The 57,671-nt window shown below is 34.5% G+C and carries 52 protein-coding genes and 2 tRNA genes (2 of these 54 only partly in view); 35 read left to right on the top strand and 19 right to left on the bottom strand.

The features are described 5' to 3' along the window. Both GQ40_RS03230 and GQ40_RS03225 read right to left on the bottom strand, forming a co-directional pair. A protein-coding gene (locus GQ40_RS03230) for a patatin family protein (RefSeq protein WP_047545695.1) crosses the window boundary here: on the bottom strand, window positions 1–183 show its beginning. It extends 717 nt beyond the left edge of the window; the window shows 183 of its 900 coding nt (coding positions 1–183); its start codon is at window positions 181–183; the stop codon falls past the left edge of the window. Continuing rightward, window positions 180–2,207 (bottom strand): M1 family metallopeptidase, encoded by a 2,028-nt coding sequence (locus tag GQ40_RS03225; protein WP_047545693.1) that lies wholly within the window; start codon window positions 2,205–2,207, stop codon window positions 180–182. Before GQ40_RS03225 ends, GQ40_RS03230 begins: the two co-directional genes overlap by 4 nt. 185 nt (window positions 2,208–2,392) lie before the next feature. Here GQ40_RS03225 and recG point away from each other — a divergent pair, with 185 nt between their 5' ends. Both recG and GQ40_RS03215 read left to right on the top strand, forming a co-directional pair. Beyond that, the gene (gene recG, locus GQ40_RS03220) at window positions 2,393–4,495 is read left to right on the top strand and encodes an ATP-dependent DNA helicase RecG (protein ID WP_047545691.1); all 2,103 of its coding nucleotides are present in this window, start codon (window positions 2,393–2,395) and stop codon (window positions 4,493–4,495) included. A gap of 93 nt (window positions 4,496–4,588) precedes the next feature. Then, window positions 4,589–5,170, top strand: coding sequence for a tRNA-(ms[2]io[6]A)-hydroxylase (locus tag GQ40_RS03215; protein WP_047545690.1), 582 nt, complete (start codon window positions 4,589–4,591; stop codon window positions 5,168–5,170). 29 nt (window positions 5,171–5,199) lie between these two features. Here the strand turns inward: GQ40_RS03215 and GQ40_RS03210 are convergent, their stop codons facing one another. After that, the gene (locus GQ40_RS03210; protein ID WP_047545688.1) at window positions 5,200–6,417 is read right to left on the bottom strand and encodes a peroxiredoxin family protein; all 1,218 of its coding nucleotides are present in this window, start codon (window positions 6,415–6,417) and stop codon (window positions 5,200–5,202) included. A gap of 214 nt (window positions 6,418–6,631) precedes the next feature. Here GQ40_RS03210 and pheT point away from each other — a divergent pair, with 214 nt between their 5' ends. The 8 genes from pheT (at window position 6,632) to ribB (ending at window position 17,752) form a co-directional block, all read left to right on the top strand. Beyond that, complete coding sequence (gene pheT / locus GQ40_RS03205) at window positions 6,632–9,058, top strand: phenylalanine--tRNA ligase subunit beta (RefSeq protein WP_047545686.1); 2,427 nt, start codon at window positions 6,632–6,634, stop codon at window positions 9,056–9,058. A 5-nt stretch (window positions 9,059–9,063) separates the two neighbouring features. Next, the gene (locus tag GQ40_RS03200; RefSeq protein ID WP_047545684.1) at window positions 9,064–9,918 is read left to right on the top strand and encodes a phosphatase PAP2 family protein; all 855 of its coding nucleotides are present in this window, start codon (window positions 9,064–9,066) and stop codon (window positions 9,916–9,918) included. 111 nt (window positions 9,919–10,029) lie between these two features. After that, window positions 10,030–10,530, top strand: coding sequence for a thiol peroxidase (tpx, locus tag GQ40_RS03195; protein WP_047545682.1), 501 nt, complete (start codon window positions 10,030–10,032; stop codon window positions 10,528–10,530). An 88-nt stretch (window positions 10,531–10,618) separates the two neighbouring features. Then, complete coding sequence (locus GQ40_RS03190; protein WP_047545680.1) at window positions 10,619–10,987, top strand: diacylglycerol kinase; 369 nt, start codon at window positions 10,619–10,621, stop codon at window positions 10,985–10,987. A gap of 98 nt (window positions 10,988–11,085) precedes the next feature. Next, a complete protein-coding gene (locus GQ40_RS03185; protein ID WP_047545678.1) occupies window positions 11,086–13,497 on the top strand; it encodes a DNA translocase FtsK in 2,412 nt (803 codons plus the stop codon). A 40-nt stretch (window positions 13,498–13,537) separates the two neighbouring features. Then, a complete protein-coding gene (locus GQ40_RS03180) occupies window positions 13,538–14,179 on the top strand; it encodes a LolA family protein (protein ID WP_047551364.1) in 642 nt (213 codons plus the stop codon). A 17-nt stretch (window positions 14,180–14,196) separates the two neighbouring features. Further along, a complete protein-coding gene (locus GQ40_RS17390) occupies window positions 14,197–16,554 on the top strand; it encodes an LptF/LptG family permease (protein ID WP_081990165.1) in 2,358 nt (785 codons plus the stop codon). A gap of 40 nt (window positions 16,555–16,594) precedes the next feature. After that, on the top strand, window positions 16,595–17,752 hold the full coding sequence (gene ribB, locus GQ40_RS03170) for a 3,4-dihydroxy-2-butanone-4-phosphate synthase (RefSeq protein ID WP_047545676.1): 1,158 nt from the start codon (window positions 16,595–16,597) through the stop codon (window positions 17,750–17,752). On the opposite strand, the gene GQ40_RS03165 is transcribed toward ribB, so the two are convergent. Genes GQ40_RS03165 through GQ40_RS03155 form a run of 3 tightly spaced genes read right to left on the bottom strand, consistent with a single transcriptional unit; the run spans window position 17,749 to window position 20,055 of the window. Continuing rightward, window positions 17,749–18,942: a DegT/DnrJ/EryC1/StrS family aminotransferase gene (locus tag GQ40_RS03165; protein WP_047545674.1), complete on the bottom strand. Its 1,194-nt coding sequence runs from the start codon at window positions 18,940–18,942 to the stop codon at window positions 17,749–17,751. The genes ribB and GQ40_RS03165 overlap by 4 nt on opposite strands. Window positions 18,943–18,949: 7 nt before the next feature. Beyond that, window positions 18,950–19,366 carry a thioredoxin family protein gene (locus GQ40_RS03160; RefSeq protein WP_047545672.1) on the bottom strand — a complete coding sequence of 139 codons (417 nt, stop codon included), beginning with the start codon at window positions 19,364–19,366 and terminating at the stop codon, window positions 18,950–18,952. A 59-nt stretch (window positions 19,367–19,425) separates the two neighbouring features. Next, window positions 19,426–20,055 (bottom strand): NAD(P)H-dependent oxidoreductase, encoded by a 630-nt coding sequence (locus GQ40_RS03155; protein WP_047545670.1) that lies wholly within the window; start codon window positions 20,053–20,055, stop codon window positions 19,426–19,428. Between the two features lie 174 nt (window positions 20,056–20,229). Here GQ40_RS03155 and GQ40_RS03150 point away from each other — a divergent pair. After that, window positions 20,230–20,314 (top strand) — tRNA-Ser (locus GQ40_RS03150). Between the two features lie 61 nt (window positions 20,315–20,375). On the opposite strand, the gene GQ40_RS03145 is transcribed toward GQ40_RS03150, so the two are convergent. Beyond that, complete coding sequence (locus tag GQ40_RS03145) at window positions 20,376–23,969, bottom strand: metallophosphatase (protein ID WP_052184131.1); 3,594 nt, start codon at window positions 23,967–23,969, stop codon at window positions 20,376–20,378. Between the two features lie 209 nt (window positions 23,970–24,178). On the opposite strand from GQ40_RS03145, the gene GQ40_RS03140 reads away from it, so the two are divergent. From GQ40_RS03140 to GQ40_RS03120, 5 genes are all read left to right on the top strand, one after another. Beyond that, the gene (locus GQ40_RS03140) at window positions 24,179–24,961 is read left to right on the top strand and encodes a DUF3108 domain-containing protein (RefSeq protein ID WP_047545668.1); all 783 of its coding nucleotides are present in this window, start codon (window positions 24,179–24,181) and stop codon (window positions 24,959–24,961) included. 4 nt (window positions 24,962–24,965) lie between these two features. Beyond that, the gene (locus GQ40_RS03135) at window positions 24,966–25,307 is read left to right on the top strand and encodes a hypothetical protein (protein ID WP_047545666.1); all 342 of its coding nucleotides are present in this window, start codon (window positions 24,966–24,968) and stop codon (window positions 25,305–25,307) included. A 78-nt stretch (window positions 25,308–25,385) separates the two neighbouring features. Continuing rightward, window positions 25,386–26,420 (top strand): M28 family metallopeptidase, encoded by a 1,035-nt coding sequence (locus GQ40_RS03130; protein WP_047545664.1) that lies wholly within the window; start codon window positions 25,386–25,388, stop codon window positions 26,418–26,420. Between the two features lie 96 nt (window positions 26,421–26,516). Further along, on the top strand, window positions 26,517–28,082 hold the full coding sequence (locus GQ40_RS03125) for a M28 family peptidase (protein WP_047545662.1): 1,566 nt from the start codon (window positions 26,517–26,519) through the stop codon (window positions 28,080–28,082). Window positions 28,083–28,307: 225 nt separating this feature from the next. Next, a tRNA-His gene (locus tag GQ40_RS03120) sits at window positions 28,308–28,383 on the top strand. 72 nt (window positions 28,384–28,455) lie between these two features. Here the strand turns inward: GQ40_RS03120 and GQ40_RS03115 are convergent. The 5 genes from GQ40_RS03115 to GQ40_RS03095 form a co-directional block, all read right to left on the bottom strand. Next, a complete protein-coding gene (locus GQ40_RS03115; protein WP_047545660.1) occupies window positions 28,456–29,205 on the bottom strand; it encodes a hypothetical protein in 750 nt (249 codons plus the stop codon). A gap of 5 nt (window positions 29,206–29,210) precedes the next feature. Next, window positions 29,211–29,927: a bacillithiol biosynthesis deacetylase BshB1 gene (bshB1, locus tag GQ40_RS03110; protein ID WP_047545658.1), complete on the bottom strand. Its 717-nt coding sequence runs from the start codon at window positions 29,925–29,927 to the stop codon at window positions 29,211–29,213. Between the two features lie 56 nt (window positions 29,928–29,983). After that, window positions 29,984–30,847 (bottom strand): 23S rRNA (adenine(1618)-N(6))-methyltransferase RlmF, encoded by an 864-nt coding sequence (rlmF, locus tag GQ40_RS03105; RefSeq protein WP_047545656.1) that lies wholly within the window; start codon window positions 30,845–30,847, stop codon window positions 29,984–29,986. Next, window positions 30,840–32,006, bottom strand: coding sequence for a trans-sulfuration enzyme family protein (locus GQ40_RS03100; protein WP_047545654.1), 1,167 nt, complete (start codon window positions 32,004–32,006; stop codon window positions 30,840–30,842). The genes rlmF and GQ40_RS03100 overlap by 8 nt, the downstream gene beginning before the upstream one ends. Window positions 32,007–32,077: 71 nt before the next feature. After that, a complete protein-coding gene (locus GQ40_RS03095; RefSeq protein ID WP_047545652.1) occupies window positions 32,078–32,896 on the bottom strand; it encodes a T9SS type A sorting domain-containing protein in 819 nt (272 codons plus the stop codon). A 368-nt stretch (window positions 32,897–33,264) separates the two neighbouring features. On the opposite strand from GQ40_RS03095, the gene GQ40_RS03090 reads away from it, so the two are divergent. The 3 genes from GQ40_RS03090 to GQ40_RS17690 all read left to right on the top strand — a co-directional run bounded on the left by GQ40_RS03090 (window position 33,265) and on the right by GQ40_RS17690 (window position 34,657). After that, window positions 33,265–33,936 (top strand): HAD family hydrolase, encoded by a 672-nt coding sequence (locus GQ40_RS03090; RefSeq protein ID WP_047545649.1) that lies wholly within the window; start codon window positions 33,265–33,267, stop codon window positions 33,934–33,936. Window positions 33,937–34,125: 189 nt separating this feature from the next. After that, a complete protein-coding gene (locus GQ40_RS17695) occupies window positions 34,126–34,263 on the top strand; it encodes a hypothetical protein (RefSeq protein ID WP_047545647.1) in 138 nt (45 codons plus the stop codon). Between the two features lie 247 nt (window positions 34,264–34,510). Beyond that, window positions 34,511–34,657: a hypothetical protein gene (locus GQ40_RS17690; protein ID WP_197052647.1), complete on the top strand. Its 147-nt coding sequence runs from the start codon at window positions 34,511–34,513 to the stop codon at window positions 34,655–34,657. Between the two features lie 166 nt (window positions 34,658–34,823). Here GQ40_RS17690 and GQ40_RS03080 read toward each other — a convergent pair whose 3' ends face one another. Then, a complete protein-coding gene (locus tag GQ40_RS03080; RefSeq protein ID WP_047545646.1) occupies window positions 34,824–35,009 on the bottom strand; it encodes a hypothetical protein in 186 nt (61 codons plus the stop codon). 336 nt (window positions 35,010–35,345) lie between these two features. Between GQ40_RS03080 and GQ40_RS03075 the strand changes: the two genes are divergently transcribed. Together GQ40_RS03075 and GQ40_RS03070 are read left to right on the top strand one after the other, a co-directional pair. Continuing rightward, complete coding sequence (locus GQ40_RS03075) at window positions 35,346–35,777, top strand: DUF2452 domain-containing protein (protein ID WP_047545644.1); 432 nt, start codon at window positions 35,346–35,348, stop codon at window positions 35,775–35,777. Then, window positions 35,752–36,168 (top strand): hypothetical protein, encoded by a 417-nt coding sequence (locus GQ40_RS03070; RefSeq protein ID WP_231565537.1) that lies wholly within the window; start codon window positions 35,752–35,754, stop codon window positions 36,166–36,168. The genes GQ40_RS03075 and GQ40_RS03070 overlap by 26 nt, the downstream gene beginning before the upstream one ends. Window positions 36,169–36,218: 50 nt before the next feature. Here the strand turns inward: GQ40_RS03070 and mscL are convergent, their stop codons facing one another. Next, on the bottom strand, window positions 36,219–36,659 hold the full coding sequence (gene mscL / locus GQ40_RS03065; protein WP_047545640.1) for a large conductance mechanosensitive channel protein MscL: 441 nt from the start codon (window positions 36,657–36,659) through the stop codon (window positions 36,219–36,221). A 219-nt stretch (window positions 36,660–36,878) separates the two neighbouring features. Between mscL and GQ40_RS03060 the strand changes: the two genes are divergently transcribed. Beyond that, a complete protein-coding gene (locus GQ40_RS03060) occupies window positions 36,879–37,505 on the top strand; it encodes a SatD family protein (protein WP_231565536.1) in 627 nt (208 codons plus the stop codon). Further along, entirely contained in the window at window positions 37,499–38,218 is a 720-nt protein-coding gene (locus GQ40_RS03055) for a DUF3307 domain-containing protein (RefSeq protein ID WP_047545636.1), read from the top strand. The genes GQ40_RS03060 and GQ40_RS03055 overlap by 7 nt, the downstream gene beginning before the upstream one ends. An 82-nt stretch (window positions 38,219–38,300) precedes the next feature. On the opposite strand, the gene ccsA is transcribed toward GQ40_RS03055, so the two are convergent. Further along, window positions 38,301–41,588 (bottom strand): cytochrome c biogenesis protein, encoded by a 3,288-nt coding sequence (ccsA, locus tag GQ40_RS03050; protein WP_047545634.1) that lies wholly within the window; start codon window positions 41,586–41,588, stop codon window positions 38,301–38,303. Between the two features lie 324 nt (window positions 41,589–41,912). Between ccsA and GQ40_RS03045 the strand changes: the two genes are divergently transcribed. The 11 genes from GQ40_RS03045 (at window position 41,913) to GQ40_RS02995 (ending at window position 51,840) form a co-directional block, all read left to right on the top strand. Beyond that, window positions 41,913–42,722, top strand: coding sequence for a Rossmann-like and DUF2520 domain-containing protein (locus GQ40_RS03045; protein ID WP_052184130.1), 810 nt, complete (start codon window positions 41,913–41,915; stop codon window positions 42,720–42,722). Window positions 42,723–42,725: 3 nt separating this feature from the next. Further along, a complete protein-coding gene (locus tag GQ40_RS03040; protein ID WP_047545632.1) occupies window positions 42,726–43,256 on the top strand; it encodes a KdsC family phosphatase in 531 nt (176 codons plus the stop codon). Window positions 43,257–43,359: 103 nt separating this feature from the next. Continuing rightward, the gene (locus GQ40_RS03035; RefSeq protein WP_052184129.1) at window positions 43,360–44,277 is read left to right on the top strand and encodes a geranylgeranylglycerol-phosphate geranylgeranyltransferase; all 918 of its coding nucleotides are present in this window, start codon (window positions 43,360–43,362) and stop codon (window positions 44,275–44,277) included. Window positions 44,278–44,280: 3 nt separating this feature from the next. Beyond that, window positions 44,281–44,868 carry a Maf-like protein gene (locus GQ40_RS03030; RefSeq protein ID WP_047545631.1) on the top strand — a complete coding sequence of 196 codons (588 nt, stop codon included), beginning with the start codon at window positions 44,281–44,283 and terminating at the stop codon, window positions 44,866–44,868. A 34-nt stretch (window positions 44,869–44,902) separates the two neighbouring features. Beyond that, window positions 44,903–45,838, top strand: a complete 936-nt coding sequence (locus GQ40_RS03025; protein ID WP_047545629.1) for a hypothetical protein — start codon at window positions 44,903–44,905, stop codon at window positions 45,836–45,838. A 48-nt stretch (window positions 45,839–45,886) separates the two neighbouring features. Further along, a complete protein-coding gene (locus tag GQ40_RS03020) occupies window positions 45,887–46,429 on the top strand; it encodes a mechanosensitive ion channel domain-containing protein (protein WP_047545628.1) in 543 nt (180 codons plus the stop codon). Window positions 46,430–46,768: 339 nt separating this feature from the next. After that, complete coding sequence (locus GQ40_RS03015; protein WP_047545627.1) at window positions 46,769–47,473, top strand: alpha/beta fold hydrolase; 705 nt, start codon at window positions 46,769–46,771, stop codon at window positions 47,471–47,473. A 44-nt stretch (window positions 47,474–47,517) separates the two neighbouring features. Further along, the gene (locus GQ40_RS03010) at window positions 47,518–48,645 is read left to right on the top strand and encodes a RimK family alpha-L-glutamate ligase (protein WP_052184128.1); all 1,128 of its coding nucleotides are present in this window, start codon (window positions 47,518–47,520) and stop codon (window positions 48,643–48,645) included. A gap of 54 nt (window positions 48,646–48,699) precedes the next feature. Next, window positions 48,700–49,797 carry a carboxylate-amine ligase gene (locus tag GQ40_RS03005; RefSeq protein ID WP_047545625.1) on the top strand — a complete coding sequence of 366 codons (1,098 nt, stop codon included), beginning with the start codon at window positions 48,700–48,702 and terminating at the stop codon, window positions 49,795–49,797. A 15-nt stretch (window positions 49,798–49,812) separates the two neighbouring features. Beyond that, window positions 49,813–50,631: a type 1 glutamine amidotransferase gene (locus tag GQ40_RS03000; RefSeq protein WP_047545623.1), complete on the top strand. Its 819-nt coding sequence runs from the start codon at window positions 49,813–49,815 to the stop codon at window positions 50,629–50,631. A gap of 6 nt (window positions 50,632–50,637) precedes the next feature. Further along, window positions 50,638–51,840, top strand: coding sequence for a hypothetical protein (locus GQ40_RS02995; protein WP_047545620.1), 1,203 nt, complete (start codon window positions 50,638–50,640; stop codon window positions 51,838–51,840). A gap of 194 nt (window positions 51,841–52,034) precedes the next feature. Here GQ40_RS02995 and GQ40_RS02990 read toward each other — a convergent pair whose 3' ends face one another. The 4 genes from GQ40_RS02990 to GQ40_RS02975 all read right to left on the bottom strand — a co-directional run bounded on the left by GQ40_RS02990 (window position 52,035) and on the right by GQ40_RS02975 (window position 55,926). Beyond that, complete coding sequence (locus tag GQ40_RS02990; protein ID WP_047545618.1) at window positions 52,035–52,406, bottom strand: hypothetical protein; 372 nt, start codon at window positions 52,404–52,406, stop codon at window positions 52,035–52,037. A 41-nt stretch (window positions 52,407–52,447) separates the two neighbouring features. Beyond that, window positions 52,448–53,647 (bottom strand): acetyl-CoA carboxylase biotin carboxylase subunit family protein, encoded by a 1,200-nt coding sequence (locus GQ40_RS02985; RefSeq protein WP_047545615.1) that lies wholly within the window; start codon window positions 53,645–53,647, stop codon window positions 52,448–52,450. Between the two features lie 89 nt (window positions 53,648–53,736). Continuing rightward, entirely contained in the window at window positions 53,737–55,149 is a 1,413-nt protein-coding gene (locus GQ40_RS02980; RefSeq protein ID WP_047545613.1) for a leucyl aminopeptidase family protein, read from the bottom strand. 3 nt (window positions 55,150–55,152) lie between these two features. Beyond that, the gene (locus GQ40_RS02975; protein WP_052184127.1) at window positions 55,153–55,926 is read right to left on the bottom strand and encodes an alpha/beta hydrolase; all 774 of its coding nucleotides are present in this window, start codon (window positions 55,924–55,926) and stop codon (window positions 55,153–55,155) included. A 273-nt stretch (window positions 55,927–56,199) separates the two neighbouring features. Here GQ40_RS02975 and GQ40_RS02970 point away from each other — a divergent pair, with 273 nt between their 5' ends. Further along, window positions 56,200–57,671 carry the 5' portion of a PIG-L family deacetylase gene (locus GQ40_RS02970; protein WP_047545612.1) on the top strand. 1,054 nt of this gene lie beyond the right edge of the window, so the window shows 1,472 of its 2,526 coding nt (coding positions 1–1,472); its start codon is at window positions 56,200–56,202; its stop codon lies beyond the right edge, outside the window.

Here is a 57,671-nt window from a genome sequence, read left to right as displayed (position 1 = left end):
ATTGGTAAACACATTATACAACTTACCAATATCACCTAAAGCCAAGTGGTTTATGAGCAAACTACCCGTTGACGTCCCCAAAAACATATCATATTCTCGACCTTCTTCCTCTATAAGATATTGCGCAACACCTCCCGCGAACGCGCCTTTACTTCCGCCTCCAGAAATCACCAATGCTCTCAATCTTGCTCGTTTTTTAGTTTATCAATCAATTGCTTGTAAGCGTCTTCGTTTTCCAATTGCGACAATAACTCTTTTGCGAATTTAGAAAACCGCCAATTATGATGTTTGGTCGCCTGTAGCAAGCTTTTGATCGCTTTTTCATCAAACCCACCAATGAGCTTTAAATAGTTAAATGCATTCATTCGCAATTCAAAATGATGCTCAGGCAAGCTATAACCAATCAGCTCGTTTAAAATATCCTGTTTTTTTTCAGGCTCAAATTCAATCGTGTTTAAATTAAGGACTAACCAAAGCAACCTTACATTATAATCACTAAAACCTTTAATATCTTTGGTTTTCTGCAAGTACTTAATGCGTTCCTGCGGAAAATTAACCCATAAATTATACAAAGCAGCCTCAATTGTGACATAGGATTTATCGTTTAAGAGTGACTCATATTCTTGTTTTATTTCCTTCGGAATCTCACTCACATATTGAGCAATCGCCTGTCTTACCTGTAAATTATTTCTAAAAGCCTCAGCTTCGATATGTTTTGAGATCTGGCTTACTACTTTTATTTTTGCCTTATCGGAAATATTAGAAACCAAATAGTCCTTGCATTTTTGAGAATATTCAGTACAATCAATACTTAAGTACTCTCGCATAAACTCAGATTTTTTAAGGCTTTTTACGATAGCATCTTCCGGGAGCTCAACACTAGTCAACCATACATCCACAAATTCAGAAAGATCTTGCTGGCTCGTTTTTTCTACTTCGGAAATAAAATCGCTTGTTTTTACATTTCCGAATTGATGCGTATTCAAATACACCTTTACAGCATCTTTAAAAGCACTGTCACCAACCTGCTCTCGCAAAACATGCAGAGCCCAAGCTCCTTTTTTATAGAATGTGGTACTGCTCGATTTGGGATCTAAAAGTGATGTGCTTTGACCCGCTTCTTCTTGAGCGATCAATTCTTGAGCATTCTCAAAAAGTTGCCAATAATAATGATCTTCACCAAAAATATCACGCTCTGCCAAGAGTGCGTAATACGTAGCAAAACCCTCTTGAAGCCAGTGATGCGCGCCAGAAGTAGCAGTTACCAAATCACCAAACCATTGGTGCGCCAGCTCGTGAGCATTGACAGTAATGTAATTTTTATCGTTATAGCCAATCGAGTCTACCACAAATCCATCTGAAAAAATTGTGAGACTGGTGTTTTCCATCCCAGAATACAAAAAGTCTTTTACGGGAACTTGCTTGTAATTTAGCCAAGGATATGCAAAACCGATTTCTTCTTCCAAGAAATCAAACATTTGCTTTATGTAACGATACGTTGGCTCTACTTTTAAAGAGTCTTCCGGATAATAGTAGTATTCTAAAGGGATTCCGCTCTTGGAGGTTTCTGTTTTTTTGTTGTATTTACCAATGGCCAGCGCAACTAAGTAGCTTGACATTGGGTTTTGCATGTCGTAGTGCCATTTAGTAAATTCCTCTCCTATGTCTCTATTAATGAGTTTACCGTTAGCTAAAACTTCATAACCGTTTTCATAAGTTATAGATAAGTCAAATTCTATTTTATCGTTAACATCGTCAATACTTGGAAGCCAATTACTCGTGTACTTTCCTTGACCTTGGGTCCAGATTTGGTCATCTACGAAATACATTGCTTTTTTAGGTATTGACTCGTATCTAAAACCAAATCTAAATTTTTTTCCAGCTTTGAATTTATCAAAAAAAACAATTTTCCCATCACTTACTTTTGATGCTATAGTGCGCTCTAATGGATTGTTATTAAACTCAGGCTTGATGCCAGAATCCTCCCAAACTTCAGATTTCAACTTTATGTTTTTTGCATCCAAATAAATAGAATCAACATCTTTAAGGATTTCAAATTCAACAAAATACATTCCGTCAACTTGCTTTGAATATGTAGAAACATTTAAATTAGCTTCTATCTTCTTAAAATCTACATCACCAGTTTGTTGAGCGGTTACATTTCCGAAGAAAAACAAAACGATTATAAATTGAAAAAGTAGTTTCATGCGTAGGATTTATCAAAGATGAGACCAAAATACGGTTTTTGCTAAGACTAATAAAGCAGAAATCGATGAGATTGATCGCTTTGATCTCAATTACATCTCAGATTACCCAAATCTATTGAATTTTAAATTGATTTCCATTCATAAAGAGATTCCTTTTTTCAAAGGAATTGGGTAAATTCGCAACTATGAGTTCTAAACTTCAAACTCCTATAGATTACCTCAAAGGCGTTGGGCCCAATCGTGCAGATTTACTGCGTAGCGAGCTGGGAATTCATACGTATCAGGATTTGATCAACTTGTTCCCTAATCGCTATTTAGATCGTACTAAGTATTACAAAATCAGCGAATTGCAACGAAACAGTGCAGAGGTTCAAATCGTTGGAAAAATCACTGGCTTTAAAGAAATTGCACAGAAAAGAGGCAAACGTTTGGTTGCCAGTTTTCAAGACGATACAGGACGCATGGAACTCGTTTGGTTTCGTGGTCAAAAATGGATTCGCGAGAGCCTGAAGCCAAATGTGGATTATGTGATCTTCGGAAAAGTAAACTGGTTCAATGGTGCCTTTAGCATGCCACATCCCGAATTTGAACTTTTAAAAGAGCACGAACAGCATTTACGCTCAACAATGCAAGCTGTATATCCCTCAACCGAAAAATTATCAAACAAAGGCGTCACCAATAAAGTGATGAACAAAATCATGCAAAGTCTGTTTATAGAAACCAACGGACGTTTTGCAGAAACACTTCCTGAAAACATATGTTCTGAACTTAAACTATTATCAAAAAGCGACGCCCTTTTTAACGTGCATTTCCCTAAAGATAATACCCTTTTAGCAAGAGCAGAATTTAGGTTGAAATTCGAAGAATTATTCTATATCCAATTGCAGTTGATTTTAAAAAATCTCATTCATAAATCAAAAATCAAAGGCTTTCCTTTTTCATCTGTTGGCGATTATTTTAATTCCTTTTACAAAGACCATTTACCCTTCGATTTAACGAACGCACAAAAGCGAGTTATCAAAGAAATTAGACAGGACTTAGGTAGTAATGCGCAGATGAATCGGCTTTTACAAGGTGATGTAGGTTCTGGAAAGACTATAGTTGCGTTCATGTCAATGCTCATGGCACTTGACAACGGATTTCAAGCATGTTTGATGGCGCCTACTGAAATTTTGTCAGTCCAACACTTTCAAGGATTAAGTGAATTAGCTAACAATTTAAATATCAGTATAAAACTACTTACTGGTTCAAGTAAAACTTCAGAAAGAAAAAAAATTCATGAATCTCTCGAAAATGGTGATTTACAGATCTTAATTGGCACTCATGCACTACTTGAAGACAAGGTGAAATTTAAAAATTTAGGCCTTGCAATTATAGATGAACAACATCGATTTGGAGTTGCACAACGTTCTAAATTATGGAAAAAAAATGATTTTCCACCACATATTTTGGTGATGACCGCTACTCCAATTCCGCGTACTTTAGCAATGTCTGTTTATGGCGATTTAGACATCTCAGTTATCGATGAATTACCACCAGGAAGACAAGCCATAAAAACGGTTCATCGCTACGATAAAAATCGACTTAAAGTAATGCGATTTATGCGAGATGAAATTGAAAAAGGCAGACAGATTTATATTGTTTACCCCTTAATTCAAGAAAGTGAGCATATGGATTATAAAGATCTAATGGATGGCTATGAAAGTATTGTTAGAGAATTTCCGCAGCCCAAATACCAAATCTCGATAGTTCATGGCAAAATGAAACCTGTAGATAAGGATTTTGAAATGCAGCGTTTTGTCAAAGGAGAAACCCAAATAATGGTAGCCACCACAGTGATTGAAGTTGGAGTAAATGTGCCAAATGCGTCTGTTATGATTATTGAAAGCGCTGAACGTTTTGGCCTGTCGCAATTGCACCAATTAAGAGGTCGGGTTGGTCGAGGCGCAGAGCAAAGCTATTGTATTCTTATGACGAGCCATAAATTGACGCAGGACAGCAAAGTAAGATTAGAGACAATGACGAGAACCAGTGACGGATTTGAAATTGCAGAAGTGGACTTAAAATTAAGAGGTCCAGGAGATGTGATGGGGACGCAACAAAGTGGTGTACTTAATCTAAAAATCGCAGACATAGTTAAGGATAAGGATATTTTACAGAGTTCCCGGTTTTATGCAAGACGCGTTTTAAATTTAGACCCATCACTATCGCTACCAGACCACAAAATGATATTAAACACGTATCGTGAGCTTAGTAAATACAAGAATATTTGGAATTATATAAGTTAGAACGAAGTTGAAGACTTAACATTTAATAATCAATCATTATATTTACAATTCATTAGAATTATTCATTATTAATTTATTCTCATTAATTCAAAAATGCTTCACCTTAAATTAGAAACCGATCCTCGTTGGGCAACCATTGCAGAAGAAAACATTGAAGAAATTCTTACAGACCACGCGTGGTGCGAACAAAAAGCTTGCACAAATGCAATCACAATAATAACTCATAATTCACAATATGAGGATTTAGTGACCGATTTACTGGAATTGGCGAAAGAAGAACTGGAGCATTTTCAAATGGTTCATGAGATTATAAAAAAGCGAGGTTATACTTTAGGCAGAGAAAGAAAGGATAGCTATGTAAATGAGCTTTATAAATTCATGAACAAAGGTGGAAACCATTTACAAAGTATGGTTGATCGTTTATTGTTTTCTGCAATGATAGAAGCAAGAAGTTGTGAGCGCTTTAAACTATTATCGCAACGCATTAAAGATGAAGAACTTTCGAAATTCTACTACGATTTAATGGTAAGCGAAGCTGGACACTATACTACATTTATAACGTTCGCCAGAAAATATGGTAAAGACATTGACGTCGATAAACGCTGGCAAGAACTTGTAGCATTTGAAGGAGAATTGATAAAAAGTTATGGTAAAAGTGAAACCATACATGGATAATCCATCAAAGATTTAAAAAACTTAATCAGTTACTCCTCTCCCAACAACTCCTCTACAAAACCTCTAAACTCCGTTTTAAATTCTTCAAATTTTTCACCAGTTGCTGGACCGTTAAATCCTGTATGGATTTTTCTGACTTTACCTTTTTTATCTATAAATATTGAAGTTGGGTAAGACAAAACGTGGTTGAGCATTGGTAGTTTTTCCTGAGCTTCAGCTTTACTTGAAGATCCGTACTGCGCTAAAAGTATAGGATATGGAATCCCAATATCATTCTTTAAACGTTTAATACTAGAAAAAGCCTTTTCCTCTGTCTTGGCATATTCAAAAGCCAGAGCCACAAACTCCACGCCTCGTCCTGCATTATTGTTATAAAATTCTGAATAGTATTTACTCTCATCCAAACAATTAGGACACCAAGTACCCATCACTTGAACGATGACTACTTTATTTTTAAACCTATTGTCAGCCAATGAGATTTGATTTCCATCGGCATCTGGAAACGTGAATTCCAATGTATCAAAACCTTCATTCAAAAAAGTTAACTCATTGGCATCTGGAAGCTCAAAATCGCTGTTTCTCTTGGCTTTAAAAGGTTCTTCCCAATGGTTTCCAGAATAAAATTTCCCATTCATTGTGCTATCGGTCACTTTTCCTGTAAACAAAAAAGCATGAGCACCATCAAATGTTGAGAGCTTCATAGTATCGCCATCCATCACGCCTTCAAGATACCTATAATCTCCAGTTGTCGTTCTAAAAGTTCCTGTAACGCGTGTGCCTTCCTGTTCAAAAATCCCTTTGGCTATATATTTTTCTTCTTCGGAATTTGGACTGAAAACAGTTTCCCAACTCCCAGCAACATCTTGGCTAGAAGTTTCGTTTTCGAGATCAAAACGTGTGGTTTTTCCTATTTCCGCAGAAAAAGGAACCACGCGATCCAGACTTTCATTTATAAAACTGCCTTTAAGCGTTCCATCCTTAACTACCGCTTCAATATATCCTTCAAAAACGGGAGCTTTTATGACTACAGTATCGTTTGAATAATTAATATCTGTTACCATAATTACTTCATCTGCATTAAAAATTTTAAGCGCATTCCTTGAAGTGACCTCAAAATTAAAAGGCAAAACCTCTGTTTTTGTAAGCTGTAACTCTGCTCGCCAAATCCCTTCTTGAAGAGCTTCTGGACGATTGAGATTGCATCCTACAAGAAGCAATAAAATGGGTAATACAAGTAATTTTCGCATAACAGATTTTCTTTTTAAAGAGGTATAATATGGACAAATATAAACTACTTACCGCTAATTTCCCGCAATGTTCATTTTATAAGAATCATTTTTGAAGATTTAATCCCGATAGCTATCGGGACCTAAGAAAAAAAGTTTCTATATCTATTTTTTGAAAAAATGACACCTCTAAACTATTAGTATTATTATCTTTGGTCACTTACAAAAATAGACGATGAAAATATCATATAACTGGCTAAAACAATTTTTAAAAACCGATTGGCCTGCAGAGAAAACTGGTGAATTACTAACCGATTTAGGCCTAGAAATAGAAGGCATAGAAAGCTACCAATCTGTAAAAGGTGGACTTGAAGGTATTGTTATTGGTGAAGTTTTGACTTGTGTACAGCACCCAAATGCAGACCGCTTAAAAATTACCACAGTAGATATTGGTAATGGCGAACCTTTACAAATTGTTTGTGGCGCTCCAAATGTTGCTGCAGGTCAAAAAGTACCAGTTGCCACAATTGGTACAACACTTTATACTGAAACTGGCGAATCTTGGACCATCAAAAAAGGAAAAATTAGAGGTGAGGAAAGCCACGGTATGATTTGCGCCGAAGACGAATTAGGCCTCGGAGCATCACACGATGGTATCATGGTACTTGATAACAAATTAAAAGTCGGTTCGCTCGCTGCAGATCTTTTTGAAATAGAAAATGATCACGTTTTTGAAATTGGCCTAACACCAAACAGAGCAGATGCTATGAGTCATTATGGTGTGGCTCGCGATTTAAAAGCTGGATTTTTACAAAAGGATATTAATACTGAAATGATTACACCTTCGGTAAGTTCTTTTCATGTAGATAGCAGAACGCTCAAAATTGATATTGATGTCAAGAATTATGATCTAGCTCCTCGTTACTGCGGAATCACTATTAAAGGCATTAAGGTTGAAGATTCGCCTTCATGGCTACAAAACAGACTAAAAGCCATAGGTCTAACCCCAAAAAACAATATTGTTGATGTTACCAATTATGTATTGCACGAGCTGGGACAGCCACTTCACGCTTTTGATGCTGCAAAAATTACCGGAAACAAAGTCGTTGTAAAAACACTGCCAGAAGGTACAAAATTCACCACCTTAGACGATGTAGAACGTGAGTTGAGCGCAGATGATCTCATGATTTGTGATGCTGAAAAACCTATGTGTATTGCTGGTGTTTTTGGCGGAGCGCATTCTGGAGTTTCCGCAGGTACGACAAGTATTTTCTTGGAGAGTGCTTATTTCAATCCCGTGAGTATTAGAAAAACTGCAAAAAGACACGGTTTAAATACCGATGCTTCTTTTAGGTTTGAAAGAGGTATTGATCCCAATATCACAGATTACGCCTTAAAGCGTGCTGCCTTAATGATAATCGATATCGCTGGAGGTGAGATCTCTAGTGATGCCATGGACTTTTATCCGAAAAAAATTGAAGATTTCCAAGTACGTTTAAGTTTTGAGAACACAAGAAAACTTATAGGGCAGGAAATCCCAAAGGAGACTATAAAACAAATTCTTTCGTCTTTAGACATTAAAGTAAACAATGTTACAGAAACTGGTTTGGGACTTACAGTTCCTGCATACCGAAATGATGTACAGCGTGAAGCAGATGTAATTGAAGAAGTTTTACGTGTGTTTGGTTATAATAATATTCGTACTACGGAAAAATTAAACGCTTCCATCTCTAATACATCTAAATTTGAGGACTATAAGCTTCAAAACATTATTGGTAACCAATTGGCATCTCAAGGTTTTTTTGAGATTCTATCAAACTCGCTAACCACTCCCAAATACATTGCACTAAGTGAGCAATTAAAAGAAGAACATAATGTAGAAATGTTGAATCCATTAAGTAATGACTTAAGCGTGATGCGCCAAAGTCTTTTGTTTTCTGGATTGGAAGCTTTAAGCTATAATATCAATAGAAAGCGTGACGACCTTAAACTCTATGAGTTCGGGAAAACTTACCATAGTTATGATGATGGTCGCATAGAGAACAAACACCTCTCTTTATTTTTAACAGGAAACAAATCCAATTCACGTTGGAATGCCCCTGTTCAAAAAAGCGATTTCTTTTACTTAAAAGGGATAATTAACAGTACTTTAGAGCGTTTAGGGATTTCTAGACATAAAGTGTCTCCTATAAAGAATGATGTCTTTAGTGAAGGTATAAGTTTGTCTATTGGTAAAAATAAACTGGTCGATTTTGGTATTGTCAATAAAAAGGTTTTGAAATACTTCGGAATTTCACAAGAAGTACTATTCGCAGATTTCAATTGGGATAATGTGATCAATATGGCAAAACATAACGACATAAAATTTAAGGACATCCCTAAATATCCTGAAGTACGTCGTGATTTTGCCTTACTATTAGATAATGATGTCAAGTTTGAGGATATCGATAAAATCGCTATGCAAACAGAAAAGCAATTGCTCAAGGATGTCGATCTTTTTGATGTGTATCAAGGTAAAAATCTTCCGAAGGGAAAGAAAAGCTACGCAGTAAGTTTTACCATCCAAGATGAGCACAAAACACTTACCGATAAGCAAATTGATAAAATAATGAATAAACTTCAGGCCAATTTTGAAAAACAACTTGGTGCTGAATTAAGATAAACACATTGAAAATAAAAATACTCTTATTCTATATATTCTTTTTTGGGTCATTAACAACTTTGGTTGCACAAACTCTTGAACTTGATACTAAAGTAAAAGACTCGTCTTCAATTTGGGATTTGGTTAAACACGACGCAAAATTTACTGTAAAGAGCGTAGCTCATTCAATGACGCGTCCCGCTCAATGGAAGGGTAACGATTTTGCTAAATTTGGTATTCTCATTGCTGGGACTGCAACATTAAGTCTTGCAGATCAACCTATACGAGATTGGTCTCAACAGAATAGAAATGATTATCCGCAGGTATTAAGAGATTTTGGCTGGTATTTTGGAAGTCCACAAAATTATTTTGCAGTAAATACTGGACTTTATACGTTTGGGTTGTTGACTAAAAACGAAAAGATAAGAAAAACGAGTGTTTTAATAATTTCTTCATCTGTGACCACTGGAGTAATTCAGTCAATCACCAAGGCTGCAGTTGGCAGAGCACGTCCTGGATCTGGTTTTGATAATTATGCCTTTAACCCTTTTTCGGGTGAGGCAACTTATCGATCATTCCCTTCTGGGCATACTATATTGTCAATGACTATGGCACATTCTATTGCCAAGCAGTTTGATAATGTTTGGGTAAAGGTTGGCATATATAGTGTTGGAGCGTTACCGCCTATTTCTAGAATTATTGACGATGCACATTGGATTACAGATGTAGCATTTAGTACCGCATTGAGTATTATTGTTGTAGACTGTATTGACAATTACCTTAATAAGGAGGAGGCTTATGGTTTTCCGAAGAAAAAAAAGCAAATCTCATGGAACCTGAGATTTAGTTCTAATCAAATTGGTATTGTAGGAACTTTCTAATACACTTTCCTCAATATTTATTTTCTTGTTAAACTATTGCAAATATTACACATACCTTGCTTTTAACATTTAAATAATCCTTAATTTTAACATTCAAAAAAACTTTAAAACATGGCAACAGTTACATTAGGTGGAGACACAGTACATACATCTGGAACATTACCTCAAGAAGGTTCTAAAGCCCCAGACTTTAAATTAACAACTACAGATTTAGCTTCTAAATCATTAAACGATTATAAAGGACATAACGTGATCTTAAACGTATTTCCAAGTGTAGATACTGGGACATGCGCACAATCTGTGAGATCTTTTAATGAGAAAGCTTCAAAATTAGACAACACAAAAGTGCTTTGCATCTCAAGAGATTTACCTTTTGCGCTAGCTCGTTTTTGTGCTGCTGAAGGTTTAGACAATGTCGAGAGTCTCTCAGATTTTAGAGATGGTAACTTCGGAAAATCCTACGGATTAGAGTTTACAGATGGCGCATTTGAATCCTTACTTTCGAGATGTGTATTGGTTTTAAATTCTGAAGGAAAAATCATTTATACACAACAAGTTCCAGAAATCGCTGATGAGCCAGATTACAAAGCAGCATTGGATGCTTTGAAATAATTTAAATACTCTTACAAAGCAGCATTGGATGCTTTGAAATAAATCAAATATTCTTACAAAGTAAAATTTGATGCTTTGAATTAAATAAATGTCAAAAAAAGAATCCTTTTTAATAAATAGGCTTAAAAGCGTGGGCTATGCCTACAAAGGCGCTGCGTATCTAATCAAAACGGAAGCCAGTATTAAAATACAGGTGTTTTGCGCTATAATAATTACAATAGCGGGATTCTATTTTGAGATTTCTACAACAGAGTGGTTATTCCAGATTGCATTTATAGGATTGGTCATGAGCCTTGAAGGCGTCAATACTGCCATAGAAAATATTGCAGATTTTGTACATCCAGATATGCACGCAAGTATTGGCAAGATCAAGGATATTGCTGCTGGAGCTGTTTTTATCGCTGCTGTTAGTGCTGCAATTGCTGCCTTGGTAATCTATATTCCGAAGATATTTTAAAAAATAAAATTCTCAAACTTCAAACACTCGTTTAAATACTTTTAAGTTAGGATAAACGTTAGTAATTTGTATTTTTGTTTTATACTAATGACCTGTTGATGGCGAAGAAAAAAACCAAGACTAAAAAGAGCACTAAAACCTCTCCTAAATTTAAAAAACCAAGCCTTAAGCTATCGAGTCAGCAAAAACTGATTTTTGGTAGTCTCTTGATTATCATTGGTATTTTAATGTTTATTGCGTTTTTATCGTTTTTCTTTACTGGTAAGGCAGATCAAAGTACGCTTACTGAATTAGCTTCAAGAGAAGTAAAAACACAAAACTGGCTTAATAAATTAGGAGCTTGGACGAGCGACTTTTTCATTAATAAAGGTTTTGGGATTTCTTCATTTATTTTTTCTGGATTGGTATTTCTCTCTGGTATCTACATCACTTTAGATATTAATAAATCACGATTACGTCGCCATTGGGTTTGGGGAACACTCATCGCCATTTGGCTATCTATATTTTTCGGTTTCTTTTCCCATAAATACGATGCACTTGGAGGCACTATTGGCTTTGAAATGAACTCATTCTTTCAAGATTATATTGGAAAAATTGGTACAATCCTCCTACTCGTTTTTGTTTTGATTACTTACGCTGCAATTAGATTTAAAGTCAATGGAGACACATTTGTTAAGCTATTTAAAAGGGCGAAAAGCGACTTTAAGGGTGAAGTGAATTCACAGGATGAAGATTCCACTTTTACCCTTGATAACGATTTAACTGCGGAAGCTGAAGAGATTAAATCTGCTTTCGAACTTAATGTTGATGAAGATCAAACAAAAGTGAAAACAGTTGATAAAACTGAAAAACAGAAAACTCCAGAACCAGAATTAAAAGTTAGTCCGAAAAAAGAGGATGACGAAGAAGACGATATAGAAACGGAGTTAGATATAGAAATAGAAACTGTTGAGGAAGAAATTTCCGAAGATGATAATCTTGCCAATAAGCTTGTTGAGGATTTTGGGCAATTTGACCCAACCTTAGAGTTGAGCAAGTTTCAATTTCCGCCCTTAGATCTATTAAAAAAATACGATACTGAAGGTATCTCTATCAATAAAGAAGAACTTGAAGAAAACAAAAACCGTATTGTAGAGACTCTTAACAACTACAAAATTGGTATTTCTAGCATTAAAGCCACGATTGGACCTACGGTAACGCTCTACGAAATTGTGCCAGAAGCAGGAGTTCGTATTTCAAAAATTAAAAATCTTGAAGATGATATTGCGCTTTCCCTTTCTGCATTAGGGATTCGAATTATCGCACCAATTCCGGGTAAAGGAACTATTGGTATTGAGGTTCCCAATAAAAACTCAACTATCGTCTCGATGCGTTCTGTTATTGCGTCCCAGAAATTTCAAAAGTCTGATATGGAATTGCCAATCGCATTTGGAAAAACCATTAGTAATGAAACCTTTGTAGTTGATCTTGCGAGAATGCCTCACATGTTGATGGCAGGTGCCACTGGTCAAGGTAAATCGGTTGGTTTAAACGCGGTGCTCACTTCCCTACTCTACAAGAAACATCCTGCGGAAGTTAAATTTGTGCTTGTAGATCCCAAAAAAGTGGAGCTCACTTTATTCAATAAGATAGAACGTCATTATTTGGCAAAACTTCCAGATAGCGAAGATGCTATAATCACAGATAATACTAAGGTTATCAATACATTAAATTCACTATGTATAGAAATGGATAACCGTTACGAAATGCTTAAAAACGCATTATGTCGTAATATTAAAGAATACAACACCAAGTTCAAAGCGAGAAAGTTAAATCCTAACGATGGCCATCAATTCTTACCTTATATTGTTTTGGTAGTTGATGAGTTTGCCGATTTAATTATGACTGCTGGTAAAGAAGTAGAAACACCTATCGCTCGTTTAGCGCAGTTGGCTCGTGCTATTGGGATTCATTTGATTATTGCAACACAACGACCATCGGTTAACGTCATTACTGGTATAATAAAGGCGAATTTTCCAGCGCGTATAGCTTTTAGGGTAACTTCAAAAATTGATTCACGTACCATTTTAGATGGTGGTGGCGCAGATCAACTTATTGGTCGAGGTGATATGTTATATACCTCCGGAAATGATATAACTAGAATACAATGTGCTTTTGTAGACACTCCAGAAGTTGAACGAATTACTGAATTTATTGGCGGTCAAAAAGCATATCCTGAAGCTTATTTACTTCCAGAATATGTTGGTGAAGAAAGTGGCACAAGTCTTGATAACAATATAGAAGATAGAGATAAATTATTTAGAGAAGCTGCCGAAATTATTGTAACAGCACAACAGGGATCTGCATCTTTATTGCAACGTAAACTAAAACTAGGTTACAATAGAGCTGGTCGTATTATTGATCAATTGGAAGCTGCTGGAATTGTTGGTGGTTTTGAAGGAAGTAAAGCACGACAGGTTTTAGTGCCAGATTTTGTAGCTCTAGATGCATTATTATCAAACGAAAATTAATTATAACAGCATATTTCCGAAGGGAATAAAAATTAAAACGATGAAACAGGTAATTATAATTTTAGCATTTTTAATTAGTAACATAGGATTCTCACAAGACTCTAAAAAGGCAGAAACTTTATTAAATGAAGTTTATGCCAAAGCAAAGGCCTATGATAATATTTCAATAGATTTTAAATACGTTTTAGAAAATCAAAGCGAAAACATAAAACAAGAAACTCGAGGTGATGTTATAATGCAAGGCGATAAATACGTACTTAATATTCTTGGCGTAACTCGATTATTTGATGGCAAAACCATGTACACTATTAGTCCTGAAGATGAAGAGGTGACAGTATCATCTAATAATTCGGAAGATGAAAACACAATTACTCCTAGCAAAATGATGTCTTTTTATAAGGATGGTTATAGCTATAAAATGGATGTGATCCAAGATGTAAAAGGTAGAAAAGTTCAATTTGTCAAACTCAACCCTATCGATACAAATTCTGAAATAAAAGAGGTCTTTTTAGGTATTGATGCCCAAACAAAACATATTTATAGATTAATTGAAGTTGGTAAAAACGGTACCAAAACGACCTTGACTGTTAATTCTTTTAAAACAAACGAGCCTATTTCGAAAACCTTATTTACTTTTGACCAAAATAAGTATAAAGAATATTACATCAACAAGCTAGATTAAGCTAACCTTACCCTTGCATGAAAATATTAGATAGGTATATATTTATGACCTACCTAAAAACATTTTTGAGCGTGTTTATTATACTCATGTTCATTTTTGTTTTACAGGCTATCTGGTTATATATTGGCGATTTGGCAGGTAAGGATTTAGACACTTTTGTCATCATTAAGCTGCTTGTATATATCACACCTACACTTATCCCTTTAATCTTACCACTTACTATTTTATTGGTTTCTATTATGGTTTTTGGCCAGTTTGCTGAGAACTATGAGTTTGCAGCTATGAAGTCTACAGGCATTTCATTGCAACGCGCTATGAAAAGTTTAAGTGTTTTTATTGTATTACTTGGATTGGTCACCTTTGTTTTTTCTAATAATGTGATTCCTTGGGCCAATAAAAATGTTTATAACCTTCGTAAAAATATAGCTCAGGTTAAACCAGCTCTAGCCATTACTAAAGGTCAGTTCAATGAAATTGGTAATTACAATATTAAGGTTGAAGATAAAACAGGAGAAAATGGCGAATTTTTAAAAAATGTGGTCATTCATAAAAAAGCAACTCAAAATGCTAAAAACAAAACTGTTATTATTGCTGAAAGCGGATTACTTGAGGGTAGCGTCAATTCTAACCTAATACAGTTAATTTTATACAATGGCAATTATTACGAGGAAATAGAAAGTAGAGATATAAAACAAAATAGAAAAAAGCCTCACGCAAAGAGTTATTTTGAAGAATATACAATTAACGTTGATTTAGAGGGTTTCAATGATGTTGATATGGACGACCAAAGTTATGACAATCGTTATAACATGCTTAACATTAGAGACCTTAGCTATACAGTTGACAGTTTATATGATAAAAAAGAAGTTGCCTTAAAAAATTTCTCTAAAACTCTTTATGACAGGACTTCTATAGCTACACTAAATAAAAATATCTCACCTCAAAAAGACTCTATTTTTGATGGCGATATATTAAGCTTATTTAATGACAAAACTAAAGTTCAATTACTTAATCTAGCCAATAATACGCTTACTAGCACCAATCAAATCATTAAGTCTAATAAACAGAATTTTGCAGCGCAAACAAATTGGAGAAATAAACATGTTATTTCATTACATGAAAAATATCTTTTAGGACTTGCTTGTATTATTCTCTTTTTTGTTGGTGCTCCTTTAGGCGCGCTAATTAGAAAAGGCGGTATAGGTTTACCTTTAGTTATCGCTATTCTATTATTTTTAACTTATCACTTTATTGGGATTTTCGCAAAAAACAGCTCTTTAGACGATTCTCTAAATCCTGTAATTGCGACATGGCTTTCTACTGCTATTATGCTCCCTTTAAGTATCTACTTGACCAGAAGAGCTACAAGAGATAGGCCTTTATTTGAGTCTGACGGAATTTTAGATCCCCTCAAAAAATTATTTGGCATTAAGAGTAAAACATTGGTGTTTGACTCCAATACTTTAGACGAGAATTCTGAGGCCTATCAAACATTAACTAGTTATGACAATAATCAATTAATTGATGTGGTTAAACATTACCGACAATACGATTATGATATTGCTTATAAAAATTCGTCGGTTGGTATTTTAGAAACCAGAGGCATTACAAAGCAAGAACTAAAGTTTGGAGGTAATCTAACAGATCATAAGTACGAAGAGTCATTACGATTAAAATACAGGTACGAAGAGAATTCTAAATTAGCATTTATATTATATGCTCTAGCCATACTCTTTATTCTACCTGGAGCTATATTAAAAAACAATGAGTTTCCAATGTTAGGAAATGCATTATTTTTAACTGGTATCCTTTTTGGAGTTTTATACTTATTCCCACTCTTAAAATCTTTTATAGATCAATCCAACCTCTTTAAACAATTAGGAAAAAACAATATTTCTAATGCTTTGATATTTGTAATTGTTGGTTTACCACTCTATTTTGTATTCTACTTTTTTCAGAAGAAAAAGATAAACGAAGAACTTAGATTAAACTCATTTGCTACAATTTCCAATGAAGAGGTATCAAAAGCAATTATAGATCCAACAAATAATAAAGCTTTTCTTGATTATAAGGCCTATGCAAATTATGCATTGATTTTTTACTGTTTTTCGATGATTTTGCTATTATCATTTTTCGTGTTTAAAAATAATAAGTTGCCTGCAGCAGAGGAGGCATCAAAAGAATTAGCTGTGATTTCAGCAATAATATTTTTAATTTATCATATAGCTGCCAGTATTTTCTTCGGAAAAATTTACAATGATATAACCGATCAAAGACAATCAAAAAATACATTCTGGACGATTATAGGATTTATTCTATATCCAATCACTTACATTTTAAGACGTAATAAAATCGCGAGAGACGTTTCAGCATAGAAAAAATAAGCCATATCTTTGCATTTCTAAACACAATATAATGACTACCAATACAGCAAAAGAAGCCAATAATAAAATTCAGTTAAACACTATTGAAGAAGCCATTCAAGACGTAAAAAACGGAAAAGTTATTATTGTAGTTGATGATGAGAACAGAGAAAATGAAGGTGATTTTATTGCTGCTGCAGAAGCTGTAACGCCAGAAATGATAAACTTCATGGCAAAACACGGTCGAGGTCTTATCTGTGCACCTCTTACCGAAGATCGCTGTGACGAACTAGATTTGACTATGATGGTACAAAACAACACCGTTTTACATCATACTCAATTTACAGTATCTGTAGATTTAATTGGTCATGGGTGCACTACTGGGATTTCGGTTCATGATAGGTCAAAAACGATAAAGTCGTTAGTCGATAAAGATACTAAGCCAAATGACTTAGGACGCCCTGGTCACATATTCCCGCTTAAAGCAAAAAACGGTGGTGTACTTAGGCGAACAGGCCATACAGAAGCTGCTGTTGATTTAGCCAGATTATCTGGATTTCAGCCTGCAGGGATTTTAGTAGAAATACTTAATGAAGACGGTACAATGGCAAGATTGCCACAATTATTGGAAGTCGCTAAAAAGTTTGATTTAAAATTAATTTCTATTGAAGATTTGGTTGCGTATCGAATGGAACATGATTCTCTAATTAATAAAGTCGAGGATTTTGATATTGAAACAAGATTCGGGAAATTTAGACTTCGTGCATACCAACAAACTACAAATGATCAAATCCATATTGCTCTCAGCAAAGGTACTTGGTCCAGGAATGAACCTGTTTTAACTAGAGTAAACGCAACTTTAGTGAACAATGATATTTTAGGCACCTTGACAAATAATGCTGATGAAAAATTAGACGACATGTTTAAAGTGATAAATTCCAAAGGTAAGGGAGCTATCATTTTTATCAATCAGCAGTCTCAATCTATGAATTTATTAAAGCGCCTGAGTGTTTTAAAAGAAAGTCAAGTTGAAGGAGAAGTCGTCAAGGCACCAAGCATTGATATGGATTCTAAAGATTTTGGTATTGGCGCGCAAATATTACACGATCTTAATATTCATAAATTAAAACTGATTTCAAATAGCCAGCAAACCAAACGTGTTGGAATTATTGGATATGGACTGGAGATTGTAGAATATGTTAATTACTAAATCGAAGATTTAATAGCATCAACCATCTTAGAGGCACGTAACTTCACTTCGGCTTCCGTCCATGACATCTTTATCAAGCACGAGATATTTCGACCTATGTAATGATCGGATTGTTCGAATGTTGTATTCTGAAGTTTTTCCAAACCTGCTTTAACTTCCGAAGAAATAGGAAATAAAGATTTTTGGTTTTTCAAGTGATCCCATTTTCTAATGTAGTGCCAATTATTATCAAAATAATTCCAGCACACATCAATACCGTTGTTTTTAAATGCTTCGGAAACCTTACGTGCTCTATCCAAATCTGGCAAAAAGAAATTCAAAAAGGCATAACTTTCCTCTCCTCCTTTTGGGACTTTTCTAAACGTGACACCTGGAACTCTTGCTAAAGCTTCACGTAAAATTGTATAATTTTTTTTCTGAATTGCAATAAACTCTGGCAAACGCCTTACTTGTGCCAAACCTACTGCTGCATGTAATTCTGAAATTCTAAAATTATACCCTAAAAAAGGATGCGCTTCGGCTCCTCTATCATTTCCAATGTGGTCATGACCATGATCACTATAATGGTCTGCGTTAATATAATACGATTTATTGTTTGTGATTACAGCACCTCCTTCACCACAGGTGATGGTTTTTACAAAATCAAAAGAAAAACAGCCTAAATCGCCGATGCTACCCAAAGGTTTCCCGTTATAATTTCCGCCAATAGCCTGACATGCGTCTTCAATTAATAATACATTATGCTTAGTGCAGATAGCTTGAAGTGCGTTCATGTCTCCCATGCTTCCGCACATTTGAACAACCATGACTGCTTTAGTTTTTGGAGTTATTGCAGTTTCAACTGCCTTAGGGTCTAAAGTAAGTGTATCATCAATATCTACTAAAACCGGAATTGCCCCAAGCATCATAATAGCTTCAAAACTCGCTACAAATGTAAATGTTGGCATAATCACCTCATCTCCTGCTCCAACACCTGCAGATGCTAATGCGACAGTGACAGCTGCGGTACCACTAGACACTAACTGAACATGATTTGTTTTAAAAAAATCTGAAAGTTCATTTTCTAACTCTTTAGCTTTCCAATGGCCTTTACGCATGCCATCAAAACCATAACGCATCAATACGCCATTATCAAGAACATCATTAAGCTCCTTTCGCTCTAAATCACCAAATAATTCAAATCCAGGCATGTAAAAACTATAATTTTGAGTTCAAAAAGGAAATAAAAGATTTTATATTTTCTGAATTTATTTCAGTTAGAGGCTCTCCAATATTATCGTTATAGCTATTTATTAAGGCCAAACCAGATGCATTTCTTTCTTCAAGATAATGGATTCCCAGACGGACATTATAAGATTCTTTATTAGAAATATCCAACTTTAATAAAATCACTTTAGCCTCTATGGCTTTAAAATCTTCTGTTGCAAAAAATTCTTTTTTGAGAAGTTCTAAGGACTCTGTTTTTTGATTATCAGTCACAAAAACCAAAATAGGTTTATTTTGACTTTCAGATTGTTGTAAAGCCACTTTATAATCACTTATCCATTGTGATTGTTCTTGGGCAAAAATCTGTCCTGATATTGCAAAAATTAAGATAAATAATATTTTTTTCATAGCAATTAATAATAAAAACAATAGTTATAAAACAAATATATGTAATTAATAGTATAAAATTAAAGTTCTATTACAGTTTCACTAAGTTGTTTTCTTACTTTTTTAAATTCAGAAAACATATCATCATCTGCCCTATAACCTACCGGTAACAGTAATACAGATTTAAGATTTTTTTCTTCAAGATTTAGTACTTCATCATATTTTTTAGGAATAAAACCTTCCATAGGACAAGAATCTATTCGCTCAACTGCGCAAACAGTCATTAAGTTGCCTAAAGCAATATAAGCTTGTCTAATAGACCATTCTTGACGCTCTTTCACCGTCATATTGCTCATCATTTTCATTAAATCATTTCTATAAGGAGCTAAAATGGTTTCTGGAGTAGAACGTATTTTTTTTATATTGTCGTAATAATCGGTAACATGGGAGTCCACGACATCATCTTCAATACAAATGACAAATAAATGAGAGGCATCAACAACCTGCTTTTGATTGTAAGAATGCTTTATAAGTTGTTCTCTAATTTCTTTATCTAAAACAATAACCAATTTTAAGGTCTGCAACCCGTAAGATGTAGCGGTAAGATTAAAAGCGTGCTTTAAAATATTTATTTTCTCTTTGGAAAGAATCCTAGAAGAATCAAATTTTTTTGTTGCATATCTCCATTTCAAATCATTTATTGTACTCATCAATGTTTCATATTTGTGCAAAAATAAGATTTGAAAGCTCAAATTGTCTCTTATAAGTATTAAATAATTCTATAGCGGAATTAAAAGTTCAAAAAAAGCAGTTTTTATTTGAAAGAAATAAAAAAGGGTTCTATATTTGCACTCGCATTTGGGGAATACCCAATGAGGCACTCAGGAGAAATGGCAGAGTGGTCGAATGCGGCAGTCTTGAAAACTGTTGAGGGTCACACCTCCGGGGGTTCGAATCCCTCTTTCTCCGCAAAAAAAACCCACAATGAAAATTGTGGGTTTTTTATTTAAGTTGAATACTAAATTCAATATTAAAACCTAAATCCTGCTGTAAAAATAATTCTGTTGTCTTCTGGGCTTAAATAATAACCAATATTTGCAGTTAATGCTTGAAATCCATTAATAAAGATTGAACCTCCATAACTATTATGCCACTTTCCTGAATCATCATTATCTGACCACACTCGACCAAGATCATAGCCTCCCGTAACACCAAATCTCAATGGTATAAATCCGCTACGAACTTCAAGTAGGCATAATCTTAAGTCTGTACTTTGAAAAAAGGAAGTTTGCCCTATAAATCTGTCATTTCTATAACCACGCAAACTATTATTACCTCCAACACTAGCAGCATGATAAAATTCATAAGAATCTCCAAAAATAAAGTCTGCTTGCACTTTTGTTGCCAATGTAGCCAATCCGCTATCATGAATTGGATAATTAAATGATGCTTTTGGAGTAAAGTAAGTAAATTTATTGTCAAAATTAGAGTTGATACTTTGTTTATATCCTACTACAAATCCCAATTCTAGTCCTCTGCGTGGCAAACTTAATAAGCTTTCTTTATTACTAAAATGAACTCCTACTTCTCCTCCTGCGTAAATTTGACTTTCAAAAACGTCATCTGTACTAGGTAAAGATTGCTCAATAAATGCATTTTCATTATCCTCAACATCATGCTCTTCTATACGAGCTGCTATATGTGCACTAATATTACCAGATGTTTTGTAAACCAACGATGGCTCAAAGTGCCACTGACTGATCTTCACACGATTAAAATCTAAATCAACAGCGTCTGGATCGTAAGTTGTCTCGTTTCCGAAGCCAAAGAAATTTACAGCATAATTTGAGCTAGTAACTCTTGCATCTAATACCAAATTCCAATTATGGAAAAAATGTGCAAACTCTCCATTATATGTTAATTGAAATCCTTCGGTTGCTGAATAGTATGAAGCGCCAACCGTATGACTAGTTGTAAATGGGTTGCGCAATAAACTGTAAGTCGTAAATGTATCTGTCAAGCCGAAATTTAATCCTGCATCTGGATCAAAACCTATGCTTGGTAAAATGACATTGTTTGAGTATTTTCTTTTTTGAGGATCATAATTATTAATCTCGTAAGAATCTGTTAATGTTTTTCTTACTGGATTTTTAAATGTATTTTTCTTTGATTTATAATCGTAAACCTTTACTGCTCTGTTATTCTGAATGTCATAAATGTCATTTTCTTCTCCTCCAAAAATCTTAAGTTTAATAAAGTCATCACCATCACCTTTTACCGTTATTTCATCATCACCATCTAAAGCATATATCCATATCTCTTTAGTTTCTTCTTTAGTATAGGTGTTTTCAAAATGCAATTTGTCTTTGTGGGTTATAGAAATTTTCGTTTTTCCACCATCCATACGATCGATGTCAATTTTGTTGTCCTTTGTGGTAGCCACAACTATTTCATGCTCTTTAAAATAATCATAATAATCTTTGGCTATATCAACAATATTACCTCGTCTTTGCTTTAAAATAGATTTTATATTTTCTGTGCTTTCATCTTTTGTATCTTCCAGAAGATTTGCAAAGGCTTGGTCAATAACATCATCTGTCAATTGGGTTTGTAGTAACTCTGCTTGAGTCTTCCAATCATTCCAACTCGCTCTATTGATAAAATTCTTATCCAGATAATATACCGCATTGTTGAATGTTTTTATATCATCAATCTCTGGTGCGTAACTTTGCATATTTCGTGCTAAAGGTGAAACTGCTTTTAAAATTGCTGGAAAAACACCATCATACTTTGGGAATGCTTGATCTCTATCTCTAGGGATTGGTTTATAAAGCTCAGTACCGTCTTCTTGTTCGTGCAAGGCCCATCTCCATTGGTCTGAATGTCGATCCCAATCACCTATTAAAAAATCAAAAAGACGAGCTCTTATATAACTATCCTCATCAATTTTTGCGTCTTTATCATCACGTAATTCGAGTAGCATATCAGATGTGCTTATAATATCGTCTGCATCTCCAAAAGTCTCGAAACTTTTATTTTCATCGCCAACATGCTCTTCAATCATATAAAGTTTGTCGCCATAGTTTTCATTAAATCTTCCCAAGCGTTCTTGTTTTGGAAGATAAATAATTTTAGGATTGGCATGCGAAATATCAATAGCATCCAACAACTCATTTATAGCAAATTGTGCGTAGGGCTGTGCAGTAGTATAGTAATCTTGAACAATAGTTTCAGCAACTGTATTATCCATATATTCAATCACGTAATGATCTTTTATTTTAGACTGTATAAAACGAACTCCACTTTTTCTAAGCTCTCTCACTGTGTATTCGTTTTCGTTATCGTCAATAAGTCTAAGACTGCGGGATTGATTTCCTCCACCTTCCGTAATTGCTCTAACGTTGTTTGGCAAACTGTCTAAAAATAGAACTGGTGCTGTGATTTTTCTTCCGTAGATATCGCGATAATGATCTCCCCAAAACCACTTGTAAAATCCTGATTTCTTGACTTCTTCTTCTGTATAAATGGCATCAGAGTAGGTGCTTCCGAAGTCGGAATTTTTATGGTAACTAAAATCTTCCAGCTTTCCTTTTTTAAGTTTGATGTCTTTTGTGAACACTTTTGATGTCTGGCCATTTTTAACAGTGAAAATTTCAACTTCTGAACTTCCGTCTTTAAAAATGTTCAACTTTGCAAATCCATTTTCGCTACTTGCGTATTGACCTTCTTTTATATTGGATTTTACACTCTCTGTTTTGCCAGTTGCACCACTTATGATCTGCGGAATTCCATCATCCATCAAAAACTGTAAGTTTCGATCTGCTCCCGAAACAAAGATCACATCATTAAATTGACTTGCTAATGTTTCTAATCTGCCAATCAAATCTTGCATGTCTTTATGGTAGTATGCCTGTTTAGATAATCCTCCTAAACGACCTATAAGGCCTTGACGTGACTCAGTTAATACAGGGTGATGTATGGCGACGACTATCGTTTTATTTTGCTCGTCCTTAAGTTCGTCTTTGAATTGTGCGAAAAACTGCTCTCTAGTTTTGATCTCACAATCATTGTTTATATAAGGGTAATCATCCCAATTTTCTAAATACCATTGTGAATCCACCATAACCAATTCTACCTCGTCACTTAACGTTTCGCGTTCAATTGGGCAACCATCGTTTGGCCAAAATTCTGCTTTACTGTTATCTTGTAAAAAAGATTCTAGGTCGTCAAGATTTTTATGGCTTCCGTTTTCCCATTCGTATTTACCGGGAATAAAAATAAGCTCTCCATTAAAACTTGATAAGGGATTTAGCAACTTTGAAGACAAGAAGGATTCTTCTTTTTTGCGGTCGTCTTTATTCTCTGGGTAACCCGTCTTTCTCGTGCTGTTTCCCAATGCTAAAAACAACGCGTGTTCATCATTTTTTGAAGCTTCAACGATTGCCTTTAAGATTTCTTCGGAATGTGAATTATCTTCCAAACCAATATTTGAAGTCAAATAAATGGTTTTAGATATGTCTTTTGGCTTTTCTTGAGCAAAGCCTACATACTGAGAAATAAAAGCAACAACAATAAGTAGTGAACGTAAATGGTTATTTTTTACCAATTTAATATGTGATATCATTCTTATTTTTTTAATTTATCAAATATCTTAAATTAATGAATACAAAATGTGCTTATATAAGAGTATTGTTGAATCAAATACCTCTTTATTTTGAGGTAATACAATTTAATTTAACTTTGGCCTTTAGAAATTAATTTTTAATTGTCGCGAAATAATATCATGGCATAATAAATGTTAATTTAAAAATCTACAAACTCTAATCCTATCTTATGAGATTATCATCTTTAATGACACTCTTTTTTTTGAGCAGTTTTGTGATTTTTGCACAAAACAACACCATTCCTGCTGGAGAAAAACTATTATACACCGCAACATACAATATGTCTGGGTTGCTAAACGAATTAGCCCAAGTTACTATGGAGACTAGTGAGGTCAAGACCTCAAATTCTACATTATTAAAGTTAAAATGTTCTGCTGTAACATTCAGCAAGTGGGACAATTTTTTTAAAATCCGTGATTTGTACGAGAGCTACGTAAGCCCTAAAACGTTGACGCCATATTTATATAATCGTGACATCAACGAAGGTGGTTATGAGAAATTTATGAAATATAAATACAATCATAAATCGAATACCGTCTCGAGTTTAATGCGTAAGAAAAGAAGAGATGGCACATTTTGGGAAGTTAATGAAACCGTTAAAATTGGATCTTCAACCAGAGATATAGTAGCTACATTATACCATATAAGAAATATGGATATTCACAAAGCAAATATTGGAGACAGTCAAAATCTTACAGTTTTGTTTGATAACAAAGAATCTGTGGTAAGAGTACAATATGTTAGTAAAGAAACAATCAATACAGCTATAGGTAAAAAGGAATGCTATAAATTATCTATATCTGTTAATAATAGCAATGTTTTAAAGGGAAATAATGATAACTTAATTTGGCTTACAGCAGATGCCAATAAAGTCCCTGTATATGCAAAATTTAAAATCCCTGTTGGTAATGGAGAATTAAAAATTAAATCTGCAACAGGTTTAAAAAACTAATATTATGAAAAAGTTATTTTTAATTTTAGGGTTTATTGCTGCTATTTTTGCATTAATCCTTGCGGTAACGCCTTTGTTCAAAATTGCATTTATACCGTGCATAGCAGCTCTTTTATTTGGTGTTTTGGCAATGTTTATTTCAAAAAACAAACCCATTAACAAAAAAGCTGTTCAGTTAATGTTTTTAATGACCATAATAGCTTTAGCATTGACGACCTATAAATCAATCTTCTCTTCTTCGGAAGTTGGAAACACCGAGCAACTAGAAGAAAAAGAAGAACTTCTTGAAGAAGAATCCATACAAGATCTTGAAGACATAGATATTGAAGAAATCGACCAAGAGTAAATAAGTTAGGTAATACTTCGGTATTTCTTTTTTTTTCTTTTTATTTGAATCATAACCAGTCACTTATTTTTCCGCTCAATGAAGTTTCAACTCATCTTATTATCCCTCACCTTGGTTGGGTCGTGTGCAAAACTTAGGTATACAGATAAAATTGAACTACTAAAAGAAAGCATTGATTACGATAATGTGACAAATGTTGAAACCTATTTAAATTCAATTTCTTCGGAAGAATTAAAACATCATGTCTACGAATTTTCAAAAAATGAATTTCAAGGCAGAAAAGCGGGAGAACCTGGTCATTACAAAGCTGCAAAATATCTTGAAGATTACTATAAAGAAGAACAAATTCCTTCGCCTCTGGGAGCTAGTTATTTTCAGTATGTACCAGAATCCTATTTTACTGGAGGCATAAAAACATCACCCAATGTTATTGCCTATATTGAAGGTAGTGAATTTCCGCAGGAAGTAATAATTATATCTGCGCATTCAGATCATGAAGGTTTCATAGATAAAGAGATTTTTAACGGTGCAGATGATAATGGCTCAGGTACAGCAGCAGTTTTAGAAATGGCAGAGGCCTTCAAATTGGCTACATTAGAAGGAAAAGGCCCCAAACGCAGTATTGTTTTTTTACATCTCACAGGAGAAGAAATTGGTCTCGACGGTTCGAGATACTATACGGAACATCCCGTATTTTCCATGAAAAACACAGTGGCAAACCTTAACATTGATATGATTGGTCGCATTGATGAAGCACATATAGACAACCCTAATTACATATATATTATTGGTGCAGATCGCTTGAGCACAGAACTCCATTATATTTCAGAAGAGGCCAATAAAAAATTCACCAATCTAAGTCTGGATTACAAATTAAATAGTGATAATGATCCCAACCGTTATTATTATAGATCAGACCACTACAATTTTGCACAAAAAGGAGTTCCTGTAATTTTTTATTTTAATGGTGAACATGAAGATTATCACCAACCTACAGACACTCCAGAAAAAATTGATTACGAGCTACTAAAAAAACGCACTTGGCTTATTTTTTCTACTGCTTGGTATTTGGCAAATTCAGATCAACGAATAATGGTTGACCAAGACTACTAATTCTTGTTAAATTTTGCACAAAGACTAATACCAAAAAGAAGAACTCTATAAGAATTTTTGTAATATCGTAACTATAATACATTAACACAACAAAAAATGAAAAGGTCACTAAACATTATTGCTGCAGCTCTACTTTTGGTAGGTTGCGGAAGCTCCAATCAAAAAACTGTCACAAAAACCCCTGCAGATCCAACAGTGTATGGGACTACAATAACCCAAGATGAGTTAAAAACTCTACTCTACACCTATGCTTCAGATGAATTTGAAGGTCGTGAAACAGGTGAATCTGGAGAAGTAAAAGCAGTCAATTATCTAAAAGACCAATATGTAAAAATGGGAATCCCCTCACCACTTTCAGGTGATGACTATTTTCAGGAAGTACCTTTGGTAAAGCAAAAATCTCCGGAAATAAAGCTAACTCTCAACGATAAAAATTATGAACAGTTTAAGGACTTTCTTGTTTTAGGTGCTGAAAATAGCGAAACAATAGACGCATCAAATATTATATATGTTGGTTATGGTATTGATTCTGAAACCTATTCAGATTATAAAGATCTTGATGTTAAAGGCAAGATATTATTAGCAAAAGCTGGTGAGCCTAAAGATGAAAATGGAAATTATATGACCTCTGGAACAACCGAAGAAACCAAATGGAGCTCTGGCAGACAGTCTATGTCATCAAAAGCAAACATTGCAAAAGATAAAGGTGCTAAAGCATTTTTATACTTAGATCCTTCCCTATTTCAAAGATATGCCGATTACTTTGGTGCTCAAGCTGCCTCTGGCGAATATGGTAGAGTTTCACTACCATCTAACGAGCAATCTACACTTTTAATAATGGTAAGTGAAGATTTTGCAAAAGCGCTATATCCAAATATCAATGATGACGCAATGACAAAATCTTTTACTACTGCTATGGAAATAGATATCAAAAGCCAATCAAAAGATGTGGATTCAAAAAATGTAGTAGCATTTATAAAAGGAAAAGAGAAACCTGACGAGATTGTTGTTATCTCAGCACATTTAGACCATGAAGGCATCAAAGACGGAAAAGTTTACAACGGAGCGGATGATGACGGATCAGGAACTGTAGCTATCTTAGAAATTGCCCAAGCATTTAAAGCTGCAGCAGATAATGGTGATGGCCCAAAAAGATCAATACTTTTCTTACACGTAACTGGTGAAGAAAAAGGGCTTTTAGGTTCTCAACACTATACAGATAATGACCCAATCTTTCCGCTTAAAAACACAGTTGCCGATTTAAATATCGATATGATTGGTCGTACAGACCCAAAACGTGAAGGTGATAGAAATTACGTTTACCTAATTGGTAGCGACAAATTAAGTACAGAATTGCACAACCTTTCCGAAGAAGTCAATAAAAAATACGCAAATATTATTTTAGATTATACCTATAACGATGAAAACGATCCTAACCGTTTTTATTACAGAAGTGACCACTATAACTTTGCAAAAAATAATATTCCTGTTATTTTTTATTTCAATGGAACACATGACGATTACCACCAACCTAGTGACACACCAGACAAAATACAGTATGATTTGTTAGAAAACAGAGCCCGTTTAGTTTTTTATACTGCTTGGGAAGTTGCAAATCGTGAAGGTCGTTTAGTTGTAGACAAAGCAGAACCTAAGTCGTAGATTCAAAATGATATCATTAAGGAGAGTAATATTACAGATCGTTTTGGTCTCTCCTTCAATGACCTAAAATTTTCTATAATAATATTCAAAAAAATCTTTGAAGTAAAACTGAAAAGATTTACATTTGCAGACGCATTGAAAAATGCATACAAATGGTGGCTCAAATCAACTGATTAGAGCATCCTTTTATAAGTTTTTTTTAAAAAACTTATAATAAATCTACATGGTGGTTGTAGCTCAGCTGGTTAGAGCGTCGGTTTGTGGTACCGAAAGTCGCCGGTTCGAACCCGGTCTTCCACCCAGAATCACAAAGCTTCTCAGAAATGAGAAGCTTTTTTTGTTTAAAAATTTAATTAACAGTAAGTTATTAATTTTAATTGTTTATATATTTTCTTTTGATAATTTGCCATAAAAGAACCAATCCAATAATTATAGCATATTTGATCCATTTCGCTTTTTTAGAAGTCTCCTCTTTACCGCTATCCTTAGAATCTGCTTTCGGATTAATATATTTTTTGAAAGTTACACGTTCTACCAATTCCTCTCCATCTTCATAATCTATTGCAACGCCCAACCGTCTTGCTGCGACTTTAAAAGTAAAGTTCTCCATTAACTGGTCTTCAGCACTTAAATCCTCTGGATCATTATTATAAGGCCAATAATGAACTCCATCTTTCACTATAGCTTTATCATAAATTTTTATCTCTTCCTCAAATCTTGTTCCAAATTCTTTTTTGTCATCATCTGCAGATATCGTTTTCAAACGCTGCTTAATTCCTTTTTTGATTAAGGAATAACCATGAAAATTCATAGAACTATGGCAGGCCACAGTTACGATTTCAGAGTTAGGAAATAATCCAACCAAGCCTTTTTCCGCAGAAGTTAATTGGAGTTTTTTAGCACGTTCTAAGGATTTTGAGGTCAATTGGTAATCGTCACTTATAATAATATTACCGTTATAATAGCCAATATTTATAGAGTTGTCTCCGGGATACATACATTCTTCTAATGTACACGTGCCATCCAATTGGTAATTAGATTTACCAATGGCTTTTAAAATAGTGAGATCATCAATAAAATTATTTGTGTTCTCAATGATAATAAGTGAACATTTCCAGCCCATACTGTTTATATCAAATCAAACAAACTATCTACCGCAACATAACGCTCTGCTGTGAAACCCTCTGCATATTCTGTCCCAATTAAACGTCCTAAATCTCTTGCTCTATATTTCACACTATCTGTAAAATTCTTACTTGATATTGGTGTTTGCGGTTCTTTACTATGAGCATCAAAGAACTGGGTTTTATAAGCCAGTACAGATGCCATTTTTGTATCTATATATTCTGAAATATCCACCACTACATCTGGCTCTATTTGTTTCCACTGGATGTAATGAAAGACTTGTTTTGGTCTCCATTTGTCTTGTGACTTGCCTTCTAACTTGGTTTCAATTTTTAAAAGTCCGCTTAAAAAGCATGCATCACTTACTAATTCACTTCCTCTCCCATGGTCTATATGACGATCTTTAATAGCATTGCACAACACAATGTCGGGTTGGTATTTTCTAAGCATTTTAATGATTTCCAATTGGTGTGTTTTATCGTTCACAAAAAATCCATCTGCAAATCTTAGGTTCTCCCTAACGCTAACGCCAAGAATATCTGCTGCATTTGAAGCCTCTTCATCTCTGGTTTTTGCAGTACCTCGTGTACCAAGTTCTCCTCTTGTAAGATCTACTATACCAACTTTTTTACCTTTGGCTACCTCTTTGGCTATCGTGCCAGAACAACTTAACTCTATATCATCGGGATGTGCTCCAAATGCTAGTATGTCTAATTTCATATTTTAAATCTTTCTTTTTATAAATTTCAGTATTTTAGATTATAACTTTTGTCGTATCATTTCACGAAAGTCCAAGCCACTACTCGACTTATCTTATTCCCCAAAGCTAATTGAAGTATTTTAAAATCTGTAGCACCGAGTTTTTTCAATGACGTTTCCATACTAAGTACATGTTGCGTTTTTGAAACTAAACATGTGTACCAAACACAGTTCTCTTTTAATAAAGAACTTTGGTATAGATAATTATGCACAAATGCTTTTTCCCCTCCAGGATACCACAATTCTTTTGCAGTTCCGCTAAAATTACGACTCACTTTATCGGTTGAGTTGCCTAAACCTTTTTGTTTGAGCAATGTGCTTTCATTTGCTTCTGTCTCATTTTTATAAAATGGCGGATTACACATCACTGCACTTATTTTTTCTGTTGGTTTCAAAATTCCGGTGAGGATATTTTGTGGGTTTTCCTGAAATCGTATCTCTATAGAACCGACAAGTTTATTTTTAGCTATAATTTGTTCTGCAGACTTAATGGCTTGCTTATCAATTTCAGAAGCGATAAAGTGCCAACCATATTCCGATTGACCGAGTAGCGGGTAAATGCAGGATGCACCTGTACCAACATCTAAAATAGTGATATCTTCTTTTACTTCGGAAGCATTGAGCAAATCATTCAACAAATGGATGTATTCGACACGTCCCGGAATTGGCGGACATAAATGTGCGTCTGGAAAATCCCAAAATTTAATCCCGTAATGGTGTTTCAGTAATGCTGTATTTAACGATTTTACTGCCTTGGGATTTGCAAAATCGATAGTTACATTTCCGAAGTTATTAATAAAAACAAAGGTCTCCAACTCTGGAGAGGTTTTTAATAGTTGCTCAAAATCGTAACCCTTAGAATGTTTATTATTTTTATGCAAAAGTGGTGGTTTTTGTTTTGGTTATGGCTTGATTAATATCAGACTTTAAGTCTCTAAACGTTTCAATACCAACGGAAAATCGAATAAGCTGATTGCTAATCCCAATGTCATCACGCTGATCTTGAGTGAGTAATGAGTGTGATGTTTCCGCTGGTAAAAGCATGGTGCTCTCTACGCCTGCCAAACTCATTGAAGGTTTGATCAAATGGAGTTGTTTCATAAAGGACATCGCGTCAATATCATCAACTAATTCAAAAGACAGCATGGCTCCAAAATCTTTCATTTGGGATTTGGCGAGCTCGTGCTCTGGGTGATTTTTTAAACCTGGGTAGTACACTTTAGCTACATCATCATGCTTGTCTAAAAACGCTGCTAATTTGTGAGCGTTTTTTGTTTGCGCCTTTACACGCAATGCTAAAGTTTTCATACTGCGCTCCAGCATCCAAACGGTCATATCACTTAAACTACCTCCAAGATTTTTAGAGACGTTCCAAATACGATCCATATGTTCTTGAGTACTGGCTACTGCTCCAGCCAATATATCACTGTGTCCTCCTAAATATTTTGTGGCAGAGTGCATTACAATATCAATACCCAAATCTATTGGATTTTGGTTTATGGGACTCGCAAAAGTGTTGTCTATTGTTGTAATGATACCTTTAGATCTTCCTAAATTAGCAACACCTTTAACATCGGTAATGGTCAATAATGGATTTGAGGGTGTTTCAATATGAATTAATTTAGTATTGGGTTGAATGGCAGCTTCAAAGTCTGAAACCTTATAACCCTCTGTGAACGTGTATTCAATCCCATATTTATGAAATTCCTCTCGAATAAAATTACTCGTACCTCCATATAATGTATTTTGAACAACGATGTGGTCTCCATTTTGTAAAAAAGCAAGAAACATATGACTTATTGCTGCCATACCACTGCCAAAAATCATCGCAGCTTCGGTATGCTCCAATGCTGCAATCTTTTTTGCCAAGAATTCTTGGTTTGGGGTATTAAAATATCTTGGGTAGCGTTTTAAATCTACATCATCAAACTCGTAAGATGTGGATACATATATTGGAGAAACAGCACCTTTAAACTGTTCGTCCTTAATTTCGCCTACATGTGTGCAAATGGTATTTAAGCCTAGTTTTTTCTTTGACATACTTTCTAAATTGTAAGCATTAAAATTACAAAAAAGAACATCAGCAATTCAATTAAAAACTCAGGGTTTTGCTATTTCGTAATAATAAGTCTTTTATTGAATGTACCCGATTTAGTATTAAGACTTACTAAATACGTGCCTTTAGACATGTGAGATACAGAAATGTTATAGGTTCCTGAAGCATTAGAGGTCATGTTTGACCATTGGGACACCTTTTGACCAAGTATCGAATACATAGTTATATCCTTAATATTTAATCCTTGTGCCAAATTGATCTGTAACGTTTTGGTGGACGTTATATAGTTTATTTGAGGAGTTTGGAGAATCACTTTTTCCGAAGATAATGTACTATCCATAAACACTATTGAACTAATCGTATTTGTAAATGTAATATAGAAGCGATTGTTATAATCACCTTGAGACATATTTTCTATAAAATTGCTATCTATTATTGACGTAGTGGTTTGATTAAATGCATCGTAAATATAAACGCTTACGGACTCTTCGAAATGTTCCAGAGCTGTTAATTCTATTTGAATATCTCCAGCATTTGATAAGAATATTCCTAACGGATATGCTTTGGTATCATCAAAAGCCCCAACACCTTGAATTTTACAACGCTGGTTACCCACCATCCAGCTGGCATCATCTTGATAATTATCACTATTTATAGCATCGTAGCCATAATCGTAACCATCTGTCGCTGCATTGTTTGGAGTGAAAGCTAATAATAAATGGCGCACAAAACCTGTAGAGGTCGTGACATCAAGCCGAACGCGTTGTACTTGGTTGTCAGTCAAAGCCACATTATCATCAACAATTGATGAACAATAGCTTTGTTTGGGAATTGCAAAAAGCAATGCGATGCATAAGTAGTTTAAAGCTTTCATTAGATTTGGAATTAAATGAAATAAGTAATTTAGGTGGTGCTAAAGTAGTATTAAAAATAATTAAATTCTATAAAACGCAAAATTAATCGATGAAATGCATTTTAATTTAATTAATATAACGTGATATATTTAGATTTTGGGTTAATAAATTAAGGCATAAAATCCAATAAAATATTTGAAATTGCATAATCTTCATCTGCTTTTACATTGAAACAACCTACTTTTCATCGATACTTCTTACATGCGTATTTCATTTCATCGAATATATATACCATTAAGCCATTAACCTCCAAATTTTTACATAAAAGTAATTGGCATTAAACTAGTATTTATTTATATTCGTAACGCTAATTAATTCAACGTACTAAATGTTTAAATCTGTATTATTTGATATGGACGGTGTCATCGTAGATACCGAACCACTTCATCACAAAGCCTATTACCAACTTTTTAACGATGTCAACATCGAAGTTTCAGATGCACTTTATGCCTCTTTCACAGGAAAGTCCACCATGGAGATATCTCAACAGCTTATCAAATATTTTAATCTACCATTAAGTGCCCACACACTAACTACCATAAAGCGTAAGCACTTTAAAAAGTTATTTAAAAGCGATACTTCATTACAGCTAATAGATGGTGTATTGGATCTCATTAAGGATTATCATAAAAATAATATGTCTTTGGTTTTAGCCTCATCTGCATCCATGAAAAATATCAACCGTATATTCAAGCGTTTTGATCTGGATCAATATTTTTGTGCCAAAATAAGTGGTGCCGATCTAGAAGCCTCTAAGCCTCATCCTGAGATTTTTATAAAGGCTGCGGAACTATCTGGCTATTCACCCAATGAGTGCTTCGTCATAGAAGATTCTACTAACGGTATACTAGCAGCAAAAGCTGCTGGGATCTATTGCGTAGGCTATAATAGCCTGCATAGTAAAGATCAAGATTATAGCAAAGCAAATTTTGTAGTTTCTGATTTTAAAGAAATTAGCTATAACAAATTAAAGAAGCGAGTAACTCAAAAGGTAGCTTAGATCTTATTATATCTGTGTCCGTGAGTTTTAATGAGTATTAAACATTTTCCAAATGAATTGTAAAGCATAAGTCAATTTCAATAATTAAAACGAATTGATAAAAGCAAAAATTTACAGGATACAGTAAATCAATACTTCTAATAACTCCTAATTTTACACTTCATTATATAATGTTTAATTGACACACATATGGAAAAGTTTTTAAGATTTTTAGGAGCAGCTTGGGGAGCAAAAAAGATTGGTGGTGGTAAATGTGGCTGTATTGGCACCATCGTGGTATTCTTTATTTTGTATTGGCTTCTCGGTTTTGTTTTTAAAGTATTTTAGAATACTATATATTCATTTAGTTGAATCATCCGTTAGTTGGATCATTAGTCATTTTATTGAACTGAATTTGAATTATTATATTAAATAAAAGCGCTATTAAATATTAGTGCTGATAAACAAACTTAGTTTTACATATCAATCTCAATATATTTAAAGAAATAGTTTCTGCTATTATTAATACTTTAACGAGGAAGTAATCAATAAATAAACTCTTAAAATAAGAATTAAAATAATATTAGAAGATAAAATGCCCAAACCCAAAGGTCAAAAAAACGGAAACAACAAAGCCAAGCATTCCAAACTCATGGCACAAAAAAAGAATAAGCTAAAAAAAGAAGCAGAATTGCGCAAAGAGCGATTAAAGGCTATTATAAAAAAAGCAAAAGGAGACTAAAAGCGAAGTAATAAATTAAAAATATAGGAATTTTCTTAAAGACTTATCTATTATCTAAAAGACTTATCTATTATCGCGATCAATTTTGTTATAAGCACGAATAATCAACACAGCCCAGATGACAACGCAAACCGATATAAAAATAGAAAAGTAAAGTATAATATCGTTAGCGCTCATTTTTAATTAGTTTTATAAATATGACTACTAGTAATAATGTTGGTGCCCAAAGCCCCATGAAAATAGCAGCTGCCTCATCACCTCTTAGAAACAAATACTCCGCAACACCAATAATCAACGCACATAAAATGAGAATAAATACGTTTGATGCACCTAGCTTTTTTAAAATATCCATAATTAAATAATTAGTTAATATCCCTAATATAATAAGCTAAAGATATCCCTATAAAATTTAGTATCAAAAAATATAAATTCCCAATGGGTAGTGAGTTTTCTAATTCAACATCTGCAAAACCATTAACGCTTAGAGTTTGTAACGCGTATTGCCCAAACAATTGTGGCTAATGTAATGACTAAAGTCATAATAAGTATAATAGCTGATTCTCCCATGATTTTAAATTTTAAATTAACAGCGTTTAATTAGAGCCACAAAGATTATAAATAATTAGTCCCTCAATTAGTCGATTTGAATAAATTGTGTGCTGTATCTTTGTAAAATAAAAGTCAAGTTATGTCTCAAAGCAAGAAGCCAGACCAAATCGTTTTTAATGAAGACACACAGCGCTATGATGCCTCGTTAAAGCCCTATGCCACCAATGTTGGAGCACCAGCCATACAAGTGATCGGTAATTCCTCTTGGAAAAACAGAAACATCCTCAAAGCCAACAAGCAAATAAAAGCCAAATATCTTGAGCTCAAAGCTGCTTACGATCTCATGATAGAAGAGCTAGAATACAACAATCTCGTCTATAATTCCCGTTATAATTTTGAACCTATTGTTGGCGAGGTCTATCACCTTTACCGCGATAAAAATGAAAAATCATTTCTATCCATTATCGCTCCCAGTGATTGCAATTTTGATTTTATAGGCAGTTTCAAACTCAACAGTGAATTTGTTTGGAAACAAGTAAAGCCCAATGATGACCAACTTAGAACTCGCTAGACTTCTTCTCGATTTTGGACTGGTTGTACTTATTTGGATGGTGCAACTGCTCATCTATCCCAGTTTTAAGTACTACTCCACTACTTCGTTACTTAAATGGCACAGTCGGTATACGTTCAATATGGCCCTGATTGTGATCCCTTTTATGTTTGGCCAGTTGATTATATATACCGTTCAAGTATTTCAAGAACAATCTTTTTTTTATGTCTTCGGAATGATTGTCGTGATTCTCCTTTGGTTGTCCACCTTTTTACAATTTGTGCCACTGCACCAAGCGATCACTAATAATAAGTTCTCCAGTAATACATTATCACAACTTGTAGTTCGCAATTGGATTAGAACAGCACTTTGGAGCGTTTTATTTATTTGGAGTTTGGTTGACGTGTTTTAGAATACAGTAAACTTTTAGTCTTTGGTTTACTCTCTTATGGCTTACCCTTTTTATTTATTCTTAAGCAACGCATTTTGCTCCTCCATCAACTCTGTAAGTTGAGACAATAGTTCAATATCCTTCGGCGTTTTAACCACTGTATTTTTAGGATCTTGCGCTTTATCCTTAAGTCTATTCATACCCTTAACAACAATAAAAACAGTCAATCCTACAATGATAAAGTCTAAAAAAGTCTCAAAGAGCATCCCGTATTCAATAGCGACCTCTGTAGTTGTTACATCACCATTTGCATTCAACACAGCATCGCGCAGCACATATTTTTTATCCTGAAATTCCAGACCATCTGTCATTAAAGATAACGGTGGCATAAACACCTTTTTAACCAATACATCTATGACGCTATTAAAAGCAGCACCAATGATGATACCAATTGCCATATCCATCATATTGCCTTTAACCGCAAACTCCTTAAATTCCTTTAAAAATTTCATAATTTTTATTTTTTATTCTGAAAAGTGCCAAAGATATTTAATCGTTCAATATGGACAATATAAAATTTATATTACTTGATTTTCAATATCGTCTTAACTATGAGCTCTTTTTTATCTATGAAACAGCAGATAATGACAATTATCTGTAAAAAAGCAGATATTCTATATTATCTGTAAAAAAGCAGATATTTTGTATTATCTGCAAAAAATATGATATATTTGAATTATAATATATTATACATTATGGTTGCAATAATTACTGGAGATATTATAAATTCAACCGAAACCACACCGCAAATATGGTTAAATGCATTAAAAAATGTCCTCAACCAATTCGGGAAAGAACCTAAGCATTGGGAGATTTACAGAGGTGATAGTTTTCAACTAGAAGTAAAACCTAATGACGCTTTAAAAGCAGCTCTATTAATAAAAGCATCCTTAAAACAATACAAAGAAGTTGATGCTAGACTTGCTATAGGTATTGGAGAAAAAAATTATGATTCTCAAAAAATTACCGAATCTAACGGTAGTGCATTTGTGAATTCCGGACAATGCTTTGAGCAACTAAAAAAAATCAACTTAGCTATTAAGTCACCTTTTGAAGAGCTTGATACTCCAATAAACTTAATGTTAGAGTTAGCTCTTCTGGTTATCGACTCTTGGAAACCTACAACCTCAACCATTGTGAGATACACTCTTGAAAACCCAGATCAAAATCAAGAAGTCATAGCACAACATCTCAACAAATCCCAAAGTAATATTAGTGAAGGTCTCAAACGTGGAGGATACGATGAGATATCAAAGCTACTTGCTTATTATGAATCTCTAATTCAAAACCTATGGTAGCACTTTTCATAAAACTAATATTGGCACATCTCATTGGAGATTTTTTGATACATCCACAAAAATGGGTCAAACACAAAAACAAGTACAAACAGAACTCCAAATACTTGTATTTACACATTCTAATTCATGCTTTGGCATTAGCTATTATTTTATTATTTGACACTACCTATTGGCTTGGTTTCTTGATAATTATCATAAGTCATTACCTCATTGATCTTACAAAAATCCATCTAAGAACTAAAAAAAATAACCGATGGCTTTTTGCATTAGACCAATTGGCACATTTGCTGGTAATTGGGGTAGTAGTTAACATCTACGAACCTTATCTATCCTTAATCTATAATGTAAATTATAGTAAGCTTCTACTGTTACTAACCTCTTTGATTGCAGTGACCTCCATGTCCTCAATTGTAATGAAAACACTCATCTCAAAATGGAAAATTGAAGACAAAGGTGACAAAGAAGATTCTCTTGAAGATGCTGGAGCTTATATAGGTATGCTAGAGCGTTTGTTTGTATTTCTTTTTATTCTAATGGGTTTTATGGAAGGCGTAGGTTTTTTACTCGCTGCAAAGTCAATTTTTAGGTTTGGGGACCTATCAAGAGCTAAAGACCGAAAACTAACTGAATATGTCCTCATTGGAACATTAATCAGTTTTGGGTTAGCAATGGTTATTGGTTTAATATATAATTATGTGACCGTCACCATTTGATAACTAGAATGCTGATTTGCGCATAATTCGCATCTAAAAAATAATTACAAAAAAATAAACCTTTAAAAGCTAATAGCTAAAATTATTTACGATAGTACTTAGCATACTTCCAATAGGCCAAACCAGCAATAATGGCTACGATAGCTAGAGTTATCGCAATATATTGATAGCTCAAAATCTGCTGCCCAGATTGATAAGAATGTAATCCTGCCAAGTAAAAATTAACTCCAAAATAAGTAAATAAGATACTTGCGAACGCTAATATGGAGCCCAAATTAAAACCGTAACGACCACGAAGGCCTGGCATTAATCGCATATGGATGACGAAGGCATAAATGATGATACTAATAAGTGCCCAAGTTTCCTTAGGGTCCCAGCCCCAATATCTTCCCCAACTTTCGTTTGCCCACATGCCTCCAAGGAAATTCCCTATGGTTAGCATAACTAAGCCTACAGTTAATGCCATTTCGTTGATTAACGTGAGCTCCCTAATGTTGAGTAACATTTTGGTTTTGTTCTTTTCCGTAGTAAAAATCATCAGGATTAAAACGGTCAATCCCAAAATCATCCCAAGTGTGAACGGTCCATAACTCGCTACGATTACCGCAACGTGTATCATGAGCCAGTAACTATCTAAAACGGGTTGTAAGTTCCCAATCGCTGGATCCATCCAGTTCCAATGAGCGACCATTAAAATCATTGAGGTTACAAATGCGGTTGCTGCCAATGTGAGCATACTTTTTCTGCCAAAGGCAAGGCCAAAAAACATGGTTGCCCAGGCCACGTAAATCATGGACTCGTAAGCATCACTCCATGGTGCGTGACCTGAAATGTACCAACGTGTGATCAAACCTCCCGTGTGGATTAGAAATAACACAAAGATGGCAATAGCGAGTCCTTTTATAATGATATCTAAAAACCTGCTTCTCGATTTAAAAATCTGAACAATAAGCAGTATAAAAAGTACTCCTCCAATAATCATGTAATACGCAAATAGCTTTTTGAAGATATCGTATTTATTATATAAAATTTCGGTTTTTACTTTATCGTCAGAAAGCATGACTTCACTACCTACTTCGGCTTGGCTACTTTTAAAACCTGCCAACAATTTGTTTGGAAGTCCATAATCTCCAGTTTGTTTCGCCTTATACAATTCACCCAAATAGAAGCTAAAACTGTTTTCTATGAACTTTCCGTAGAGTGTATCATCAATTTTTTCACGGTATTCTTCTTTATATTCTACTGGTGAAATCCAGGTGTTACCCTCATCATTAGGTACTGGGAAAATCTTTATCGAACGACCGTCAAGCGTATTAAACAGTAAACTCATACGATCGTAAGCTTCCTTAAATTCTTTTTGGAAACCGTTTGGCACCTCAGCAGCATATGCGTCTTTGAGGTATGGTCCTATTTTATTTCTACCGTCGTCTGTTAGGAAATCGGTGATCGATACATATTTTTGATCTTTGTCAACACCTATTATTTTTCTAATAGAATCGCCTTTACGCTTTGCCAGGTAAATGATAGGAACATTGTACCAAAACAAAGGACTCTCCTGCATGGACAGTAATACTTGATTAGCATCAAACTCTTCGTAGTGATCACTTTTGCTTAATTTTCTAAGCACTTCGGAAGCAAATGTGTTCATGGGCATCATTCGTCCGCTATAGTCTTGTATCACAAGCTCTCCAAATTTATCGGAATGCGCTTTTGGAGTGATATTAGCTTTAAGAACAGAGTCAATTTGTGCTTTTGTAGGCCTGTCGATTTTTACTCTAGGTGCTGTTTGCGTTTGCGTAGCATGGTTGTGGCCATCACCTTCAAAATGTTGTGTGGAATCTTGTACTACTGCTGCTTGATGGTTATGCCCATCGTCTTCGGTGTGTTCTTGCGAGAAGCCCACCATTCCGAAGAAAAATATAAGAACCGTAAGTGTTTTTGCTTTTTTAGTCTTTACTTTTTCTAGCATACGCTTGAGATCTGCAAAACGAGTGCCTTTAGCGAATAAGATTGCCATTAAACCAAAATACAATAGCATATAACCAAAGTAAGTTACGTAGGTTCCCCAACGATCATGATTTACAGATAATTTAGTTCCTTTTTCATCTGGATAATAACTGGATTGGAAAAAGCGATAGCCTTCTTCATCAAGTACGTGGTTCATAAAAATTTTGTAGTCGTAAGGTGTTTGATTAGGTTTTATAACGGTCACATCACTTGAGAATGCTGAGAAATTATTCTCTGTACCTGGATAACGCTCTGCAACGAAATCATTGAGTTTCACACTAAACGGGAGTTCTTTTACGATAGAGCCATATTTAACAGCAATGTCCAAACCACCAACATTAACTTGCTCGAAGCGTCCATTAATGTATTGTCCACCAAGCAGGTTTAACGTTTTTGTTTCTCCTTTTGCAGTGACATCAACCACAACTCCATCTTCTCTACTTCTTAACATTTGCGATTTCTTTACGATCCCAAATTCTCCTTGCATAACCGGATTAGGAAATACAATCGCCATATTAGCCATTTGGTATCGCGATCTTAATTTTAAAGGTTGGATAGAATCTTTATAAACCAGACCAGTTTCTTGAGTTGCCATGGTCATGTAATCACCTTCAAAAGGAGACTCGATGAACATTTTATTACCTTCTGTAGTAATGTTTACAGCTCCGGGTTGCGGACTGTTTAATGTAAAAACAATATTATGAATAAGTTCCCCATCTTTATCACCATCCTTGATGTGATGGCTGTGAGAACCTTCGTCACCAGCCTCTACCAGTTTTAAATAAGAATCACCAACATCTCCAGGAATGATATCCAGTTCTGCGTCTTTAACAAATTTCTTGACTTTTATGTTAACTGGAGTACCGTTATACTCGGTATTAATTTCAAGGTCGTTATCCAAACGCTCAGAAAAATCTACACGCTCCTGCTCTACTCTTCGCTGTTGTTGCCCATTAACAACCAGGTCACCATCAACAAATGCGGTTAAAAAAACGTCTCTTGTTAAATAGGTGTTTTCGGTTTCACCTTCTCTAATTGGCATCCAACCTTCAAAACCAATATATCTTGTAATTCCTGCACCAATTAAAATAAAAATAAATGCCAAATGGAGTGTTAGGGTTGCCCATTTTGCTTTTTTATAGAGTCTATATCTAAAGATATTACCAATAAAATTGATCACAAAAATTATTTGAATCGCCTCAAACCACCAGGCATTATAGATATAATGTCTAGAATATGGCGTTGGGGAAGTATCTTGGCCTGCATCCATAAATGTACCAATGATCATGGAAACAAAATAAACAATGAATAAAATACCGGTTAGACGTGTAGAAAAGAGAATATTAGCAAGTTTCTTTTGCATGGTAAGAAAGGTTCTTTTTTAGTTGTGCAAAGATAACTATTTTAGTTTGTTTAGTGCTTTGTTGGTTTATCGTTTTTGCTTATTTAGAATGTTAAAAAATGTGAAGAGATTTTAAAGTTTTTTATTTCTTAAATGATTTTAAGATGATGGCTTTTTATTTTCGCTAGCGTATTATATAATCTGTATTCATTATTTCAAATTTTTCCCTCTATCTTCCATCTATATTTACACAAACCATTATTTCACCAACCTTGCAAAATAACTCATGAATATAATTTAATCTACAATATTTATCTTTTCTTATTTCTATTGTATTTTAGCGGTATGATTTCAGTAGTAATTTTAGGAGCAGGAAATGTTGCTCACCACTTATATAAAGCTTTTTTCTCTTCGGAAAATGTCACCATTACCCAATGGTACAACCGAAACAAAAACCACATCACACCTTTAACTAACGAGGTAAGCTTGACCGATGACATCTCGCAACTCGTTGAGGCAGATATTTATATCATTGCAGTGAGCGATGATGCTATAAGTGACATCTCTAAACAATTACCTTTTGAGGATCGTTTGGTCGTGCATACTTCTGGTAGCGCAAGCCCTTACGATATTGACCAAAAGAATAGACGAGGTGTTTTTTATCCTTTGCAGACATTTTCCAAAGATGCAGATATTGATTTTTCCGAAGTACCACTTTGTTTAGAAACTTTGATGCGAAAAGATTATAAACATCTTAAAAGCTTAGCCACATCCATTTCTAAAATCACTAAACGTGTCAATAGTGACCAACGTGCTGCATTGCATCTTGCTGCAGTTTTTGTAAATAATTTCACGAACCAATTATTTAGGGTTGCCCATGAAATCACAGAATCACAAGGCGCGGAATTTGATTTATTAAAACCACTAATTCTCGAAACTGCAACAAAGGTACAATACCTCTCGCCTTTTAAAGCACAAACAGGACCTGCAAAACGTAATGATAAAAAAACCATAAAGCGACATTTAAAAATGCTGCATAATGAGCAGCATAAAGTGATTTATAGATTGATGACGTCTTCTATAAAATCAACACACGCTTTTGATTTGAGTGCTCTGCGTGATCATAAAAACAAACCTACAACTAATAAAAACTAACCGATGGACGATAAAAGCTATAAAGAATATTTAGAACAGATCACAACATTTATTTTTGATGTGGATGGTGTACTTACAGATGGCACAGTAACCATTATGACCAATGGAGATATGCTAAGACGTATGAATATTAAAGATGGCTACGCGCTTAAAACTGCTAAAGATGCTGGATTTAATATTTGTATTATTTCTGGCGGAAGCAACCTTGGAGTTCAAAAGCGCTTGGAGGGCTTGGGTATTACAGATATTTACTTAGGTGCCCACCAAAAGGTCAATCAATACAATGAGTATTTGGATGAAAACAATATTGATGCAAAAAATGTGTTGTATATGGGTGATGATATTCCAGATATTCCTGTCATGAAATTAGTAGGTTTACCTGTTTGTCCTCAAGATGCAGCAATAGAAGTCAAAGGCATCAGCAAATATGTGTCTCATAAAGGTGGCGGACAAGGCGCAGTGCGAGATATTATTGAGCAAATCATGAAAGTGCAAGACAAATGGGATGGAAATTTTGATGCTAAATATGATTGAAATGGCCATTAGTTCTTAGCTTTCGGCACATAGCTTAAGATTGCTTCGTACATTTCAATGAAGACAAACAAAAATAACTAACAACTAAATACTATACAACCAATTGCACATACTAAACCTAATTCGCTGGAAAAATTTATTACTCATTGTCATTGCACAACTATTGATAAAGTATGCTCTTTTTGAATCTTTTGATATCATCACTACACTAAATGCACTTGGGTTTTCACTTCTTGTAATCACAACATTATGTATTGCTGCTGCTGGAAATATCATCAACGATATTTATGATTTAGAAACCGATGGCATAAACAAACCAAACCAAGTTATAATTGGCAGGCAAATTTCAGAGAACTTAGCCTACAACCTCTTTTTTACCCTAAATATTGTTGGTATTATTTTAGGCTTTTATCTCGCACATAGTGTGGGTGAAAGCTCCTTTTTTGCAATTTTTGTGATTATTTCACTGGCGCTTTATGTGTATGCCTCTTATTTAAAAGGGACTGTTTTATTCGGAAATATTCTCATATCACTATTAGTTGCCATGAGCATCACAATTGTTGGTATTTTTGATTTATTACCAGCAATCATTCCACAGAACAGAGCTACACAACTTACATTTTTTGACATTGTTTTTGATTATGCCATCTTTGCCTTTTTAATAACCTTAATTAGAGAAATGGTTAAAGATATCCAGGATGTAGATGGCGATTATAAAGCGGGAATGAACACCTTGCCTATAGTATTAGGTCGTGAGCGTGCCAATAAAATAGCGTTTTTAGTTAGCATGATTCCCATTGGAGCAGTCATTTATTTTATGGTCACCTATCTGTACACACAACCGGTTGCCATTGGCTATTTCTTGTTATTCGTTATCGGACCTCTCATTTACGCAACCATTAAAATTTTTGGAGCAAGCAATAACTTTCATTACAAACATATAAGTTTGGTGTATAAATTGATCATGTTGTTCGGAATTTTATCCCTTTTACTTTATCCTTTTATAATAAAAACCGCTTAACATATGCTTAACGAGAAACTTAAAAATCATAACTTAATCCTCGCCTCAGGTTCTCCAAGGAGACAGCAATTTTTTAAGGATCTGGGTCTTGATTTTGAAATAAGACTCAAGCCTGTTGATGAAGTTTATCCAGACCAATTAAAACACTTTGAAATCTGTGATTATTTAGCACAGTTAAAATCGCTCCCATTTAAGGACGAACTTCAAGATCACGATATACTTGTAACCAGTGATACCATTGTATGGCATAATAATAAAGCCTTAGGGAAACCAAAAACAGGCGATGAGGCTTTTAAGATGTTATCTGCAATGAGTAACGCGACCCATGAGGTTATTACTTCTATATGTTTTACGACCTCAACCTCTCAAAAAACAGTAAATGCGATTACAAAAGTGACTTTTAAAAGTTTGAGTGAACAAGAAATCAATTATTACATTGATCACTTTAAACCTTTTGATAAAGCGGGTGCCTACGGGATTCAAGAATGGATTGGGCAAATAGGCATTACCAACATTGAAGGTTCCTACACCAATGTTGTGGGCTTACCCACTCACCTACTTTATAAAACGTTAAACAGTATGGTATTGTGAGCTTTGGTTTGTAATTTTATATGAAATTATAGCCATGAATAAAATATACATTCTGCTTTTTTCTTTCTTCGGAATATTAGCATCATGCAAAGACGATACCACTTCAAAAGAACAAGCTTTACAAAGCGAGTCTATTTCCGAAGCGCAAAAGGAAATTCCGAAGAAACAAGCATTTAGTCCATCACAGGAGTTTAAAGATTACTGGTATGCTGGCGAGGCAGAAATTACATCTTATAAATTAGAACAGGCACGCTATGGCGAATTGCGGGATGGCACAGCTGTTTTGGTATTTGTTACAGAAGATTTTCTTCCGCAGAAACAAGTAAAAGCAGATAGTTACAGTGAAAATAATATACCGGTTTTAAAACTGAATGCAACCAAAAACTTCAACACCGGTATTTACCCTTACTCGATTATGCAATCTACATTTTATCCCGTAAGCAATAATCAACATGCTTTAAAAGTGAGTTGCTCGGTACAGGAATGGTGTGGTCACGTGTATGCGCAATTGAACAACCGGGATCAATTTGAAATCAATTCACACAGTTATTTTGAAGGTGAGGCAGACCAAGATTTCAAATTGGATAAAGCGATTTTAGAAAATGAATTATGGACGCAATTACGATTAGATCCCAAAAGTTTGCCAGTAGGCGATTTTAAAGCCATCCCATCTTTAGAGTTTTTAAGACTTAAGCATTTAGAAACGAAGGCTTACAATGCAAAAGCCATCAACAAAAATGGACAGTACATTATCAATTATCACAAAATTGATCGAAGGTTAACCATAAATTACAATCCGGAATTTCCTTTTGAAATTACAAGTTGGGAAGAGACTTATAAATACGGTTATGGTGAAAATTCAAAAAAACTAACAACAAAAGCGACCAAACTTGAAACCTTGAAATCTGCATATTGGAGCAAAAATTCTAATGCAGACGAAAGCCTTAGAGAAACCTTGAAATTAAACTAAATGTTTATGAATCTAGTGTATCTTTGCAGGATTAATTAAACCCATCTTATGTTTTTTCAAACGTACCAAACCGAATTGATCACTACAGCAATTATCGTAATTGTACTATTGATCATTCGATTTTTAATTCATACCCTTGTTAGAAAAATTGGTAGAAAGAGTGAGATCAACGAAGCTCGTATAAAGCTAATTAACCGATATATATCTGCTACATTTTTAATTTTAGCTTTAATTATTGAAGCCTTTGTTTTTGGAGCGGAATTAAGAGAAATGACCGTTTTATTTTCTTCTGTTTTTGCGGTTATTGGGATTGGTCTTTTTGCAATTTGGTCTATTTTGAGCAACGTCACTTCTGGTATAATAATGTTCTTTTCTTTCCCTTACAAAGTTGGAGATAAAGTTAAAATCCATGACAAGGATTTCCCTATTGAGGCAATCATTGAAGATATTAGAGCCTTCCAGCTTCACCTTAGATTAGACAATGGGGATTTGGTGACCTACCCTAATAATCTGTTACTTCAAAAAGCAGTGACGCTTGTTGAGAAAGATGCTATTGAAAGTCTTTTTGATGAGGGCAGCGATGCCATATGAGAATTAAGAATTCTTGTCCTTGGAAAAACTAAATACGAAAGTTTATCAATTTCCGAAGAAAACTGAATTTATATTATTCTGAATTTTCTCTCAAAAATTGAGATTTTTTAATGAATTCCATAAACAATCAAGATTTCTTTTGATAATTTAGTAAAACTTAAAAAACCTTGAGTATTCTAGTTTTTATTTTCATAAAATTTAGCGATATTTATTAATATTAGCTCCATTTCCTACATATTTAGCCATTTTGTTGAATCCGTAATATTTTTAAAAAATTTACCGATAATAGCGTAATTTTGCACACTTAAATCTTGATTTAACTAATTTAAAACTAAACAATTGAAGGAAGAACATTTTAAATGGTACTCACCAACATTGAGCAAGGATATTGAAATGCTTGTTTTTGGTCATTCTGGCTATCCAGTTATTTTATTTCCTACCACAATGGGAAAACATAATGAATGTAGAGACATGAAACTTGTTGAATCTGCACGATGGTTTGTTGAGCAAGGCATGATTACCATCTACTGCCCAGATAGTATAAACGAGCTAAGCTGGTACAACAAACAAATCCACCCTGCGCAACGTGCAAAAAACCACGAGTGGTATGATCAATTTATAATGAATGAAATCGTTAATAAAATTTCTACGGAAAAAGGCTTACAAAAAGTAGCGGTCGCAGGTCCCAGCTTTGGAGGCTACCAAGCTGCCAACTTTGCATTTAAGCATCCTGAACGCGTGAGCCATATGTTTAGCATGAGCGGTTCATTTGATATTAAATCTTTTGTGGGCGATTATTATGATGATAATGTGTTCTATAACAATCCGGTAGATTTTTTACCAGGAAGTAACAATCCAGATCTTTGGAACATGAAAATTGTTTTAGGGGTTGGCGAATGGGATATTTGTTTAGATGCCAATAAGCGATTAGCGAGTATTTTAACAGAAAAGAATATTCCATTTTGGTATGACGAGCATAAATGGGCAGAACATGATTGGCCATTATGGAATCGCATGTTTCCGCATTATCTTTCAAAACTATAATTAATTAATCACAATAATAATACTAACAACTAATCATATAAACTATGAAAAAAATAGGAATTTTATTTGGTCAAGAAAACACCTTTCCGCAGGCATTTATTGATCGTGTAAACGAAAAAATCAAATCACAAGGCATCAAAGATATGATGGCTGAAGCTGTACTAATCGATACAGTAGAGCAAGCAAAGTCAGATGAATATGCTGTAATCATAGACAGAATCTCTCAAGATGTTCCATTTTACAGAGCGTTTTTAAAAAATGCAGCTATTACTGGAACCGCAGTAATAAACAATCCCTTTTGGTGGAGTGCTGATGAAAAGTTCTTTAACAATGCCTTAGCAGAATCTATTGGAGTGCCTGTACCTAAGACATTTATCTTGCCAACATCGCATCGTCCGCCAGACACAGATGAGAACTCATTTAGAAACATGAAATTCCCTTTTGATTGGGAAAAAATGTTTGATACGATAGGTTTTCCTGCATATATGAAACCTCATGATGGAGGTGGATGGAAAAGCGTTTACCGTGTTGAAAGCCCAGAAGATCTATGGGAAAAGCATGGTGAAACAGAAAACTTGGTAATGATGCTTCAAGAAGAAATCAACTTTAAAGAATATTTTAGATGTTACGTTTTAGGTACAGACAAAGTACATATCATGCAATACGAACCTAGAAACCCTCATCATTTACGTTACGTTCTTGATGGAGATCCTGTAGATAAAAAGATTTTAGATTTGGTAGAGTCTTACTGTATCAAATTAAATAAAGCTTTAGGCTACGATTTTAATACGGTAGAATTTGCTGTTAGAGATGGTGTTCCTTATGCTATTGATTTCTGTAACCCTGCTCCAGATGCAGATATACATTCCGTAGGACAAGAAAATTTTGATTGGATTGTAGAAAACGCTGCAGATATGGCGATTGAAAAGGCAAAACAGTACAAAAAAGGACAAATGAATCTAACTTGGGGTAGCTTTGTGACCGATCAAATTTCTAAAGCAAAAGCTCCTGTTAAAAAAACAGCTACAAAAGCTCCTGCTAAAAAAGCTCCCGTAAAAAAGGCACCTGCTAAAAATGCAGTTCCTAATAAAACTGCAGCAGCTAAAAAAGCAACGCCTGTTAAAAAGCCTGCAGCTAAAAATGTTGCTCCTAAAAAAGGAACAAAGAAATAGATATCTATGGACTTGATTTTTTAAAGTCAAATCTTAATTAACCTCCATTCAAGTATGAAATTTACGTTAGGTATTGAAGAAGAATATCAAATTATTGATCCTGTTTCTAGAGAATTAATTTCTCACGATCAAAAGATTGTTGTAGAAGCCTCTAAAGTTATGGGTGATCAATGCAAGGCAGAAATGCACCAAGCTGTGGTAGAAGTTGGGACCAATATTTGTGAGGACATTACAGATGCTAGAGAGCAAATCACACATTTAAGAAAATCCATATCTGGCATTGCCAATGATTTAGGTTTCAAAATTGGAGCTGCTGGTACGCATCCATTTTCAAAATGGGAAACGCAATTAATAACACCCAATCCTCGTTATGACGAAATTGTCAACGAATTACAGGATACAGCACGCTCAAATTTAATCTTTGGATTACACGTTCATATTGGTATTGAAGACAAAGAGTTAGCATTGCACTTATCTAATGCCATGCGTTACTTTTTACCGCATTTGTACGCATTGTCTACCAACTCACCATTTTGGGAAGGACGAAATACAGGATTTAAATCATTTAGATCAAAAGTGTTTGATAAATTCCCAAGAACTGGTATTCCTGGTATTTTTGATAACTATGCACAATACGTAAATTACGTTAACATGCTTGTCAAAACAAAGTGTATAGATAACCCAAAGAAAATTTGGTGGGATATTAGAGTACATCCTTTTTTCCCAACTTTAGAAGTTCGTATCTGTGATGTTCCTTTAACTGTAAATGAAACTATAAGTATAGCAGCTTTAATACAAGCTTTAGTTGCTAAATTATACAAACTAAAAACGCAGAATCTCAACTTTATGAATTACCATCGTGCGCTAATTAACGAGAATAAGTGGAGAGCCAGTCGTTATGGTATTGATGGAAAAATGATTGACTTCGGAAAAGAATGCGAAGTTGAGACACGTCTCTTAATGGGAGAATTATTGCATTTTGTTGATGATGTTGTTGATGATCTAGGCTCTCGTAAAGAAATCGAGTACATTCACCAAATGCTCAAAAACGGAACTGGTGCAGACCGTCAGTTAGAAATTTTCAACCAAACAAAAGATCTCACCAAGGTAGTAGATTACATTACAGAACAAACCATTTTAGGCATAAATTAACCTACAAATAACAAAATGACAAATAACAAAGTAAGACTGGCCATATTAGACATGAATGACGACGAACCCAACCAAGGACTTCGTTGCATTGCTGATATTGTTGGTTTTTTTAATACAGATGTGGACTGGAAAATTTACAATGTAAGAGCAAAACAAGAAATCCCAGATACTTCTTATGATATTTATATTTCCAGTGGCGGACCAGGAAGTCCGTTAGACAAAGGCGAATGGAGAGCTCCATATCTCAAGCTCATGCAAAACCTTTGGGACTTCAATAAAAAAGAAAGTCAGCAAAAGAAGCATGTGTTTTTTATATGCTATTCTTTTCAAGTGATCTGCGATTATTTTAATTTAGGAGAAATCAAGCCTAGACGTAGTACTTCCTTCGGAATTCTACCCGTTCACAAAACAAAAAAAGGTCATAACGATCCAGTTTTAGCAGGTTTGAACGATCCTTTTTATGCTGTAGATTCACGTGACTGGCAGTTGATACAACCAAAGCTGACAGTTTTCAAAAACAGAGGCGCTAAAATTTTGAGCTTAGAAAAGATTCGAACCCATGTCGAATTAGAACGCGCAATCATGGCTGTTCGCTTTTCTGATGAGTTCTTCGGAACGCAATTTCACCCAGAAGCAGATCCCGTGAGTATGCAAGCCTATTTTTCGTTAGAAGAACACAAACAAGTGGTTATAAAAAGTTTTGGTGAAGCCAAGTACAAACAAATGATGGATAGAATGGATGATCCAGATAAGTTGATCATGACCTATGAAACTATCTTACCAACCTTCATCAAAAATGCCATTCATCAAATAAAAGAACCCTTACTATCATAAAAGACAATGATAAAAGAACTTAGAGATCAATTCAACGAAAATTTTTCCGAAGAAAAATATCAAGCCTTTCTAAAGGACATAACCACTTCATTTGATTATGTGGTACCGTTTAAAATTGCAGAAACTCCAGCTTTTATTCCGAAGTCATTAAAATCTAAATTGGTAGAGGCTTGCGATGATATTATGACGGTTATCGATAAGCCAAATTTTAAGGAATTAACAAATGGTGCTTTTTTTGAAGCCTCCACAATTGTACCAAATGAGGATGAGCATTCAAAATTTATACAGCTGGATTTTGGGATTTGCAAAGACAAAAAAGGCGAATTAACCCCAAAACTTATTGAATTACAAGGCTTTCCTTCTTTATACTTTTTTCAAGAATTATTAGGTCGTAAATATCGTGAGCATTTTGGAGTGGTGATCCCAAAAGATTTCTCGCAACATCTCAATGGTATGACTCCAAAGGATTATATCGAACTATTACGACAAGAAATTGTAGGAGACACCAATCCTAAACAAGTTATTTTATTAGAGATTGAACCAGAATTACAAGCTACAGCAATTGATTTTTATGCAACTAGCGCAAAATTGGGCATCAAAGTACTTTGTATTACCAATTTGAAGAAAAAAGGTAAAACACTTTTTTATTTAGATGAAAATGGCAGCGAAGTTGAAGTTTTAAAAATTTACAACCGTATTATTTTTGACGAGTTGCACCAACGTAAGGATCTAAAAACTGATTTCAGTTTTCAAGATAAAGTTGATGTGGAGTGGATTGGTCACCCAAACTGGTTTTATCGCATTAGCAAATACACGATGCCTTTATTGAAAGGGGATTATGTGCCAAAATCATATTACTTGGATAAGTTGGAAACCATCCCAGCAGATTTAGAAAACTACGTTTTAAAACCGCTCTATTCTTTTGCAGGTGCAGGTGTTCAAATCCACGTCACTCGTGAAATGATTGATGCTGTGACAAATAAATCAAACTATCTATTGCAAGAAAAAGTTGCTTACGCTCCCATTATTGAAACTATGGATGAGCCAGCAAAATGCGAGATTAGAATGATGTTACTTCACAACTCAAAAACCAATAAAACTCAAATTATGAGTAACCTAATGCGTTTGAGTAAAGGTGAAATGGTTGGCGTAAAATATAATAAGGATAAAACTTGGGTTGGAGGCAGTACTGGTTTTTTTGAGGTGTAGTTTTTATTCTAAAGTACTATTTTTTTGAGTTCTTTTATTATACCATTAATTTGAGGTAAATTGTAACTTAATTCTTCAAAACATTACTTGTCACTACTTACACTGTGTTCACAGAATAATAGAGCTAGCAGAATGTAAATTCCCGCATTGTTGCTTTATTACCATTATTATTTCCACGCAGATATTTCCCATAATTATCTCTCTCGAACTAATTTAGTGGGATATTTTTTGGCATATTTTTTTTCAATTCTATAACGTAATTTATAAATTACAAGTTCGTCACAAACATCTCCCGTTTTATTCCAATATATGAGCTGAAGAGTATCATTCATAACTGCGATATCGCCATCAAAATCTATACAACCTGCTTGTGGGAAAGTCACATTTATCTCAATATAATCTTTATATTCAGCTCTTTTTGTTTCTGTTTCAATTGTATTTCTGTTTTCAAATTCAAAATCGGTTAACTCCCTAAAATTCTGTGATTTGAAAGATATTAAATTTTCATTATTTTCGTTACAAGAAAGGAGCAGAATTACAGACAAAAATGTTACAATCCTATTCATTTCCGTTATTTTTCACATTAATGGCAACTCTTTACTAATAACTACAACGACTTATCAGGAGCGGGTAAACTGGCATGAAACTCCTTCCCTATTCTCTCGGTATATTGATCTAACAATTCTAGCACACGTTCGCTGGATTTTGAAACAACAATTAAACCGATATGCCAAGCTTTATTCATTCGCCAAACAATTTCTTTATCTGTAAAGCTTGACGTATCTGGACGTTCGTATCTGCTTAAAGACACCACAATTCCTGCGTATTGATTATTGATTTTTGGTAATTTGTATTTACCTTTTCTAAGTTCTGCTATTTCAATATTTGCCCATTCTGCCCAAAGGTTGATTCCTGATGCTGCTTCTACCATTTCTGCTAAGTTAGCTCCTCCTACTCGAGACGATGTTTCTAAAAAAAACAATTCTCCAGTAGCCTTCGATTGAATAAACTCGGTATGAGACGCTCCACAATACATCCCAAAAGCTTTCATCACATCTGCATTAATTTTTTGTAATGCTTTTTCGGTTTTGGAACCTATCTCGCAACTTGCAGATCTAAATATTCCACCTCCATGAGCGACTTCAAAAGGTGTATCTAAATATTTACTCGCTCTTGAGAACGCTACTTTTCCATCAACATTTAATCCGTCAACATGAAACACATCACCTGGAGCAAATTTTTCAACTAAATAATTATCGCGTTCGTCTCCCAAATCGTTGACGACCTGCCATAACTCCTCTTTACTGTGTATCTTTTTGATACCTGTTGCAGATGCTTCCATTCTTGGCTTGATCAACCATGGCGCACTTACTCTATCTGCATATTCATTAATCGTATCATTATTGAATAAATCTGTAAAATCAGGCACGTTTACGCCTTCTTCCTTAGCCTTCATTCTCATAGCTAGCTTATCTCTAAAATAATGTGCAGTAGTGCGTCCCATTCCTGGCATTCTAAAATGTTCGCGAAGTAATGCCACTTTTTCGACATCAAAATCGTCTAGCGCTACAAACCGATCAAATTTTATCTCTCTAAATTTGTAAGCAATACCTTTACTAACATCCTTTTGATTCCAATCTTCTATATAAAACACATCATCAATAGACTCCCAAGGCCATTGCTCATGCTCCAACTTTTTTTTGGTCAATAAATACACATTATTGCCATCTGCTTTACAGCTTTTAAGAAAATCCTGACCTTTAAAATAGGTAGAAATACAAAGAAAATTTAAGGGTTGCTTTGACATAGTTGGATTAATTAGAATCTTATTTGCTATTTTTTAGAGCAAGAATCAAGATATATTAGTTATCAACAAGAAATTTACGAAACTCAATATTATTTTGAAGCTTTTTCTTTAACGAATTCTGTAATTAATTGAATTCCGTAACCCGATGCACTTTTCATTTTGGCGTAAGGAGAGCTTCCGAAGGAAACACCTGCAATATCCAAGTGCATCCAATTTTTATGGTCTTCGGTAAATGATTCTAAAAATTGAGCTGCGTTTGTGGCTCCTGTTAATGGCTTACCGCTAAAATTTCTTAAATCTGCAATATCACTATGCAAATCACTTTTATACTCTTCAAACATTGGCAATTGCCAAACACGTTCGTGAACTTTATAGCCAATATTAGACATTGTGCTCGCCATGTCTTGATTATGTGTGAACATCCCAGCAGCTTCATACCCTAAAGTTCTCACAACGCTACCGGTTAAGGTTGCTAAATCTATAAGATATTCTGGTTTTATATGTTTCACTGCATAGCTTAGGCCATCTGCCAAAACCAAACGACCTTCAGCATCTGTATCAATAATTTCTATGGTTTTACCTGAGTAGGAATTGATGACATCACCAGGTCGGTAACTCTCTGCATCCACAGCATTTTCTGCGGAACAAACGATCCCAACAATATTGATATCCAATTTTAATTTTGCGACCAGCTCCACAACACCAAGCACAACTGCTGCGCCACCCATATCACTTTTCATATAGTGTAGATTGGTTGATGGTTTGATTGATAATCCGCCAGAATCGAAAGTAATCCCTTTTCCGACGAGAGCGATATCAACTTTTTTGGTTTTTTTAGGCGTATATTCTGTGATGATCACAACAGGTTTATTCACACTTCCTTTTCCAACAGAAAGTACCGCTTCAAAACCTTGCTTTTTAAGTTCAGCATGTTTTAAAACAGTGCACTTATAGTTGGCCTCACTTGCCGATTTTTTTGCCCAATCGCCTAAATATTCTGGTGTTTTTATATTTGGTGGTGCATCTACCAACGCTTTTATTTTGTTGATGGTTTCACCAGTGTACAATCCCTCTTCCAATACCTTGTTAATAGATTTTGGTGATGAAAATGATACTGTCTTTTTATCTTCTTTTTCTTTTTTGGATTTAAACTCTCCTATTTGGTATTGTGCCATTTCTAACCCAATAACTGATTTTTTTATATGTTCTTCGGAAAGATCTTCCGCATAAACCTGTATCGTCTTATTCCAGTATTTCTGGGTTTCAAAAGCTAATTTTCTAAAGGTCTCTTCTAGCTTAGATGCCTCTTTTTCTTCTCCTAATCCTAAAAGATAAATGCGGTTTCCATTTTTTCCGTAGAGTAATTGATAGGTGGAAAAACTACCATCAAAATCTGGGTTTTCTATGGTTAATAAGTGTTTTATCCCATCAACATCATTTTTTTTACATGGTAAAATAAAATCTTTTGATGTGTCTAGTGTTTTTGTGTGTTTATAGATCATAGCTTATGAATTAAAAAATAACCATTTTATGGCATGTGGGAACTCTTCACGCCAATGCATTTCTGCATGGCTACCGTGCTCATTGATAGAAAAATGGAAATCGATATTATAACCTTTTACCATTTTTTCGGTAATGATACTTCCCAATCGTTTTGAGTTTGGCAAGTGCTCTTTGCTTTCCTTTCCTCCAGAATATAAATAAATTCTTGATTTCTCAAGAGGCTTAAAGCTTTTTGTTTGGTTGAAAATTGTTTTAGAAATCCACAAGCTTGGTGAAAATATCATCATTTTTCCAAAAACTCCTGGATTTTGAAGTCCTGCATGTAAACTAATCAATCCACCCATTGAGCTACCACCAATTCCTGTGTTTTCAAAATCGGTCAATGTTCTATAACGTTTATTGATGTAAGGGATCAATCTTTCAATCATAAACTGAATGTAGAAATTACCTTTTCCTTCTCCAAAACGCGGATGGTAATAAGGCAAGTATTCATTGATACGCTCCTGTTCGCCATGGTCTATAGCTATGATGATGATGTCTCCAAGGCCTTCTTCCGCCAATTTAGTCATAGATTTATCAATAGCCCAGTCACCATAAGGCGCTAATGGATTGAACAAATTTTGACCATCTTGAAGGTATAATACAGGGTAAAGTTTGCTGGTACTATGGTAATCGTGTGGCAATAATGCCGAGATCTTTCGCGTTGCCTGAAGTTGTGGGATCTCGTAGGCTTCTTCTATAACCTCTATAATTGGTTCGTACTCCGTCACTGTCATTTATATTTTTTTAGGGATAACGAAAATACAGATAAATCAATTTAAATACCACTTAATTCGCGATATATATTAACAGAAAATTAATGATTTATTGACATTGATATCTTCTAATTTATTTAAGGGAGACGGTTTCTATGGATTGATTTTTTTTGAAAGAATTGGTGAAATTTATAAATTTATAGATATCTCGTTAACTAACGTTAAAGAAACTCTAAAAAAACCCACTTCCCTACCATACTTTATTATATTTGAGTTTAAGCTAATTAAACCATCATGCAAAAAAAATTACGCTACGTATTTCTATTCTTTTTCACAACTTCTTTACTTCTAGCCCAACAACCCAAAAGGCCAACAGCTTCAGAGATTCATGAATCCATAAAAAAGCTTAATTTTTTAGGATCGGTTTTGTATGTTGCTGCGCATCCAGATGATGAAAATACAAGATTGATTTCATATATGTCCAATGAAGTAAAGGCAAGAACTGCCTACCTCTCATTGACTCGTGGTGATGGCGGACAAAACCTCGTTGGTCCAGAAATTAGAGAATTATTGGGCGTGATTAGAACCCAGGAGTTATTAGCTGCTCGTCGTACCGATGGTGGTGAACAACTGTTTACCAGAGCGAATGATTTTGGCTACTCCAAACATCCAGACGAAACCTTAGCCATTTGGAATAAAGATGAAGTGTTAAGTGATGTGGTTTTGGCAATTAGAAAATTTCAGCCTGATGTCATTATCAACCGTTTTGATCATAGAAGTCCAGGAAGCACACATGGTCACCATACAAGTTCTGCGATGTTGAGTGTTGAAGCTTTTGACTTGGTTGGTGATAAAAGCGCTTATTCCAATCAATTAAAAACAGTGGACACCTGGCAACCACAGCGCTTATTTTTTAATACGTCTTGGTGGTTCTACGGAAGTCAGGAAAACTTCGATAAAGCCGATAAAACGAATTTATTAGATATTGATACTGGCGTTTACTTCCCAAGCAGCGGTTTGAGTAATCCTGAAATTGCAGCATTAAGCAGAAGTCAACATAAATCACAAGGTTTCGGAAGCACAGGAAGTCGAGGTACGCAAATTGAATACATAGAACTTATAAAAGGAGATTTACCAACAGATAAATCAAATATTTTTGATGGCATTGATACGTCTTGGAATCGTATAGAAGGCGGAAAAGCCATTGGAGACATTCTTTACTCAGTTCAAAAAAATTATGATTTTAGAAATCCTTCAGCTTCATTGCCAGAATTGATGAGAGCTTACAAAGCCATTCAAGATTTAAAAAATGACCATTGGAAAACCGTAAAAACGAGTGAGATTAAAGATATTATCGCAGCATGCGCAGGGTTATATCTAGAAGCTACTGCAAATACAAACCATGCAACAGCAGGCTCTACGGTAGATTTGAATATTGAAGTCATTAATCGTAGTGATTCAAACATCACTTTATCGAGCATCACTAATCCTAATGGAATAAAAATTGAAAAGAATCTCAAATTAGATAATAATACCGATTTTGATTTCAAGGAGACTTTAAAAATAAGTGACAATGAGCAAGTCTCAACTCCATATTGGCTAACAAAAAACGGAACGCTCGGTATGTATAAAGTGGAAGACAAATCTCTAATTGGAAAACCAGAAACTCCTCAAAATCTTAACATCACATTCCATTTAAATATTGAAAATGTAGTGATTCCTTTTACAAGACCTATTGTTTACAAAACTAATGATCCCGTAAAAGG

This window comes from Psychroserpens sp. Hel_I_66 (genome assembly GCF_000799465.1).
Classification (GTDB): Bacteria; Bacteroidota; Bacteroidia; order Flavobacteriales; family Flavobacteriaceae; genus Psychroserpens.
The sequence above is the reverse complement of the archived record's forward strand: the minus strand, read 5'-3'. Positions and strand labels throughout refer to the sequence as shown.

What these genes read in the sequence shown, in the direction of transcription:
- GQ40_RS02975 (WP_052184127.1), bottom strand. Translation starts at nt 55,926, where the DNA reads ATGACAGTGACGGAGTACGAACCAATTATAGAGGTTATAGAAGAAGCC.
- GQ40_RS03000 (WP_047545623.1), top strand. Translation starts at nt 49,813, where the DNA reads ATGACAAATAACAAAGTAAGACTGGCCATATTAGACATGAATGACGAC.
- GQ40_RS03190 (WP_047545680.1), top strand. Translation starts at nt 10,619, where the DNA reads ATGTCAAAAAAAGAATCCTTTTTAATAAATAGGCTTAAAAGCGTGGGC.
- GQ40_RS03090 (WP_047545649.1), top strand. Translation starts at nt 33,265, where the DNA reads ATGTTTAAATCTGTATTATTTGATATGGACGGTGTCATCGTAGATACC.
- bshB1 (WP_047545658.1), bottom strand. Translation starts at nt 29,927, where the DNA reads ATGAAATTAGACATACTAGCATTTGGAGCACATCCCGATGATATAGAG.
- GQ40_RS17690 (WP_197052647.1), top strand. Translation starts at nt 34,511, where the DNA reads ATGCCCAAACCCAAAGGTCAAAAAAACGGAAACAACAAAGCCAAGCAT.
- tpx (WP_047545682.1), top strand. Translation starts at nt 10,030, where the DNA reads ATGGCAACAGTTACATTAGGTGGAGACACAGTACATACATCTGGAACA.
- GQ40_RS17695 (WP_047545647.1), top strand. Translation starts at nt 34,126, where the DNA reads ATGGAAAAGTTTTTAAGATTTTTAGGAGCAGCTTGGGGAGCAAAAAAG.
- GQ40_RS02985 (WP_047545615.1), bottom strand. Translation starts at nt 53,647, where the DNA reads ATGTCAAAGCAACCCTTAAATTTTCTTTGTATTTCTACCTATTTTAAA.
- GQ40_RS03155 (WP_047545670.1), bottom strand. Translation starts at nt 20,055, where the DNA reads ATGAGTACAATAAATGATTTGAAATGGAGATATGCAACAAAAAAATTT.
- pheT (WP_047545686.1), top strand. Translation starts at nt 6,632, where the DNA reads ATGAAAATATCATATAACTGGCTAAAACAATTTTTAAAAACCGATTGG.
- GQ40_RS03140 (WP_047545668.1), top strand. Translation starts at nt 24,179, where the DNA reads ATGAGATTATCATCTTTAATGACACTCTTTTTTTTGAGCAGTTTTGTG.
- GQ40_RS03040 (WP_047545632.1), top strand. Translation starts at nt 42,726, where the DNA reads ATGGACGATAAAAGCTATAAAGAATATTTAGAACAGATCACAACATTT.
- GQ40_RS03225 (WP_047545693.1), bottom strand. Translation starts at nt 2,207, where the DNA reads ATGAAACTACTTTTTCAATTTATAATCGTTTTGTTTTTCTTCGGAAAT.
- recG (WP_047545691.1), top strand. Translation starts at nt 2,393, where the DNA reads ATGAGTTCTAAACTTCAAACTCCTATAGATTACCTCAAAGGCGTTGGG.
- GQ40_RS03210 (WP_047545688.1), bottom strand. Translation starts at nt 6,417, where the DNA reads ATGCGAAAATTACTTGTATTACCCATTTTATTGCTTCTTGTAGGATGC.
- GQ40_RS02990 (WP_047545618.1), bottom strand. Translation starts at nt 52,406, where the DNA reads ATGAATAGGATTGTAACATTTTTGTCTGTAATTCTGCTCCTTTCTTGT.
- GQ40_RS03180 (WP_047551364.1), top strand. Translation starts at nt 13,538, where the DNA reads ATGAAACAGGTAATTATAATTTTAGCATTTTTAATTAGTAACATAGGA.
- GQ40_RS03165 (WP_047545674.1), bottom strand. Translation starts at nt 18,942, where the DNA reads ATGCCTGGATTTGAATTATTTGGTGATTTAGAGCGAAAGGAGCTTAAT.
- GQ40_RS03125 (WP_047545662.1), top strand. Translation starts at nt 26,517, where the DNA reads ATGAAAAGGTCACTAAACATTATTGCTGCAGCTCTACTTTTGGTAGGT.
- GQ40_RS02980 (WP_047545613.1), bottom strand. Translation starts at nt 55,149, where the DNA reads ATGATCTATAAACACACAAAAACACTAGACACATCAAAAGATTTTATT.
- GQ40_RS03025 (WP_047545629.1), top strand. Translation starts at nt 44,903, where the DNA reads ATGAATAAAATATACATTCTGCTTTTTTCTTTCTTCGGAATATTAGCA.
- GQ40_RS03160 (WP_047545672.1), bottom strand. Translation starts at nt 19,366, where the DNA reads ATGAAAAAAATATTATTTATCTTAATTTTTGCAATATCAGGACAGATT.
- GQ40_RS03115 (WP_047545660.1), bottom strand. Translation starts at nt 29,205, where the DNA reads ATGGGCTGGAAATGTTCACTTATTATCATTGAGAACACAAATAATTTT.
- GQ40_RS03055 (WP_047545636.1), top strand. Translation starts at nt 37,499, where the DNA reads ATGGTAGCACTTTTCATAAAACTAATATTGGCACATCTCATTGGAGAT.
- ribB (WP_047545676.1), top strand. Translation starts at nt 16,595, where the DNA reads ATGACTACCAATACAGCAAAAGAAGCCAATAATAAAATTCAGTTAAAC.
- GQ40_RS03095 (WP_047545652.1), bottom strand. Translation starts at nt 32,896, where the DNA reads ATGAAAGCTTTAAACTACTTATGCATCGCATTGCTTTTTGCAATTCCC.
- GQ40_RS03070 (WP_231565537.1), top strand. Translation starts at nt 35,752, where the DNA reads ATGATGACCAACTTAGAACTCGCTAGACTTCTTCTCGATTTTGGACTG.
- GQ40_RS17390 (WP_081990165.1), top strand. Translation starts at nt 14,197, where the DNA reads ATGAAAATATTAGATAGGTATATATTTATGACCTACCTAAAAACATTT.
- GQ40_RS03020 (WP_047545628.1), top strand. Translation starts at nt 45,887, where the DNA reads ATGTTTTTTCAAACGTACCAAACCGAATTGATCACTACAGCAATTATC.
- GQ40_RS03215 (WP_047545690.1), top strand. Translation starts at nt 4,589, where the DNA reads ATGCTTCACCTTAAATTAGAAACCGATCCTCGTTGGGCAACCATTGCA.
- GQ40_RS03080 (WP_047545646.1), bottom strand. Translation starts at nt 35,009, where the DNA reads ATGGATATTTTAAAAAAGCTAGGTGCATCAAACGTATTTATTCTCATT.
- GQ40_RS02995 (WP_047545620.1), top strand. Translation starts at nt 50,638, where the DNA reads ATGATAAAAGAACTTAGAGATCAATTCAACGAAAATTTTTCCGAAGAA.
- GQ40_RS03005 (WP_047545625.1), top strand. Translation starts at nt 48,700, where the DNA reads ATGAAATTTACGTTAGGTATTGAAGAAGAATATCAAATTATTGATCCT.
- GQ40_RS03010 (WP_052184128.1), top strand. Translation starts at nt 47,518, where the DNA reads ATGAAAAAAATAGGAATTTTATTTGGTCAAGAAAACACCTTTCCGCAG.
- ccsA (WP_047545634.1), bottom strand. Translation starts at nt 41,588, where the DNA reads ATGCAAAAGAAACTTGCTAATATTCTCTTTTCTACACGTCTAACCGGT.
- GQ40_RS03075 (WP_047545644.1), top strand. Translation starts at nt 35,346, where the DNA reads ATGTCTCAAAGCAAGAAGCCAGACCAAATCGTTTTTAATGAAGACACA.
- GQ40_RS03145 (WP_052184131.1), bottom strand. Translation starts at nt 23,969, where the DNA reads ATGATATCACATATTAAATTGGTAAAAAATAACCATTTACGTTCACTA.
- mscL (WP_047545640.1), bottom strand. Translation starts at nt 36,659, where the DNA reads ATGAAATTTTTAAAGGAATTTAAGGAGTTTGCGGTTAAAGGCAATATG.
- GQ40_RS03185 (WP_047545678.1), top strand. Translation starts at nt 11,086, where the DNA reads ATGGCGAAGAAAAAAACCAAGACTAAAAAGAGCACTAAAACCTCTCCT.
- GQ40_RS03130 (WP_047545664.1), top strand. Translation starts at nt 25,386, where the DNA reads ATGAAGTTTCAACTCATCTTATTATCCCTCACCTTGGTTGGGTCGTGT.
- GQ40_RS03030 (WP_047545631.1), top strand. Translation starts at nt 44,281, where the DNA reads ATGCTTAACGAGAAACTTAAAAATCATAACTTAATCCTCGCCTCAGGT.
- GQ40_RS03100 (WP_047545654.1), bottom strand. Translation starts at nt 32,006, where the DNA reads ATGTCAAAGAAAAAACTAGGCTTAAATACCATTTGCACACATGTAGGC.
- GQ40_RS03045 (WP_052184130.1), top strand. Translation starts at nt 41,913, where the DNA reads ATGATTTCAGTAGTAATTTTAGGAGCAGGAAATGTTGCTCACCACTTA.
- GQ40_RS03135 (WP_047545666.1), top strand. Translation starts at nt 24,966, where the DNA reads ATGAAAAAGTTATTTTTAATTTTAGGGTTTATTGCTGCTATTTTTGCA.